Origin of the sequence: Limosilactobacillus sp. DJ3M12, from assembly GCF_947381695.1 — a bacterium.
In the GTDB taxonomy this organism is placed as follows: domain Bacteria; phylum Bacillota; class Bacilli; order Lactobacillales; family Lactobacillaceae; genus Limosilactobacillus; species Limosilactobacillus kinnaridis.
In genome coordinates this window covers 1-57,671 of the sequence record NZ_CANCWY010000006.1, presented here as the reverse complement: position 1 = coordinate 57,671, position 57,671 = coordinate 1, and the positions used below count along the sequence as shown (strand labels likewise).

The following is a 57,671-nucleotide window of genomic DNA, read 5'->3' as shown; positions in this document are numbered from 1 at the left end:
TTGGTGACCGAATGGAATTTGTTGCTGGATGGATGTACTGGGCATGTTGGCTAACATTAGCAATGGCAGATCTTACTGCTACTGGTATTTACTTGAAATATTGGTTTCCTAATTTACCACAATGGGTTGGTCCATTAATTATTGTTATTTTATTGATGTTAGTAAACATGGTAAACGTTGGGCTGTTTGGTGAACTAGAAAGTTGGTTCTCTATGATTAAGGTGATTGCAATTTTAGCCTTAATAGCAGTTGGCGCGGTCTTACTTGTGATGCATGGTCATGTTGAAGGACGGCCGGTAACTCTTTCAAACCTAGTTAACCAGGGGGGCTTTTTCGCTACTGGTCCGATGGGCTTCTTAATGTCTTTCCAAATGGTAGTTTTTGCCTTTGTGGGAATTGAAATGGTCGGTTTGACAGCTGGAGAAACTAAGAATCCAGATAAAGATATTCCGAAGGCGATTAATACCTTACCAGTCCGGATTGGTTTATTCTATATCGGATCAATGATTTCGATGATGTCAATTTACCCATGGTTCCATATTAAGACTACTTCTAGCCCGTTTGTTCAAGTGTTTGCAGCAATCGGTGTTCCAGGAGCAGCTGCGATTTTAAACTTTGTGGTTTTGACAGCTGCAATGTCTGCAACTAACAGTGCGATCTTTAGTACTAGTCGTTCCCTCTACTCATTAGCTCGAAGCGGGAACGCACCAAAACGTTTTGGTGAATTAAGCGCGAAGGCAGTTCCTAATCATGCATTAACTTTCTCTTCATTGATTCTTTTTATCACAGTTATCTTGAATTATATTATGCCAGCGGGAATATTCGATGTGATTGCTGGAATTTCAACAATTACATTTATTTTTACGTGGATCATTATTTTGATTGCACATATTAAGTTCCGACAACAAAATCCTAAGGGAGTTGCAAACTTCAGAATGCCAGGATATCCGATTACTAGTTGGTTAACAATTATTTTCTTCTTGGCAGTTCTAGTGATTTTACTCTTTATTGATTCAACACGAATTCCATTAATCCTTTCAATCGTAATTTTTGCATTGCTTGCTTATGGTTATGGATTTTTGAAGAAGAAAAATTAAAAACTTGGCAGAGACTCGAAAATTTTGAGTCTCTTTTCTTTTGCATTTGATAATGAATAGTTTAAGAGAGAGCTAAAAAGTAATAGAAAAGAAGGTTTTGTTTAATAGTTGGAGGAGATCTAAATTCCGGTGTGACGCGGTTTAATTGTCTTTTTGTTGGGGAGGGATTATACTGAAAGTGTGGAAAGATAGAAGGCCGAATTTAACAAACATCTTCTCATAATAAAACTACTTTGAAGTACGTTAATTAGACTTTTTGCATGAAAATACCAACACCCCACTCCACATGAAACGCTTTAGTTTCCGTAAAAAGTAATTAGTGGCCATATCTACAACGAACCTATAATGATAAGCTTAAGTTCCTCGTATTAAGCAGATAGATAAGTTACCAAAAATTAAAAATAATAATACTCGGCCTTTCTTCCCACTTCTTCATGGTTGAGAAGCCCGGAATGTTATTTTGATAAACGTCCCGGGCTTCTGCCAGTTTAACCCCTAAATATTTTATGTTATTTCCTGGGAAATACTAAAGTTAGTGAAACTGTAAATTACTTCTCTAAATATTTGAACATTTGCTCAATTGATTTTAATTGAGTATAATAGAAAACCTTGGCAGAGGCGACGGAAAGACACATAGCAAAGACGATTTGCCACGTGTAACTTTCCGTTTCTTTTTACTAACATATGATAACGCTTTCATAAGTTCTGGAAAACTTTGTGAAATTTTAAAAAGCTGAAAAGTTAATAAAATAAATGAATTGTAAAATTATAATTTAAAAAATGATAAAAATTCACAAATTGTCTACAAAACAGCGCTTTACAGGAAGCAAATTTAAAGATATTCTTAAGTAGTTAACTCGCCACAACTGCAATTATATTATCTTAATTTGGAACGGCTGTTAACGAATATTCTATTTAAGGAGGGTACACAGCCATGTCTATGTATCTTATTATCAACATTATTGGGTTGATTGTCTTTCTTGGAATTGGATGGCTTTTCTCCAAGAATCGAAAGGAAATCAACTGGAAGACTGTAGGAATCATGGTAGTATTGAACTTACTTTTAGCATGGTTCCTAGTAAGTTCAGCAGCTGGTCGTGCTGGGGTTAAAGCGGCCGCTGATGGTTTTGCTTGGATTGTTAACGTCTCTGCAAAAGGAACTGTGTTTGCATTAGGTGATTGGTACACACCAAAGAACCTTAACTTCATTTGTTCTGCATTGATGCCAATCCTTATGATTGTTCCATTGTTCGATATCTTAAACTATATTGGTGTATTACCATGGATTATTAAGTGGATCGGACGTGGACTTTCATTCATTACTGGTGAACCTAAGTTTGAATCATTCTTTGCTGTAGAAATGATGTTCTTAGGTAACACCGAAGTTTTGGCTATTTCTGGTATGCAATTACGTGCCATGAACAAGGAACGTAATTTGACGATTGCCATGATGTCAATGTCTTGTGTTACTGCTTCAATTCTTGGTGCATATATTGAAATGATGCCAGGACAATATATTCTGACTGCTGTTCCAATTAACATTATTAACTCATTGATTGCTGTAAGTATGTTAAACCCTGTTAAGGTTCCAGCTGAAGATGACACCATCGAAGAGGTTGGTGCTGAAGTTGACTCTGATAAGCGTGAACCATTCTTCAGTTTCTTGGGAGACTCAATTTTAGGTGCTGGTAAGTTAATCCTTATCATCATTGCTAACGTTGTTGCCTTTGTTGCTTTGGCAGCCTTGATCGATGCTATCTTAGCATTGTTCTGGAAGGACCTTTCACTTGAAAGTATCTTAGGTGTTATCATGTTCCCATTCTCATGGTTACTTGGTTTACCTGTTCACCAAGCATGGATGCTTTCCCAAGATATGGGTATGAAATTGATTACTAACGAATTCGTTGTTATGGGTAAAGTTACTGGTGAAATCAACAGTTACGCACCTCACTTGCGGGCTGTCTTGACTGTCTTCGTAACTTCATTTGCCAACTTCGGTACTTTAGGTATGATTATTGGTGCCTTCAAGGGATTAGTTGACAAAGAAAACAACGATTACATCGCTTCAAACATTGGTTACTTAATGCTTTCTGGTATTTTGGTTTCATTATTATCAGCTGCATTTGTTGGTCTCTTTGTTTGGTAGAAATGAAAAAGCAGCTGGGAAGGCTGCTTTTTTCAACATCAAATTCGAAAACGCTTGCACGATAAAAAGGAGATAAAATTATGACTACAAAGATTATTATGGATACTGATCCAGGTATTGATGACGCAGCTGCTTTAACAATGGCTATTAATGACCCATCATTAGACTTGAAATTAGTTACTACAGTTGCCGGTAACGTTACTGCTGATAAGACGACTGCCAACGCCTTGAAGATTATTCACTTCTTTGGTAAGGATATTCCAGTTGCCGCGGGTGCCAAGCAACCATTGATTAAGCCTTTTGAAGATGCTGCTCGAATTCATGGTGAATCGGGAATGCCTGGTTATGATTTCGGTGACGACTATGGTAAGCCACTTGATAAGACTGCTGTTGAAGCGCTTCATGACGCAATCATGGCTGAAGATGAAGTCATCCTGGTGCCAACTGGTTCATACACTAACATTGCATTACTCTTTAGCGAATACCCAGAAGTAAAGAGTCATATTAAGCAAATCGTTGCGATGGGTGGTTCGTTCTCCGGTGGTAACATGACCAGTGTTGCCGAATTTAACGTCTTCACCGACCCAGACGCTGCTAAAATTATGTACAATGCAGGTGTTCCAATTGTAACTGTTGGATTAGATGTTACCTTAAAGGCGCTCTTGACTGCTGATACAATTGAAAAACTCGGTAGCCTTAATAAGACTGGTGAAATGTTGCATGGATTAATTACGCACTATAATGATGGTAATGATCAAGGTCGTCCAATGCACGATGTTAATACTATCTTCTACCTTCTTCATCCAGAAGCATTTACTACAAAGGATATGTGGGTTGATATTCAAACGGATGGTCCGGCCATCGGTGCTACTGTTGGTGACATTCGTGCTGCTTATCATGATGGTAAGACCAACGCAAAAGTTTGCTTAGACATTGATGCTGAATACTTCAATAAGTGGTTCTTAGAAGAAGTAAGCAAAATGAAATAAGATACTGGGAGCTGAGAGCTTGCTTTCGGCTCTTTTTATTACTTTCTTGTGTAAGCGCTTTACAGTATAATAATAGTAGTTAAAGTAAGGAGGAAATGCAAAATGAAGAATATTATGATTGCTGGCGCTGGTGTATTAGGTAGTCAGATTGCATATCAAACGGCTTTATCTGGCTTTAATGTTAGTGTATATAACCACCATATTGATACCGCTGAACGACGGATTAAGGCGTTGAAAAGTGATTATGAACGTGACTTGCATTTGACTGATAAGGAATTTCAACAGGGCCTTGATAATATTAAAGTTATTACCGATGATATTGCGATTGCAGTTAAAGATGCTGATTTAATGATTGAAGCTTTACCAGAATCGTTAGAGTTAAAGGAACAGTTTTACGAAGAGGTTTCAGGATTAGCCCCTGAAAAAACAATCTTTGCTAGCAACTCCTCTACATTTATCCCTAGCCAACTAGCTCCTTATACTGATCGGCCAGAAAAATTTCTTAATATGCACTTTGCTAACCAAATTTGGAAATTTAATGTGGTCGAAATTATGGGCACCTCCCAAACAAGTCCAGAGGTGATTGAAGAAGCTACAAAGTTTGCTCGGGAAATAAAGATGGTTCCTGTTATTCTTAATAAAGAACAACACGGGTATATTCTGAATTCCCTTTTGATTCCGTTACTTGCATCTGGTCTTAGCTTATGGGCTAAAGGAGTTGCTGATCCAACGATGATTGATAAGGATTGGATGATTTCGACAGGTGCACCAATGGGACCATTTGGTATTTTAGACATGGTTGGTTTACGGACGGCAGCGCAAATTGAACGGAATGCCTATGCCCAGACTAAGGATGAAAGTCATAAGGAAATTGCCGATAAGATGGAACAGATGATTCAAGAAGGGCACGAAGGAAAAGAATCGGGACAAGGATTTTACAATTATCCCAATCCAGCTTTCATGGATCCAGATTTTCTGAAGCATTAAGATTAAGTATTGAAAACGTTAGGAAGGGGAGCAAGATAAAAGTCACTCGTGACTGCTATCTTACTCCCTTATTTTGCGCTCCAATTTTCACGTAATCCGGTTGCAACAATGGCAAAATTACGGTACAGTAGTAGAAGACGTGAAACAAAAAATGTTTCACGAAAGGAGACCTAATAAATGAATCCTGAACAATTTCAACAAGCATTAGCTGATCATGGTATCAGCTTATCAGCAGAACAAATGCAACAATTTGCTGACTATTATCAATTATTAGTTGAAACTAATGAACATGTAAATTTGACACGAATTACTGAAAAGGATGAAGTGTATTTAAAGCATTTTTATGACTCAATTACAGGAGCGTTTGCTGAACCACGCTTAGAGAGCGAAGAACTGACATTATGTGATATCGGTGCGGGGGCTGGCTTTCCTTCCTTACCGTTGAAGATCGCTTTTCCACAATTAAAGGTAACGATTGTCGATTCGTTAAATAAGCGGATTGCTTTTCTTGAATCCTTAGTTGCCAAGCTCGGTTTAACCGACGTTACATTGATCCATGATCGAGCAGAGACTTTTAGTGCCAAGAACAGTCCATATCGGGAGAAATTCGATATTGTTACCGCCCGTGCAGTTGCCCGCCTATCAGTTTTAAGCGAATTATGCTTGCCTGCCGCTAAAATTAGCGGGGAATTCATTGCTTATAAGGCAAGTGCAGCTCCGGAAGAACTTCAACAAGGTGGGGCAGCAATTAAACAGCTTGGTGGAAAAGTTCAAAAAACGGTGACATTGACTTTACTGGAAACTGATGAAGAACGTAATATTATTGTGATTGATAAGATAAAGGCGACCCCTAATAAATACCCACGTCGTCCAGGATTACCAAGCAAAAAACCAATTCAATAAGATAAGGAGTTGAAAGTATGGCTTTTTCATTATTTGGCATTGGAAAAAATAATTCCGATAATACAAAAAATAAGGTCGTAGAAGTAAAAATTGATCAAATTATTCCTAATCGTTACCAGCCACGGAAGGTATTTGATCAAGACGGTATCCGTGAATTAGCACAAACAATTGACGAACATGGGTTGTTACAACCAATTGTTTTACGTGAATACGAACCAGCAAAATATGAGATTATTGCTGGGGAACGTCGATACCGGGCGATGAAGCTCTTGAAGTGGGAAAAAGCGCCAGCAATAATTGAAAAGATGAGTGATCAAGAGACGGCTTCACTTGCCCTCATTGAAAATCTGCAACGGTCGCAATTGAGTTCAGTCGAAGAAGCGCAGGCCTACCGACAATTAATGGATCTGAACCATCTTACCCAATCGCAATTAGCAAAGGGAATGGGTAAGAGTCAGTCCTTTGTTGCTAACAAATTACGGTTGCTGCGTCTGATCACCCCAGTCCAAACAGCTATTTTAGATCACCGGATTACGGAACGTCATGGTCGAGCATTATTAGATTTAGATGAAAAACAACAACGTGATATGTTAATGCGGATTGTTAATGAACGGCTAACAGTTCGGCAGACAGAAGATGAAGTTGCTCGCTTATTAGGGCGTCCGTTACCTTCAGAAATTGCAGAATTAAAAGCAGCCGCTAAGCGCAAAGAATTAGCTTCTATTGAGGATCATGCTGAAGAAACAGCAGACGTTGAAGAGGCACCAGTAGAAAAGCCTGCAGAAAAGAGGCGCTCTCCTAAACGAAAGACAGCTAAGAAGGCCCGAAGCAAAAAAACTCAGCAGGCTAATGATGCGCGTTTAGCTTTAAATACGATTAAAAAGTCAATTAAGCTGGCGACAAATGAAGGCTTTGAAATTAAAATGCATGAGAAGGAAAACGGTGATACTTATCAATTAACAATTGAGATTCCGAAGAAACAGTAGGGAGGCCAAAAAATGGGTTCTGTAATTGCCCTTGCAAATCAAAAAGGCGGTGTTGGTAAAACAACAACGAGTGTTAATTTGGGTGCATGCTTAGCTGAGACTGGACAGCGCGTCTTATTAATTGATCTTGATCCTCAAGGAAATGCAACGAGTGGTTTGGGCGTTGAAAAACAGAATATTAAGCAAAGTATTTATGATGTTTTAATTAATGAAGTGCCATTAGAGGATGTTATTCAAAAGACAAGTCACGAGGGAGTTGACATTGCTCCAACGACGATTGCCTTGTCTGGGGCTGAAGTAGAATTAACTAATTTAATGGCCCGAGAAACACGGCTTAAGGATTCTTTTGGGGAAATTCGTCAAGAATATGATTTTATTTTAATCGATTGTCCACCATCCCTGGGGCTCCTGACGATTAATGCATTTACTGCTTGTGACTCAATTCTGATTCCTGTCCAAAGTGAATACTATGCATTGGAAGGTTTAAGTCAGCTTTTAAATACCATCAAGCTTGTTCGTAAACACTTCAATCCGCAACTTAAGATTGAAGGGGTTCTTTTGACAATGTTTGACCGGCGCACAAATCTTGGACAACAGGTAAATTCTGAGGTCAAAAAGTTTTTTGGTGACCAGGTTTATGATACGATTATCCCTCGTAATGTCCGTTTATCAGAGGCACCAAGTCACGGCTTAGCAATTATTGATTATGATAAAAATTCAACGGGGGCACACGTCTACCAACAATTAGCAAAGGAAGTGTTGGCTAACCATGGCAAAGAATAAAAAAGGTGGGCTTGGTCGAGGTATTGAGGCCCTCTTTGCGGAAAATGAAGTAACTGAGCTTGCGGATGAAACGGTTCAAGATATCAAGTTATCGTTAATTCATCCTAATCCCTATCAACCACGGCGAACGTTTGATAAAGAGGCGTTGGCAGAGTTAGCTTCATCGATTGAAAAATCAGGGGTGTTTCAACCAATTATTCTGCGGCAAACGGATCCAAAAATTAACCGTTATGAGCTAATCGCTGGGGAGCGACGGTTTAGAGCTTCTAAGATCGCCAAACAGAAAACTATCCCAGCAATTGTGCGTAAGATGAGCGATGACCAGATGATGGAAATCGCGGTTCTCGAAAATCTTCAACGTGAAGACCTTACACCACTTGAAGAAGCGCAAGCCTATCAGATGTTAATGGATAAATTATCATTAACGCAGGCACAGGTGGCAAGCAGATTAGGAAAGAGTCGGCCTTATATTGCTAATTACTTGCGATTACTAGGGTTACCAGAAATGATCAAAGAGTTTCTTAATACTGGCAAACTATCGATGGGTCAAGCACGGACAATTCTCGGTTTAAAAGATAAGACAAAACTTGTTCCGCTTGCCCAACGAGCTGTCGAGCAAAATCTTACAGTGCGACAATTGGAAGAGATTGTAACGCAGACTAATGGAACGGCCAAAAAGAAAGAAGAACGGCGGACACAACGAAAACCAATCTATATTCGAGAAGCTGAATCACAGTTGCAGAGTAAATTTGGTACAAAAGTTGCTGTCGCGCAAAGTCGGAAAAAAGGCGCAGGAAAGATCGAAATACCTTATACGTCAAATGAAGACTTTACTCGAATTCTTGAATTATTAAATATAACCTTAGATTAAGGAGGAATAACTCATGACAGCATATGATAAAGGTGACATTGTAATGATGAAAAAGGCTCACCCGTGTGGAACTAACCGCTGGAAGATTACACGAGTGGGTGCAGATATTAAAATTGAATGCCAAGGATGTGGTCATATTGTCATGATGACCCGTCAAAAATTTGATAAGGGATTAAAAAAGGTTATCGAAAAAGCGGATCAAGATGATTAATATTTTTAATGATTGATGATCACAAATAACTAATTGTAGATTAAAATAATAAATGATTAATTGAAAAGGAAAGTGAACAATTTATGTCATTAACTGCAGGAATCGTTGGCTTGCCAAACGTTGGTAAGTCAACACTTTTTAACGCAATTACTAAAGCTGGTGCCGAAATGGCTAACTACCCATTCGCAACAATCGATCCCAACGTGGGGATGGTTGAAGTTCCAGATAGTCGCCTTGACCGGATCCAGGAATTAATTCCAGCGAAGAAGATCGTCCCAACTACCTTTGAATTTACCGATATTGCCGGAATTGTTAAGGGTGCTAGTAAAGGTGAAGGACTAGGAAACAAGTTCTTGGAAAATATTCGGCAAACTGATGCAATTGTTCATGTTGTGCGGGCATTTGATGATAATGATATTACTAGTGTTTCTGGTAAAGTGGATCCAATTGAAGATATCGATACTATCAACTTGGAATTAGTAATGGCTGACTTAGATGCTGTTAATAAGCGCTTGGCAAAAGTACAGCGGGCTGCTAAGGGTCGTGATAAGGACGCTTTAGCGGAATTAGAAGTACTCAATAAGATTAAGCCAGTTCTTGAAGATGGCAAGGGTGTTCGCTCAATTGACTTTAGCGATGATGAACAAAAGATTGTCAAAGGGCTTTTCTTGTTAACAAGTAAGCCAGTCTTATACGTTGCTAACATTGCTGAAGAAGATATGGCAGATCCAGATAGCAACAAATACATGGATGCAATTAAAGAACACGTAAAAGATGACGGAGAAGTTATTGGCGTTGCAGCAGCTGCTGAAGAACAAATTGCCGAAATGGATGAAGCAGATAAAGCGGATTTCCTTGAAATGGAAGGCGTTACTGAACCAGGGTTGAACCGGTTGATTCGTGCAGCCTACAAGCTCTTGGGTCTTGAAACATTCTTTACTGCTGGTGGTCCTGAAACGCGGGCCTGGACTTATAAGAAGGGCACAAAGGCTCCACAAGCAGCAGGAATTATTCACTCTGATTTCGAACGAGGATTTATCCGAGCAGAAGTAATGAGCTTTGAAGATCTTGATGAATTAGGTTCTGAATCAGCAGTAAAGGAAGCGGGGAAGCTCCGTCTTGAAGGAAAAGATTATGTAATGCAAGATGGTGATATTGTTGAATTCCGGTTCAACGTTTAAACTTCTGAAGCTAAGAGAGGAGTAGTTTTATAGTGAGTGAAGAACAACCACGGAATGCACAAGCTGGTCAACGTCAAAAACAATTAGAAAAAGAACGGCGGCAAGCGAATGGGAATGCCTTTAGCAACTATGATCTAACACGAAAAAATGAAGATTTTATGTATCAATTAAATAAACAGTTGGATCGTCTCGGTGTTCCTTCAGATAAGAAAGACTCGATGCTAAAGGAAACCATTGATAAATTGCTAGCAGGACAAAAGAAGGGGCAAACTGCGCGGGCATTATTTGGTACGCCAACTGAATATGCTAAAGAATTGAAGAACCCAAAGCCAACTCCTGCTGAAGCAAGTAAGCAATCAATTAAGTTGTTAGCAATTGATAATATGCTGATTTTCTTGAGTATCTTTACTTTTATGTTTGGCTTAATGTTCTGGTTATCACCAGCTGCAATGCAAACAAAGAATGCTGGAAGCAGTGGTATTACTGCAATCTTAATCGTGGCGATCACTGGAGGATTGATTTTTGGTTATGTGGCTACCCAAGTTCAACCGCAAATTGATAAGAACGGTAAGCGGGTAAGTAAGAAGCCATTATGGCAACGAATCCTTTTGATAGTTGCTGGATTAGCAGCTTGGTTGATTATTTACATGCTTGTAAGTATGTTGCCAAATGTAATCAACCCACGGCTTAATCCATGGGTCTACATTGGCATTGGGGTTATTACTTTCATTGGGGATATGTACTTCAGGTCCAAATTTCATGTTACAGGTTCCCTTTACGGTAATCGTGCGCCACGACGTTAACCAGCAAATAATTTTAGCAACGGAACTATTTGCCAGGTTATCTTATTAAAATAAATAAGGGTGAGAAAAAGGTGAAAATTTTTTCTCGCCCTTTTATTTTGCTCTTTTTTGAAATAAATTTCTGAAAATCTATGGACAAATGTTCAATGGATTGTTAAGATATATACGTAAACTTATGAAAACGCATTCAAAGTTGAGAGGAGATCATATTATTATGAAGTTAACGCAAGCGCAATTAGCAAAATACATGGATCACACAATGCTTAAACCAGAAGCTACCCCCGAAATGATTGATAAGACAGTTGAAGAAGCTCGTAAATACAATACAGCTTCAGTTTGTATCAATCCTTACTGGGTTAAGCGAGTTCATGAAGGATTAGAAGGTACTGATATTAACACTTGTACAGTTATCGGCTTCCCTCTCGGTGCAACTTCAACAGAAAGCAAAGTTTTTGAAACTAAGCAGGCAATTGAAGATGGCGCCGATGAAATTGATATGGTTATCAATATCGGTGAATTAAAAGCAGGAAATGATGATGCGGTTGTTGCTGATATCAAAGCGGTTGCTGATGCTACTCACGAAAAGGGTAAACTTCTTAAAGTTATTATTGAGAATGCTCTTCTTACTGACGAAGAAAAAGCACGTGCAAGTAAACTTACTGTAAAAGGTGATGCTGACTTTGTTAAGACTTCAACTGGTTTTTCAACTTCAGGAGCGAAGGTAGACGACGTTAAGATTATGCGTGAAGCAGTTGGACCAGACTTTAAGATTAAGGCAGCTGGTGGAATTCACAGCCTTCAAGAAGCTTACGATATGATTGAAGCTGGTGCTAACCGTTTAGGTGTTTCCGCTTCTGTTCAAATCTTAGAAGAAGCCGCAAAACAATAAGAATAAAGTTTAATTACTAATCTTAATTTACAGAAATAGGAGGAGTCAGAAAATGTCATATAAACGTGTTTTTGTTATTGTAATGGACTCAGTTGGTACAGGTGCCGCTCATGACGCCGCAAAGTTTGATGATGTTGGATCAGATACGCTTGGCCACGTTGGTGAGTATTACAAAGGTGCCTTGAAGTTACCAAACCTTGGTAAATTAGGGATTAGTAATTTACGTGATACTCCGATTGAAGGTGTTCTAGTTGCTGATCCAGCTATTGGTGATTACGGTAAGATGGAAGAAATTTCTGCCGGAAAAGATAGTATGGATGGTCACTGGGAAATGATGGGTTTACCAGTAATGAAGCCATTGTCAACGTTCCCTAATGGTTTTCCACAAGAAATTGTTGATAAGCTTGAAAAATTCTCAGGACGAAAGGTTATTGTTAACAAGCCATACTCAGGGACAGAAGTAATTCATGACTATGGTGAACGTCAAATGGAGACCGGAGAATTAATTCTCTACACGTCTGGTGATTCAGTAATGCAGATTGCTGCTCATGAAGATGTTATTCCTGTTGAGGAACTCTACAAGATTTGTGAATATGCCCGGACACTTGTTAATGGTCCAGAATATACTGTTGGTCGGATTATTGCCCGTCCATATGTTGGTCCCGATAAAGATCACTTTACCCGGACTGCTAATCGACATGACTTTAGTTTGAAGCCAATTGGTGAGACTGATATGGATCGTCTTCGTGCAGCAGGGTACGATGTAATTGGTGTTGGTAAGATTAATGATATCTTCTCTGGTGAAGGGATCGATAAAGGATACCATAACGAAAGTAACATGGACGGAATGGATCATGTTGATGAAGTAATGAAGCAAGACTTTACCGGTTTCTGCTTTACAAACTTGGTTGATTTTGATGCAATGTACGGTCACCGTCGTAATCCAAAGGGCTTTGGTCAAGCATTAATGGACTTTGATAAGCGTCTAGGCAAAGTTCTTGATGAAATGAAGCCAGATGATCTTTTAATGGTAACTGCTGATCACGGTAATGACCCTGGCTTTAAGGGAACTGATCATACTCGTGAAAATGTTCCATTGCTGGTTTACTCTCCTTCAATGAACAAGCCAAATCAATCCCTTGGGTTGCGGAAGACATTCTCAGACCTTGGTGCAACTATCTTAGAGAACTTTAACGTTGAACCAGTAAAAGGTACCAGCTTCTACAAGGAAATTAGTAACGATTAAGATTAATTAAGGAAAGGGGCGAAACACGATGCGAATGGTTGATATCATTGACACCAAAAGAAATGGCGGAGTCCTAAGCGATGAGCAATTACAATTCTTTGTTGATGGCGTCGTTAATGGAACGATTCCTGACTATCAAATCAGTGCTCTCCTTATGGCAATCTATTTCCAGGATATGACCAAAGAAGAACAGACGAGCCTAACAATGAAGATGATGGAGTCTGGTGAACGATTAGACTTGAGCCGAATCCCTGGAATTAAGGTTGATAAACATTCAACAGGTGGTGTTGGTGATAAAGTGAGTTTGCCACTTGCAGCAATGGTCGCCGCTACAGGAATTCCGGTTCCGATGATTTCAGGTCGTGGCCTTGGTCATACAGGAGGCACGCTTGACAAGTTAGAAGCAATTCCGGGATTTCGAGTAGAACTTTCTGAAGATGAATTCATTAATCAAGTTGCTAAAGAAAAATTAGCAATTGTAGGTGCGACTGGTGAGGTTGCGCCAGCAGATAAGAAAATTTATGGATTGCGGGACGTTACTGATACTGTTGACTCGATTCCTTTAATTGCTAGTTCAATTATGAGTAAGAAGATTGCTTCTGGAACAGATGCGCTTGTAATTGATGTTAAAACTGGTACTGGTGCCTTTATGAAGACACTTGATCAATCAAGACTACTAGCTAAAGCGTTAGTTGAGATTGGTAAACAAGCAGGATTAAAGTGTATGGCAGTAATCTCAGATATGAATCAGCCGCTTGGGAATAAAATTGGTAATGCCCTTGAAATTGAAGAATCAATTGATGTCTTAAAAGGAAAGGGACCAAAAGATCTTACTGAATTAGTCTTGGCGCTTGGTAGTTATATGGTTGTAATGGGTGAAAAAGCACAAAATACTACTGAGGCACGAAAGATGTTAGAGCAAACTATTCAGGAGGGATCAGCCCTGGAAAGGTTTGCGGCAATGATAGAAGCACAAGGTGGAGATCCTGCTGTTGTTGATAACTACCAATTAATGCCGCAAGCTAAATACAAGATTCCTTTCAAGGTTGATCGGGATGGCGTATTGACAAAGCTTTCAGCAGATGAAGTTGGAACTGCTAGCATGTTATTAGGTGGAGGTCGTCAAAAGGCAGATGACACCCTTGACTATAGTGTAGGAATCGAATTGCACCATAAACTGGGTGACCATGTTAAAGATGGCGAACCAATTTTAACTATCTATAGTAACCGCCAAGAAATTCCAGACGTAGAACAGTTATTAAGAGAAAGTATTAAAATTAGTAATGATGGCAAAGTACCGACGCTAATTCATGAAATTATTGAATAAAAAGACAGGAGGATATTTCAATGAGTACACATATTAATGCAAAAATGGGTGATTACGCAGACACTGTATTACTTCCAGGGGATCCGCTACGTGCAAAATATATTGCAGAAAACTTCCTGGAAAATGTTAAACAAGTAAATTCAGTCCGGAATGCCTTTGGTTATACTGGTGAATATAAGGGTCACCGTATTTCAGTACAAGGATCTGGGATGGGAATTCCTTCGATGTCAATTTATATTAATGAGTTAGTACGCGAATTTGGTGTTAAAACCATTATCCGGGTTGGTTCTTGTGGCGGAATTGCTCCAGATGTTCATGTTCGCGATGTTCTTCTTGCCCAAGGGTCTTCAACTGATTCAGCGGTAACGGTAAATACATTTGGACCAGGATTCCATTACGCACCATTAGCTGATTTCAAGTTGTTAGATACTGCCTATCATGTAGCTGGTAAATTAGGTATTGAAACAAAAGTTGGGGATATCTTTGCTGCCGATCGTTTCTACAATGATGAGCTTGATATGGAAAAGCTTCGTGACTATGGAATTTTAGGAACAGAAATGGAATCTGCCGGACTTTACTTGTTAGCGGCTAAGCTTCATTTCCGGGCACTTTCAGTTTTGACTGTTAGTGACTTAATCTTTGGTGACGAAAAAGCAACCGCTGAAGAACGTGAACGAACATTCAATGATATGATTAATATTTCGCTTGAAACGGCAATTGCTGGAAAGTAACTTCTTGCATAAGCTAGAGAGTGAATTTTATAATAAAATGTGGTTTAGATAATGAAAGTGAGTGGGAATTAACCTTCTCGACAAGGCGGTGGGCTAAGGATAGAATGGTGATTAGCACGGCACGGGTTGATTATCGTTCGAACTTAGCCTCTAGCCTTGTGGTTAATTTCCACGATATCGTAACAATATTAGTATAAAAAACGAGGCTGTTGAAAAAACAAAAGTTTTTTCTCAGCCTCTTTAATATGGGGAAAGGAGGGAAATTAGATGAATGATAAAGATAAGATTGAATTAGCGCTAAAAGTAGCAACCTTATATTATCGTGATGGATGGAACCAAAGCGATATTGCAACTGAACTAAATATTTCCCGGGCAACAGTGTCACGATTATTACAATTTGGTCGGGATCGAGGATTAGTAACCATTAAAATTCATAATCCGGTTGCTCCGCTTCACCAGTTGGAAGTAGACTTACTCGCTAAATATCCATCATTGCATAAAATTATTATTGTTCCAGGCACGGATGATCCACTTGAAGAAGTTGGCGCAGCGGGTGCTAAATATATCGAACAAGTCGTAGAAGATAAAGACATTATTGGCTTAGGCTGGGGAAAAACCGTCTATCAAGTAGGATTGCATTTAAAACCTAAAGACGTTACTGATATTACTGTTGTTCAAATGAAAGGCAGTATGGCAAATACTAATACGCGAAATTATGCGTTTGAAACGGTTAATATCTTTGCCAATGCTTTTAATACCGTTCCACAGTATTTGCCGTTACCAGTTATCTTTGATCATGCAAAGACACGTGAATTAGTTGCTAATGATACCCACATCAAACATATTTTGAAATTAGGGGAGCAGTCTAATATCGCTGTTTTCACAGTGGGGACAGTACGTGACTCAGCATTGTTATTTAAATTAGGTTATTTCACCAAGCAGGAGCAATTAACGTTGCAACATGAGGCGGTAGGGGATGTTTTCTCTCGTTTCATTGATAGCAAGGGCCAGATAGTAAATGAAGATATTAATCAACGAACAATTGGGATTGCGCTCCCAGAGTTGCGAAAGAAAAAACACAGTATTTTAGTAGCAGCAAATGTTGCTAAGGTACCAGCAGTGCATGGTGTTTTAACTGCTGGTTATGCAAATACATTGGTTATTGATCAGGAGAGTGCGAATAGCCTAGTTAATTTTTTAAATTAATTTAAATTAATTTAAATATTTAGATTGACCTCAGTGCGAAATCCTAGTAGAGTATACCTAATTAAAAATCAAAGGAGTTGCACTACAGATGTCAAATTGGGACACGAAATTTGCCAAGAAGGGCTTAACCTTCGATGATGTATTACTTATTCCAGCTGAAAGTCATGTATTACCAAATGAAGTTGACTTGAGTACACAGTTAGCTGATAATTTGAAGCTTCATATTCCGTTGATTAGTGCCGGAATGGATACTGTTACTGAAGGACCAATGGCGATTGCAATGGCCTTACAAGGTGGCTTAGGGGTTGTTCACAAAAACATGTCAATCCAAGCCCAAGCAGGAGAAGTAGCTAATGTAAAGAGCGTAGTCGTACCTGCAGGAGCAACTAAGGCTGCAGTTGATGATAATAATCGTTTATTAGTTGCTGCAGCAGTTGGGGTTACTAGTGATACTTTTGAACGTGCTGAAGCCCTTTTGAAGGCGGGTGCAGATGCTATCGTTATTGATACAGCTCATGGACATTCAGCAGGTGTTCTTCGTAAGATCGCAGAAATTCGCGAACACTTCCCAGACGCAACTTTAATTGCCGGTAATGTTGCTACTGGTGAAGCTACTCGCGCTTTGTTTGATGCTGGTGTTGATGTTGTAAAAGTTGGTATCGGTCCTGGTTCAATTTGTACTACTCGGGTGGTCGCTGGAGTTGGTGTTCCGCAAATTACTGCTATTTATGACGCTGCTAGTGTTGCTCGTGAATATAACAAGCCAATTATTGCTGATGGAGGTATTAAGTACTCTGGTGACGTTGTAAAAGCTCTTGCTGCTGGTGGTAATGCAGTAATGCTTGGTAGTATGCTTTCTGGTACTACGGAAGCACCTGGCGAAGTTTTTGAAGACAATGGCAAGAAGTACAAGGCTTATCGTGGAATGGGTTCTGTTGGTGCAATGGCTCAAGCACATGGTTCCTCCGACCGTTACTTCCAAGGTGGGGTAAATGAAGCTAATAAGCTTGTTCCGGAAGGTATTGAAGCTCGGGTAGAATACAAGGGCGATGTTTCTGATATTGTTTTCCAAATTGATGGTGGCCTTCGTTCAGGAATGGGTTATGTTGGTGCTGGTGATATTCCAACATTGATCGAAAAAGCCCAATTTGTCCAAATTACTAATGCAGGACTTATTGAGTCACATCCTCATGATGTCCAAATTACTCGTAGTGCACCTAACTATAAATAATTAATTTAATAAGGAACTGCTATGGCTTTATTCATGAAGATATAGTCACAGCAGTTTTTGTTTCCCGAGAAATAATGGAGGGTAAACTTTTTGTTAAGGCTATCCTAGAATGATCGCTTTTTTCGCATAGTTAGTTATAATATTCAATAGGATATTATGCTGCAAAAAGGAGTACCTCTTATGAAAATTCTAGTTGTTGATGATGATAAAGAAATTGTTCAATTACTTGAAATTTACATCCGAAATGAAGGATATGAGCCAATTTCTGCTTACGACGGAAAAGAAGCGTTGACAAAGCTAAATACTAATCCTGATATCGGTCTGATTATTCTTGACTTAATGATGCCAGAAATCGATGGAATGGATGTAATTAAGCGGGTGCGGAAAGATTCTGATATTCCAATTTTAGTGCTTTCAGCTAAGACGGCAGATATGGATAAGATACAAGGTTTAATCACTGGTGCAGACGATTATGTTACTAAGCCATTTAATCCGCTTGAAGTAATGGCACGAGTTAAATCATTACTTCGTCGGAGCCAAGGAGAAGTGACAAATGATCAACCAGATATTCTTAATGTTGGTCCATTATTAATCAATAAAGATTCTCACGAGGTTAAGACGATTAAAGGGGATGTAATTCAATTAACAGCCCTTGAATTTGGCATCTTATACTTACTTGCCAGTCACCCTAATCGTGTTTTCTCAGCAGATGACATTTTTGAGCGGGTATGGCAACAAGAAAGTGTCGTATCAGCCAAAACAGTCATGGTTCACGTGAGTCATTTGCGGGATAAAATTGAAGAAGCAACTAACGGTGAAAAGGTTATTCAAACTGTTTGGGGTGTTGGTTATAAGGTGGAAGACCACTAAAGCCTAGCCTTAAGGATGTGGAGGAAAAATTGTGAAGTTAACGGGGCGTGAAAAGAGTTCGCTTATTTTAGAAGGGGTAGTAACGGTTATCTTATTGTTATTGCTGAATATGGCGATTATCGTAATTATTCAAGATGCCATTCAGTCAAATCCGGGAGTAACCAATGGAATCTTTATGATTAAGCAGTCATTGAAGATTGGCCCTCTTCAAGCACAAATATGGAGCTATCAACGGATCTTAATTGCCTTTTTAGTAATTATTGATGTGTGGGTGGTATGGTGGCGATTGCGTCGCCGGTACCACCTTTATCAAATGGATCATATTATCGCGGAATTACACTATATTGCGCAGGGACATTTGGATCATCGGATTCCGTTTCGGCTAAAAGGGAATCAACAGCATGTTATTACTAGTGTAAATGCATTAGTTGATAGTGCGGTGCGTTCAATGGATGATGAACGGAAGATTGAAAAGTCAAAAGATGAACTGATTACTAATGTGAGCCATGATTTACGGACGCCATTGACTAGTATTATTGGCTACTTGGGATTGATTGAAGATAAGCAGTATCGTAGTGAGGAAGATATTCTAAAATACACCCATACTGCTTATGAGAAAGCTAAGCAAATGAAGACCTTGGTGGATGATTTGTTTGAATATACAAAAGTTCAGCAACATGGGGCACCGGTAAATATTATGAAAATCGATCTTAACCAGTTAATTGAACAGTTAACGGCAAGTTTTGAATTAGAAGCCCAGCACCGCGGAATCGAAATTACTTCCTCAGTTATCCCTAATCCTTTAATGATTGAGGCGGATCCGGAGAAGCTTGGTCGAGTTTTTAATAATTTAGTTTCAAATGCCTTTAAATATGGCAATGGTGCAAGTTACATTCGGATCGATGCCCGGCAAGAAAATGATATGGTGGTCGTCAAAGTTGCTAATGATGGTACACCAATTCCTGAAAAAGCACTTGACCACCTATTTGAGCGTTTCTACCGCGCAGAAGCTTCCCGTTCACGAGCTACTGGTGGAACGGGATTAGGTTTAGCGATTGTCAAAAGCATTGTTGATCTTCATCATGGGAGCGTCAAGGTTACTTCAAATGAAGACGAAACAGCATTTATTGTTACATTACCTTTAAAACAAGAAGTTAAAGAAACCAACCAAAAATGAGAAAAAAGTCTAAAATCAAATGATTTTAGACTTTTTTCTTTTTCAATTATATTCAACTAATTTTATATGTGGTAGACTAAAAGAGCATTGTGTCACTTGATATTATAAAAGATACAAATTATTGGAGGAAATTCTGTGGCTAAAGCACAAATAAATCCAGAAAGGACACGCTGGCTTGAGGTGCTTGGTGTCTCAATGCCATTATGTCTTAGTTATATTCCGATTGGATTGGCCTGTGGAATCTTACTACACGCAGCAGGTTTAAACTTTATAATGATTTTATTGGTGTCGGTATTAGTGTTCTCTGGTGGGGCACAATTTATTCTGGCATCGTTATTAGCAAGTAACGCTCCATTAGGGACTATCTTTATCTCACTTTTCTTCTTAGAGTTACGATATGCATTGTTAGGATCGAGTTTATCTAAATATATTAAGGATAAATCAGCACGTTTCATCCTCATCTTTTCTGCATCAATGAACGATGAAAATTATGCTGTTAACTATATGAAGTTTGCAACTGATAAGAAATGGGATCCCGATGACGCGTTGTTAGTGGAGTATTATTCACTTGCAGCATGGTCGACTTCAAACATGGTTGGTGGTTTGATCGGTGGTGCAATTTCGATTGACCTTGAAGTGGTTGATTTTGCATTAACGGCCTTATTTTTATATATGATCGTAATGCAGGTTCAAAACCACTTGACCCTAGTTATTGGCATCTTGGCAGCTGTTCTTGGTGCATACTTCCAGGCATTGACTAAAAGTACACTTGGGATTATTATTGCAACCTTAATTGCTTCCTTTGTTGGATTCTTGATTGAAAATACAGTTCGTCACCATAGTAAGCATCCAAACTCGAACTGGTTCTTGACAAAAATGTTTAGGCCGAAGATCACAAAGACTACGATCGAGGATAAACAAGCTCAACAAAAAGAAGTTAAGGAAGTTGAAAAACTGGAAACTAAGATTGAAGATGTTGTTGAACACCATGATGAGAAACATGAAGAGAAAAAACATGATGATCAACATCCTGATGAGGGCTAGACATGGAACAACTATTAAGTAATAAAATCGTTTACCATATTATAGTGATTATCTTGGCAGCTTTAGCGGCATTTATTCCCCGTTATCTACCAGTATTATTCTTCTCAACGCGAAAAATCCCAGAATGGTTTAATGAATGGATGAAATATGTCCCAGTTAGTTTATTTGCGACCCTGGTTGTAAAAGGGATCTTCTTAACTGGTTCTTATCATTTTACTCTATTCGGTTATCCAGAACGGATTATTGCAGCATTGATCGTGATTGTGATTGCGTACTTTACTCGATCAATGTCGATTTCAGTAATTGCTGGATTGGTTGCTGTTTGGCTTCTGAGTTTAGCGTTATAAGAGTAGTTTTGTTATAATTATAAACAGTGGATTGGTTTCTAGCTTGCGAAGAAGCCAATCCCTTTTATTTTAGGAAGTGAGTACGTTGGATTTTAAGCAAACAATTGCATTTGTTAATCTTGCTAATACTTTGGATTATCAATATGCAGCAAAAAAATCAGGGATAACGGTTGATGAATTGGTTCACACAATTAAGGCGCTTGAAGAAGAGCTTAACATCAAGCTTATTAGACCCGAAGGCGGCGTAGTTGAATTAACTGAAATCGGGGCGTTTTACCGTTGATCACTGAGATTGCTCAAAAACATGCTAAATTATTATCGGTAGTTACGGATTATCGAAAAAAGGAAGCGGAAGAAGCGATCAAAGTTACTGTCGTCCCAGGCTTTGCCAATTATCAAGCAGCCCCGGTTGTTAAAAAATTAGCCCAGCAACATAAAATGAATCTTGTTGAAGATGTTGATCCAATGGCACAGCTACAACAAGGGGAAAGCGAGCTGGCATTTATTAGTTATGCCGGCAAACTTCCCGATGATTTTGAGGTGCTTTCAGTGGGAACTGATGACTTAGTAGCTTATATCCCAGCGCGGAACCCACTTTCTAAACAAAAGGAATTAACGCTTACTGATCTAAAAGCAGAAAAATTTTTAACACTAAACCATCAAAATCCATTTGCAGTCTTTGTTCAACAGGTTTGTGCTGCGGCTGGGTTTGAACTATATTCTGTTTTTGAAGGAGAAAAAGGAAGAACATTAGTAAATATGGTTGCTTTAGGGATGGGGATAACCTTGTTGATGGAACAATCAATAAGTGAAAACTTAGATAGTAAAGTGGTTAAAGTGCCGATTGTTCCCAAAGTTACTCAAAACCTTGCATTTGTTCGTCGTAAAAATGTAGAATACACGGCAGAGCAAGAAGAGTTATGGCAAGCTCTAAAAGAATCCTTTGAAAAATAGAAAAAAGGTTTGACAATTTCGCAGACTACGCTTATTATCATAAGTAACAAAAATACCTTTAACTTAGTCCCGTGAGGCTAGGAAGGATTTAATTGAGCGTTTAAGTAAACCTTCTTAGCTATTGCTGAGAAGGTTTTTCTTTTAAGCAGTAGCACCAAGAATACGCCAGTAAAATCAATAGGTATTTTGAAACAACCGACCATTTAATTGTTTCCAGAGAGAGCAGAACGGTATGTTGTTTTTAGCCTACTTATATCCTAAAAGCAAACAGTGATGCCTCTCGAAATTTAAATGGGAAGTTATCACTGTTTTGTTGTAATTAGACTGGAAAAGGAGCGCTATTGATGATTAGTACAGAAAGAATTCAACCAAATTTAGTAACAGTTGCCGACATGGATGCAGCAGATGCAATTGATTTAATTCATGAAGCCCAAGCATATAAAGCTGGAAAGCAAGCGGTTCTCACTGCACCGGCATACGCGGTTAACCTCTTCTTTGAAAACTCAACCCGAACAAAGACTAGTTTCCAAATGGCACAAATGAAGTTGGGGATGAATGTACTAGAATTCGAAGCGGGCACGAGTTCAGTGAAAAAAGGGGAAAGCCTCTATGACACTGTTAAGACAATGGAATCAATCGGTGTAAATGTTGCGGTAATCCGTCATCCTGAAAATGAATATTACAACCAATTGATTAATCATTCAGACCTTAAGATCGGAATTGTAAATGGTGGTGATGGTAGCGGCCAACATCCATCGCAATGTTTACTTGATATGATGACAATTAATGAAGAATTTGGCGATTTCAAGGGGTTAAAAGTACTAATTATTGGTGACCTTAGTCACTCTCGAGTAGCGCACTCAAATGCAATGATGCTTAATCGTCTAGGAGCAGAGGTTTATTTTGCTGGCCCAGAAAAATGGTATGATCCTACGCTGGAACAATATGGAACTTTTGGTGACTTTGACGAATTGCTTCCTCAAATGGATGTAGTTAATTTACTACGAGTTCAAAATGAACGGCTAACGACTGCTGACGGTCAAGCTTTTGACGCTAATCAATATCACCAAGCTTATGGTTTAACTTTAGAGCGAGCCGCAAAGATGAAACAGGGGGCAATCATTATGCATCCGGCACCTGTTAACCGGGGTGTTGAAATCGATAGCTCTCTTGTAGAAGCGCCTAATTCCCGCATTTTCCAACAAATGACAAACGGCGTATATACCCGGATGGCAATTCTTAGTCGAGTTCTTCGTTACCAAGGATTGATGTAAAAAGGTGATTACGATGAGTAAGGCAGTTTTACTAACGAATGGCCGACGAGTTTATAATGATGAATTGGTTAAGACTGAAGTTTTGATTGTAGATAGCAAGATTAAGGCAATTGGCGAGCATATCCAGGCACCAAGTGATGCAGAAAAAGTCGACCTGGATAATGGCTTGATTACACCAGGACTAATTGATGTTCATGTCCATCTTCGCGAACCAGGCTATACCAATAAAGAAACGATTGCTACAGGAAGTAAAGCCGCTGCACATGGTGGCTTTACGACAATTGCTGCAATGGCCAACCTTAATCCGACATGTGACACACCAGAAAAATTTAAAGAACAGGTTGATCGGAACGAGAAAGCTGGACTGGTAAAAATCCTCCAATATTCACCAGTTACAGTTGGTCGGGCTGGAAAACAAGCAGTTAATGTTGCTGAGCAGTATGCTGCAGGTGCCCGTCTTTTTAGCGATGATGGTGCGGGAATTCAAGATGCTGGAGTTGTATACCAAGCAATGCAACAACTAGCGAAAGTTAACGCTCCGTTATGTGATCATGCGCAAGATAATCAACTTGCACAAAATGGGGTAATTAATGATGGGGCAACTATTGCTAAAAAACTAGCACTACCAGGAATGCCAGCGATTAGTGAAACAGCGCAAATTGCTCGGAATTTGGTGATTGCTCAGGCAACTGGGGTCCATTATCATGTTTGCCATGTTTCAACTAAAGAAAGTATTGACCTGATTCGTCATGCCAAACAACAAGGAATTAACGTTACATGTGAAGTGACTCCCCATCATTTACTTTTAGCCGATGCTGATATTAAAGAGGATGATGCTGAATTTAAGATGAATCCACCTCTTCGGCAGCGTCTTGACCAACAGGCTTGCTTAATTGGGCTATTGGATGGCACGATTGATTGTATTGCTACTGATCATGCGCCACATACCGATGCGGAGAAGCAGCAAGGATTTCTTAAATCACCAAATGGTATTGTTGGCTCAGAAACAGCTTTTGCCTTACTCTATACACACTTTGTTAAAACGGGTATCTTTACGCTTGCCCAATTGATTGACTGGATGGCCGTTAAGCCGCAAGCGATTTTTAACCTTGATAACGCTGGATTATTAAAGGTAGGGGACCCAGCAGATATTGCTGTATTTGATATCGATCATCAAGATGTAATTCAACCAGACCAGTTTTTCTCTAAGGGTCACAATACTCCATTTGTTGGTAAACAAGTATACGGAATGACTAAGCGAACTTATGTCGATGGAAAACTCGTATATCTGGAGGGAGAAGGATAATGCAAGAAACACAACGATTAGCAGTTGAATTGCCGGGATTATCACTAAAAAATCCGATTATTGCGGCAAGTGGGACTTGTGGATATGGGCAAGAAGCAGCTAAAAAGTATAATCTTAATCATTTAGGCTCCCTTGTGTTAAAGTCCACTACCCTCCATCCCCGCCAAGGTAATCCACGTCCGCGAGTTTGTGAAACCAGTGCCGGTTGGCTTAATGCTAATGGTCTTCAGAATGTGGGCATTACCGCAGCAACTAATGAAAAAATTCCGTGGTTACGAAAAAATTATCCGCAACTACCGATTATTGCAAGTGCTGCTGGTTTTTCTGAAGACGAATACGTTAAAGTTGTTAGTGAATTTGCTAATACGGCTGGGGTGAAAGCAATTGAATTAAACGTATCATGTCCGAATGTAAAACACGGCGGGATGGCAATGGGAACTGATCCAGAAGTGCTTCAACGATTAGTAAAACAAGTAGTTAAAGTTGCCCTAGGAATTCCCATCTATGTAAAGCTAACACCAAATGTAACTAATATTGTTCCCCTCGCGCAAGCAGCTGAGCAAGGGGGCGCTAATGGCCTGACGATGATTAATACGTTAACGGGATTAAGCATCGACTTAAAAACCCGGCGCCCGGCTTTAGCTAATGTAACGGGCGGTTTATCAGGTCCTGCCATTAAACCTTTAGCATTAAGAATGATTCACCAGGTCCGCCAGGTTTCTTCTTTACCGATCATCGGCGTGGGTGGAATTGAATCAGCTGAAGATGTTCTTGAATTTATGATGGCGGGTGCTAATGCTGTTCAAATCGGGGCAGCTAGTTTTCATGATCCATTGGTTTGCCCGAAAATTGCAGCTGATTTACCAATCGTAATGGATAGATACGGGATTAAGAAACTTACGGATTTATGGGAGGTAAGATTTTGAAACGCTTCGTACCGATGGTGGCTATCGATGTTGCAACTAAGCAGGAAGCAATTGACCTATTTGATAAATTAATGGTAAAACCGCAGCCGATCGTAAAAATTGGAATGGAATTATATTATGGCCTGGGACAAGTAATTGTTAAAGAGGCGAAAAAGCGGGGATTTAAGGTATTCCTTGATTTGAAATTATACGATATTCCGAATACTGTTCATCGCGCAATGGCAGCTATTGGCCGATTGGGAATTGATTTTACGACAATTCACGCAGCTGGAGGTAGTGAAATGCTGATTGCCGGATTAGCCGGTCTAGAAGAAGGAGCTAAGGAAGCAGGCGTTGAACCAGCAAAGTTATTAGCAATTACCCAACTTACTTCGATTGATGAAAAAATTCTCCATGAACAACAGCATGTTGATTTGTCGTTGATTGAGTCAGTCCAAAGTTACGCGCGCTTAGCAGAAAAAGTAGGATTGGCCGGCGTAGTATGCTCAGCCCATGAAATCAAGGCAATTCGTGAAGTGACGGGGGATGATTTCCTATGTGTAACGCCAGGAATCCGCCCAACTCATGCAATAAAAGATGATCAAAAGCGAGTGGTTACACCAGCACAAGCAAGAATAGATGGGAGCAATGCGATCGTAGTGGGACGACCAATCACCCAGAGCTTTGACCCAGTTGCTGCTTATCAAGAAGTCCAAAAAGCATTCTTAAATGAGGAGGAAGAAAAATGACATATTCACAACGCGTTGCAAAAGCATTATTAGATATTCATGCTGTTACCCTTAGCCCAGACCAACCATTTACCTGGGCAAGCGGTCTAAAATCTCCAATCTATACCGATAATCGATTGACGATTTCTTATCCAGAAGTTCGGCAAGCAATTTTTAATGGGATGGTTGAACAAATTAAACTTCATTTTAGTGAGGCCGATGTTATTGCCGGAACAGCAACTGCTGGAATTCCTCATGCGGCATGGGTTGCCCAGAATATGGAATTACCGATGATTTATGTTCGGACTAAGCCGAAAGATCATGGTCAAGGCAAGCAAATTGAAGGGGTGCTTAAAGAAGGACAAAAAGTCGTCGTGATTGATGACCTTATTTCAACTGGTGGTAGTGTATTAAACGCTGTGCGGGCGGTTAACAATGCAGGCGGAAAAGTAATTGGCGTTGTTTCTGTCTTTACTTATGATTTGCCAGCTGCTGAACAAAACTTTATGGCAAATGGACTAAAATACTATTCAGTAACGGATTATATGACTTTGATTAAGGTCGCAAAGGAAAATGACCAAATTAGTGCGGACCACCTCAAGTCTCTTCAAGAATGGCGGAAAGACCCGTTAAGCTGGAGTAAAGAGCAAGCATCATAATAATTAATTATCAAAAAAGCCTAAGATTGATTCAGAAAAAAGTTAATCTGAATTAATCTTAGGCTTTATCTTATTGTTTATCTTCCCAAATCTTTTGGAGCATTGGGTAGCGTAAGTCACCAACTTGTACTACTTGATAATCTGCATTTGCTAATGTTGTAGCATCACCAACGCCAATTGCAATTGCATTTATATGGTGAATATTTTCAATATCATGAGCTGTCGTTCCAACTCCAATGCAATTAGCTCCGATAAGATTTAATTGATTAACAGCAGTTAGATATGGGCTTTCTTTATCATTAGTCCTAACGATACTATCGACATAATTATCAAGGCCAATTTGTTTAAGGACATTTTGTACATCTCCATTAGCATCTAACACGGCAATTTTAACGTAATGATCATAGAGATTTAGTAAAAGACGCTTAATCCCTGGAAGTTGATCCTTTTCACTTAGGCTATCCGCTTCTTCGTTAAGGAATTTTTGCCATTCTGCAATCATTGAAGCCTTTTCGCTTGGGGCAGGATTAGCATTAAAATGTGCTAAGACTAGGGAGAGCCCTTGCGAAGGAGTAAGGTTATCGAATTGGGAAGCTAATTTTCCAGGTAATCCCATCCCAAATTCATACATTACAAAACGTTGCCATGCAGTAAAGGATAACTTATTTGTATTAACAAAGATATTATTAAACGAAAAAATCGCACCATCCATGATTAAACATCCCTTCATAGATAATTATGTCTATATTTTAACGTAATCGAAAATGAAAGGGAATACATTAATTAAGCATTTACTTTAGCGAGGTTAGCGGCATAATCGATTCCCTTTACATCTAAATACTCAATAATTTGATTGATTGTAATAAATGGTACATGAACTCGGTTAGCAAGGACTGACAGACTATCACGACGAGCCATCGTGCCGTCACGCTTTAACACTTCGATAATAACAGCAACTGGTGCCTTTCCTGCTAAATAGGCAAGATCAATAGCTGCTTCGGTGTGACCGATTCGATCTCTTAATCCATGAGGTTGGGCGTAAAGAGGTTGAATGTGGCCGGGATGATTAAAGTCAGATGCTTGGGCAGTTGGCTTGGCAATTTGCCGAATCGTTGCTGCGCGGTCAAAAGCGGAAACACCAGTAGTAACACCGGTTGCTTCTAAGGTACCATCAGTAGTAACCATAAATGGTGTTTGGTGTGGGTCAGTGCTATGCTCTACCATGGGCTTAAACGCTAAATGCTTAGCAATATCTTCGCTTACTGGCACACACATCAAACCATTTGCCTCGTTCAACATTTCATAGATAGTATCAGCGTTGACATTTTCACCTAAAGCTACTAAATCACCTTCGTTTTCACGATCTTCATTATCGGCTAAGATAATATAACCACCATTTACTAATTGGTTTAATGCTTCTTCAACAGTTGAAAATTGACTTTGCATAATTTATATACTCCTTTGAAATTCTGAAAGTGATAGAACAGTTACATTCGAATGTGTTATTATAATAACGAACGTTTTAATTTAAATCAACCTATTTTTAAACTAAAACACGAATAATATTAAAAGATTTCAAAGGGTAAGTTTGCTAAAGAGCTGGAGAAAATAAAGATTTCTCACCAGCTCTACGCTCTATCTTTAGAGTAACAAAAAAGTCCAGAACGAGATATTTTTCGTCCTGAACTAATCTTAGGTTGTTCTATTTTGTCATGTAATCACGAGTCATTGGTAAGTTTTTACCTGAAGGACCCTTAGTTATCAAGTATTGAATAACATCAATATTTCCAGATTCAAATGATGCAGCACATGCTTGAAGATATAAATCCCACATCCGTGTAAAACGTTCACCCATCATATCAAGGATTTGAGCACGATGTTCATTAAAGTTCATGTCCCAAATTTCGAGGGTGCGTTGATAGTGACGGCGAAGCATTTCGATATCAGCGATTTGCATATGATTTTCTTCAATGTGACCGATCATTTCTTCGAGACCAGGTACATAACCGCCAGGGAAGATATACTTGTTAATCCACCCATTATATGCACCGCCTTGTTGACGAGTGATACCATGAATCAAGGCAACACCATCATCAGCAAGGCAACCTTGGATATCTTTAAAGTAAAAACCTAGATTTTCTTTTCCAACGTGTTCAAACATACCAACGGATGTAATATAATCCCACTTTTGGTCACCAAGTTCACGGTAATCAACAAGTTTAACTTCGGCAACGTCTTGCAAACCTTCTTTTTCAATCCGTTCCTTAACAAAGCGATATTGTTCTTCGCTTAAAGTAACCCCAGTAACTTTTAAGCCATATTCTTTTGCAGCAGTTAACATTAATGTTCCCCAACCACATCCAATATCAAGCAATGTTTTGCCAGGCTTTGGATCAAGCTTCTTTAAGATGTGATGAACCTTATCAACTTGTGCTTTTGTAAGATCATCATGGTTGCCATCAGTAAAATAAGCACATGAGTAAGTTAGCGTATCATCAAGCCATAACTTGTAGAAGTCGTTCCCAACATCATAATGACTTTGGACATCATTTTCGCTCTCTTTTTCTGAGTGGCCTTGTTTAGGCAAAAATTTGCGGAACTTAGAACTCCGCATAAAACTATCGGCACTTTCATATGCTGATTCGATCAATTTTTGAATGCTACCCTGGATCTCGATTTTCTTATCCATGTAGGCTTCCCCAAGTGCAATTGAGGCGTTCTTGGTAATATCACGCATTGGAATTTTCTCATTAAAGGTGATAGTTACCTCAGGAGTTCCGTCACCATAGATAACACTTGATCCATCCCAAAATACGATCTTTACGGGAATGTTAAATGAGTGCTTTAGTAGTGACTTGTAGAACGTCTTTTCTAACATGAAACGCATCCTTCTTTCTGCAATAATAATATTCATTATAACACCCTGAAAATAAAAGTGTTTCAAGACAATTAATGAAAACATTTCATAAGAAAGCGATAAACTAATTGCTGAAAAAATGAAAGCTTGCTACTATGCTAATTAGTAGGAAAAATAGGGAGATGATTGAATGACGAATGCCTGGAAGCATTTTATTGAGAATGTAAAACTACGGCGTTTCACTGTCTTATTATTAATCATTGTCGTACTCTGGCTAATGAAATCAATGATGAATTTAATTTTATTTACATTTATTCTTACTTATCTTGTTGTTAGTTGGGTAAGACTCGTCCAGCGATGGTTACCACGAATGTCGACAAGTTTAATTGTAATCGTTACCTATGTATTGTTAATTGTTCTCTTATACTTAGGGGTGACCCGCTATTTACCGGTTTTATCTCGGCAAGTTGTTAAAATGGTCAATTCAGTAGTTCATTTCTATAGTACTCATCAAGCGACGATGATATATCGTTATGTCAGCCATTACATAAGTACCGCCACTATTATGAGTCAGGTTCGGCATGGGATAACAATCGCGGTTAGTACTTTGACAAGTATTGGTGCAATTACCGTTTCATTTGTAATGTCTTTAATCTTGAGCTTTTTCTATACGCTTGAATTAAAACAAATGAATGAATTTTCTCATAGCTTTTTAGATAGTGATTTTGGCTGGTTTTTCCAGGATATTGATTATTTTGGTAAAAAATTTGTCAATACTTTTGGGGTAGTATTAGAGGCCCAATTTTTTATTGCTATTTGCAATACAGTGATTACCACGATTGGCCTATTATTTATGCGGATGCCGCAGATTTTTGCCCTATCGTTAATTGTGTTTATCTTTAGTTTGGTTCCGGTTGCTGGAGTAATTATTTCAACAATCCCATTGGCGATGGTTGGTTACTCAGTCGGTGGAATTCGCGATGTGGTTTACATTATCATCATGATTATCATCATCCATACTTTGGAGGCCTACGTCTTAAATCCTAAGTTTATGTCTAGCCGGACAGATCTACCAATCTTTTATACTTTTATCGTATTACTGATTGGTGAACATCTTTTTGGTACATGGGGATTGATTGTGGGGGTACCAATCTTTACCTTCTTACTTGATGTATTAGGCGTAAAGCCCATTCGCGGTGCAAAAAGAATAAAAAAAGAAGTGTGAGTGAGAATTAGCCTTGTGACGACGCGAAGTTATTTCCATAATGTCTTGCTACTATTCATGGAAACAGTTAAGGCTGGGAGAAAAAGTTTTCTCCTAGTTTTTTGTTATCCGAACAATTTATGTTAATTCATTGGATAAAGTTAATTAAAATCGAACTTATTTTGCAAAATTGCTGAAAAAGTCTTGAGTTAGTGTATAATAAAATTAAGATAGGTCTAAAGAAAGGAAGCTGATATTCATGACAGACATCGAGATTGCAGACCAAGCGACACTGGAACCAATTACAGAAATTGCCGAGAAACTCGGACTTTCAGAAGACAAAATCGAACAATATGGTAAGTATAAAGCCAAAATTGATTTAAATGTAAAGCCTTTACCTGATAAAAAACATAAACTAATTTTAGTTACGTCCATCAACCCTACTCCTGCTGGTGAAGGGAAGTCGACTGTCCTCATTGGCTTAGGGGATGCATTAAATCAATTAAATTATCAGACAACGATTGCAATGCGTGAACCATCGATGGGGCCTGTTTTTGGAATCAAAGGTGGTGCAACTGGTGGTGGATATAGTCAGGTTGTTCCAATGGAAGATATTAACCTGAACTTTACCGGTGACTTGCATGCTCTTACAAGTGCTAATAATACTTTGGCCGCTTTAATTGATAACTATATTATGCGTGATAATGCACTGAACCTTGATCCGCGGCGAATTATCTGGAAACGGGTAGAAGACGTTAACGATCGTGCTCTCCGAAATGTAGTTACCGGTCTTGGCGGTCCAATGGCTGGTGTTCCACGTGAAACAGGCTTTGACATCACAGCTGCTTCCGAGTTGATGGCAATTTTATGTCTATCAACTAGTCTTCATGACTTGAAAGAACGGATTAGTCGAATTGTAGTAGGATATACATACGATAAAGAACCGGTCACAGTTGGCCAGCTTAATTTTCAGGATGCAATTACAATTATCTTGAAAGATGCATTAAAGCCTAACCTTGTCCAAACTTTAGACCATACGCCAACAATCGTACATGGGGGACCATTTGCCAACATTGCCCATGGGTGTAATAGCGTTTTGGCGACGCAAACTGCCCTTAACCTTTCTGACTATACTGTGACGGAAGCTGGCTTTGGGGCTGACCTTGGTGGGGAAAAATTCCTTGATATTAAACAACGTGTTCTTGGTAAGCATCCAGATGCAATTGTCATCGTAGCGACTGTCCGAGCGCTAGAATACAATGGCGGTGCCAAACTTGCAGACTTAAATGATGAAAATCTTGATGCGCTGAAAAAAGGAATGGCAAACCTTAATCGTCACATTAAGAATATGCAATTATATGGGTTACCAATCGTAGTTGCAATCAACCATTTTGTCAGTGATACCGATAAAGAAATTCAAATGATTAAGGATGACTGTGCTAAGCAAAATGTTGAAGCAATTTTGACTGATGCTTGGGCTAAGGGCGGTAAAGGTACCCATGATTTGGCTAATAAAGTAGTCGAACTTGCTGATAGTCCAAGTGAATTTACTCATATCTATGACGTTCAAGTTGATGACCTTCAAACTAAGTTAGAGAAGATTGCTAAGCAGATTTATGGTGCTAAAGAAGTATCATTTAGCCGTAAAGCACAAAATCAATTGAAGCGATTTGCTAAGTATGGATGGAATGACTTGCCAGTATGTATTGCTAAGACCCAGTACTCATTTACAGATGACCAAAAACAACTCGGTGCCCCAACTGACTTTACTTTCCATATTCGGGAATTGGTACCAAAGATCGGTGCCGGCTTTATCGTGGCATTAGCTGGTAATATGATGACAATGCCAGGTCTCCCTAAAGAACCAGCGGCTGTAAACATGACGATTGACGATAATGGTAAAATTACCGGATTATTCTAAATAACCAACACAAAACATCGATTGTGCAATAACGTACATCGATGTTTTTTTCACAAACTTTTCAAGGCTAGCGGGTTGAAGTTGTTGATATACTGCTATGTGAACTTAATCGTTTTCTTGTGAAATTATAAAATAAGGACTACAGTAGAGGTATATCGTTTTATAAGTTTAATTAGGTAGAGGTGAATGACTAATGGAAAAGAAACTACATGGCGCAGATATTGTTATTGATAGTTTAAGAAAACACGGGGTTAATCTCGTCTTTGGTATTCCCGGAGCGAAGATTGATCGTTTGTTTGAAGGACTAGATGGTCAAGACAGTGAAGATGCACCTAAATTAATTGTTACCCGGCATGAGCAAAATGCGGCGTTTATGGCCCAAGCTTATGGTCGCTTAACCGGAAAAACAGGGGTCGCGATCACTACATCTGGCCCAGGAGTTGGTAATTTAGCAACTGGGATCATGACAGCCAACGCAGAAGGAGATCCAATGTTAGCGATTGGGGGACAAGTACAACGAAAAGACCTTCATCGCGCAACCCACCAAAGCACGCCTTCAACTGAAATTATGGCACCGATTACGCAATATAGCGCTGAAATTCAAGACTCTAATAATATTTCAGAAATTATGGCCAATGCATTTGAAGCGAGTCAGGATGCACGTAAGGGAGCAGCTTTCGTTAGTCTTCCACAAGACGTTGATGATGCTGAGGTAACTGAAAAGCCATTGCCAATTTATGAAACACCTAAGATGGGTCCTGCTGATCCAAATGACTTACAAAAACTAGTCGAACTAATTAAAAATAGTAAAATGCCGGTTATCTTAGTCGGTCAACGGGGCGCGGATGAAGAAATTACGACTGCTATCCGCAAATTATTAAGTGATTATTCATTGCCTGTTGTTGAAACATATCAAGCGGCTGGAGTAGTATCACGTGACTTAGAACAACAGTCATACTTTGGACGGATTGGCCTTTTCCGTAATCAAGTAGGAGATCAGCTTCTTCAACAAAGCGACCTTGTTATTGCTGTTGGTTATGATCCGATTGAATATGAACCACGGAACTGGAACAAGGAGGGGAATCTGCGAATTGTAAACCTTGATACCTTGCCAGCGCAAATTGATAACCACTATACGCCAATCATGCAACTAGTTGGTAATATTGCTATAAGCTTAACGGAGCTTGATAAGTTACTAAAAGGGTATGAATATCCTGTTGCAGCCACTGAGCAACTCGCTAAGTATAAGCAAGAACTTGACCAAGATAAAAAGATTCAAGTACCAACAAGCAATGATGCCAGCCATCCGTTAGCGGTTGTGCATGCAATTCAAGAAAATGTTACTGATGATATGCACGTTGCGCTCGATGTGGGTTCCCACTATATCTGGATGGCACGACATTTCCGTTGCTACCAACCACGACACCTGTTAATTAGTAACGGGATGCAAACACTGGGCGTTGGCTTGCCATGGGCGATGGTTGCAGCGATGCTTTATCCCGAACATAAATCAGTGGCAGTTTGCGGGGATGGAGGCTTCCTCTTCTCTGGGGCGGAATTAGCGACAGCCGTTCAACACCATCTTAATGTTGTAACGATTGTATGGAATGATGGTGGTCATTACGACATGGTTAAGTTCCAGGAAGAGATGAAGTATTCACAAGCAGCTGGTGTTAAATTTGGAAATGTTGATATCGTTAAGTATGCTGAGAGTTTTGGTGCAACTGGACTGCGAGTAAATAAGCCGGCTGACCTTACTAAGGTACTCAGTCAAGCGTTTAATATTGACGGCCCAGTTGTGGTAGATGTGCCAGTTGATTACAGTAATAATAAAGAATTAGCTGCCAACTTGATTGATTCACAACTCGGCTAAGAGGAGAACAAAGATTATGACAACATTATATGAACACGGAACGTTAGCTGCGTTGATGGCAGGAAATTTTGATGGCACAATTACTGTCGGTAATTTGCTAAAACATGGTTCGATGGGAATCGGTACTTTTACTGGCTTAGACGGTGAGGTTGTTATCCTGAATAATGAAGTGTACCAGGCCGTTTCAAGTGGTCAAGTTAACCACATTACAGATATGGATGCTACAATGCCATTTGCTTCAGTCCATTTTCCTGCTGAACAACAGGATATAACATTAAGGAATATAAACTTTGCTAAACTGAATAATGATTTTGTTAAAGAACATCAGCTTACTAATGTTTTTGCATTCTTACAATTGAGTGGTGAGTTTAAGCACGTCAAAATTCGGATTGCTCCGAAGCAAGAAAAGCCATACCCGACTTTACTCGATGTTGCGCAACACCAGCCTGAATTTGCGGCTGATAATATCGCAGGGACAATCATCGGCTACTATGCGCCAGAAATCTTTGGAACAATAACGGCAGCGGGATGGCACCTTCACTTTATCAGTGATGATCGACAATTTGCTGGTCACCTTCTGGCGTTTGATGCCCCAGAATTAACAGGTAGCTTTGAAATTTTTGATAACCTGGAACAACATCTGCCGATTCATAATCAAGAATTTCGGGAGAGTACAGTTGATATGGCAACTTTACGTGATGGAATTGCTAAATCAGAAGGAAATGCAGACTAAAGAACAAATGAAGCAGCGGTATAAATAACGCCGAAAAAGGGCTCCAGTGCTCGGTAACGAACTCTGGAACCCTTTTTGTGATTTCTAAAATATCATTTTAAGTTGTCGTTTTTAATGAGTTGATTAATTAGTAGTCGCTTGGAAAAATAATATTTGCAGATTTACGGAGACGGTATAGAGTCATATTAACAATTTTAGCTAGTTCAATCCATCGTTGATAATTATCCTGCTGCTGTGGCGATTCGGGGTTAGTAAAGAGTTGTGCAAAATCGTTTAACTCGTCAAACATGGTGTTATCTAAGTAGTGGTTATTGATAACTTGAATACTCCCCTGATTATTAAGATAAGTCACTTTCTTAGTATCGAAAATACTGTCAATTATTAGCGTGTCGCGAAGCCTATATTTATTGCCAAATGCTTCTGCGGTGCTAAGCTTACGGGAATACACAACAGTAAGTTAATATTTCCAAGTATCTTGTGCTGCATGAATCATCTAGTCAAAAATAGTATGGGTTCCAATAATTCCTAATCGTAACATAAGCTAGATTTCCTGGTTAGCCATTTTGTAGATTTATACCATGTCATCATAATAAAGAACTTTCTGATCCCTTGTGCCCACCGGTAGCATTAGGACATGATTGTGACATTTCCATTTCTGCTTGGCAGGTATTTCAATAGTGCTTTTTACACTAAATACCTAAACCCTGTTTTAAAAAATCGTTCAGTTGAAGTTTTGGTGATTCAAGAATCTAACCCGACCGGCAAAAATTCATTACCTTACTCCACCAGCTAACAGATGTGGCGGACCAGCCTGATAAGTAATTTTAAATCCGCAATCTCCTTTCACAAGCTTGGTTGACACTAATTGCTGAAATTAAGTTTCAAGAACAACACCAGCAATTGACGGTTATCCCACGTGAACGCAGCAAAAATATTTTAGCGTATTTGCACAAACACTATGCGGAAAAGGTAACAATTAATGATAGTGCAACTGCGGTCAATATTAGTCCCAAAGAATGTATTCGGTCATTTAAGAAAAACATTCACCAAACGCCAATTGAATACTTATTAAATTACCGGGTTGAGCAGGTAAAGAAAATATTGCGGCATTCGGAGCTTTCGATCACGGATATTGCTTTGCGGGCGGGATTTAGTACGAGTGCCTATTTTAGTAAAATATTTAAGGAACGGGTAGGAATGACACTACGGGAATACCGGCAGCGTCAAGGGTAGCTTACTTTAAGTTTAAAATTTTACTTATCAATGTTTCCATGTCTGCTGGGTTAATGACTTTTTCTTGGCGCGGCGTTTGGTCTACTAACGCTTGGACACCATCGCTAAGCTGATCTCCCAGAAGATCATGTAACTGTTGAAGAGCAGGAAGCCCGATTTGACTAACTTTTTGGTTGGTTAGTGCGTGGTAGACGGTTTCAGGGAATTTATATGGACTGGCAGTTGACACGATAACTGTGGGAGTTGTGTCATGGCTTTGTTGCTGATATTGATGTGTTACATGTGATGCCACTGCAGTATGCGGGTCAATAACATATCCATCATTTAAATATACTCGTTTAATTTCGGCTTCAACTTCATCTGGGGTCGCAAAACCAGCCACAAATTGCTCCTGAAGCTTATTTAATACGGTGGAATCTACCTGGTAGTGACCGTCAGTAGCTAATTGCTTCATTAATTTAGCAACTGTTACGCAGCTTTCATCATAAAGATCAAAGAGGAGCCGCTCAAGATTACTTGATACTAAAATATCCATTGCTGGTGAGTTAGTTAGGTAAAAGTTGCGTCGCCGCTCATATTTTCCGCTCTTGAAAAAGTCGGTCAATACATTGTTTTTATTAGAAGCACACAAGAGCTTGTTAATTGGTAAGCCTAATTTTTTAGCGTAGTAACCAGCGAGGATATCGCCAAAATTACCAGTCGGCACGGTGAAATTAACTTTCTCCCCTAGTTGGATCCCGCCTGTATGAACAAGCTGTCCGTATGCAGCAAAATAGTACACAATTTGGGGGATAAGCCGCCCGATATTCATTGAATTAGCTGAGGAAAAGCAGTTATTATTTTGCGCAAGGCGGTCATTAAATGCTTGATCGTTGAAAATATGTTTAACGCTTGTTTGGGCATCATCAAAATTACCCTTAATTGCGATTGCGTGGAGGTTTGATCCAGGCTGCCCCAGCATTTGGCGTAATTGAACCGGACTAACCCCGCCAGCAGGGTAGAAGACGATTACCTGTGTGTCTTTTTGATTGCTAAACCCTCGCATTGCGGCTGTTCCAGTATCACCAGAAGTTGCGGTGAGGATAACGATTTGTTTTTCTAGTTGGGTGTTTTGTGCAGCACGTGACACTAATTGGGGTAACATTTGTAAGGCGATATCCTTAAATGCCAGTGTCGGCCCGTGAAAAAGCTCAAGATAATAATTGCTGGCGTGTTTGGGCGTTAATGGGGCAATTAAACGGTTATCCCACTGACTACCATAAGCGGTATTTGCATTTTTCAGTAGTTGGTCGCTCGTAAATTCATCAAAAAACCAGTTAAGAATAGTTGCAGCAAGTTGTTGGTACGGCAACGAAATTAAGGTTGCAAGGTTATAAGTTGGTTGAGGAAAATGAAGCGGTACATAAAGACCGCCGTCTGGAGAAAGTCCTTGTAAGATAGCAGTTGGTGATTTTAAAATCGTTGATAAGTCTCCCTGAGTGCTACGGTAGTCCATGATAATTCCTCCAATTTCAAAGGTGATTTTATTTTAATTGTATGTTTCTTATATGCTATGGTACAATGCTGAAAATGAAAAAACAATGAGAAACTGAGGCGAGAAAATGAAAAACATTAAACTGGGACTGCTCGGTCTGGGTACGGTCGGGTCAGGAGTCTTACAGATGGTTCAACAAAATGCGGATAAAATTCTCGATGTTACTGGGTGCAAGTTAACAGTTAAAACAGCTTTAGTTCGAAACCTTGGTAACTATAATAAGTATGCTGATGAAACTTCTTTAACAACTGATTTTGATGAAATCTTGAATGATGATGAAATAAAAATTGTCGTTGAACTTATGGGTGGTATTCATCCGGCTAAAGAATATATTACAACCTTATTAAAAAATCATAAGAACGTGGTCACAGCGAACAAGGATTTGATTGCGTCTTATGGCCCAGAATTGATGACTGTCGCGCATGAAAATCACTGTGACTTAATGTTTGAAGCGAGTGTGGCTGGTGGGATTCCTATTTTGCGGACGATTGCTAATAGCTTTACGGCAGATAAGGTTACTGAAGTAAAGGGAATTGTAAATGGAACAACGAATTACATCTTAACGCAAATGAGCCAGCGGGGATGGTCATACCACCAAGCACTTGCCCAAGCACAACAGCTGGGATTTGCAGAGAGTGATCCAACCAATGACGTGACGGGTAAGGATGCGGCTTACAAGATGATTATATTAAGTCAATTTGCATTTGGAACTCAACTAGATATTAAGGACATTGCGGTAGAAGGGATTGACCGATTGAATGACGCTGATGTTCAACAAGCAGCGTCATTTGGATACGTAATTAAATTACTAGGGATTACCAAGCTGGTTAATAATGGAGTATTTGTCGAAGTTGGCCCAGTGTTAATCCCCCGTGATCATCCTTTAGCAACAATCAATAATGAATTTAATGCAGTAATGGTTACAGCCCAAGCAGTCGGTGATACGCTCTTCTATGGCCGCGGTGCAGGGGGCTTGCCAACTGCTAACAGTGTGTTAAGTGATATTACAACGGTAACGAAAAACATTATCCTGGGAACTAATGGGAATCTCTTTAATAATTACCAACAACCTTATATTCCGGCAAAACTTGCTGATATAAAATATCCATATTATTTATCGTTAACCTTGCCGGATGTTCCTGGGCAAATGTTGAAGCTAACCCAGATGATGACGGATATTAATGCTAGTTTTCGTGAAATAACCCAAACAAAAGATGGCAAAATTGCGCACATTGCAATCATTACTCACCGGATGAGCAAAGAACAATTACAGACATTACTAACTAAAGTAGCTAATGATCAGTCAATTAACTTGTCGGCGGCTTATAAAGTGATGGGATAGGAGGAAGTATAATGATTATTCAAGCACCTGCTTCCAGTGCTAATCTTGGCCCGGGATTTGACTCGATTGGGATTGCAGTCTCTTTGTATTTAAAATTAGAAGTCCTTGGTCCAAGCGATAACTGGCAAGTTGATCACCAGCTTGGGAAGCTCCCTTATGATGAGACGAATATGATTGTAACAACGGCATTAAGTGTCGCACCGGATTTGCCGCCACAGCACCTGCGGGTAGTCAGTGAAATTCCGATAGCACATGGATTAGGAAGTAGTTCAAGCGCAATTGTTGCTGGAATCGAATTAGCAAATCAGCTTAAGAACCTGAACCTTAGCAAGGAAGAAAAAGTTGAGATTGCCAGCCAGATTGAAGGCCATCCTGATAATGTCGCACCGACTATTCTAGGGGGATTAGTAGTGGGGACACATATTAATGGGCATTTTTCTGCGATTGAAGCGCCCTTATTCCCCTATGCTTTTGCTGCATATATCCCGCCTTATAATCTAAAAACAGCTGATGCGCGAGCTGCCTTGCCATATCAACTAGAATATTCCCAAGCTGTTCATGCGAGCGCGGTTGCTAATACCTTTGTTGCTAGTTTGTTTGCTAAAAACTATGATGTAGCGTTTAAATTAATGGAGGCAGATCGCTTTCATGAACCATATCGCAAAGAGCTAGTTCCAGAATTAGATCAAATTCGTGAATTAGGAAAAAAACATGGAGCACTAGCAACATATTTAAGCGGCGCCGGACCAACAGTAATGACAGTTATCGATAATGACAATTACGGATTATTTGAACAGGCAGTGCATGCTGCGGGGCTAAAGGGAAAAGTAGTCCGTTTACACCCAGATGTTGAAGGAGTTAAACTAATATAATTTAGGAAAGAGGCTGGAAATGGATTCGGCCTTTTTTCTTTTTTATGAATTTTAACGAACTATTTTATGTTTTAACTTTATTAAGTTCGATTTTTACATTGAATTATAAAAAAATCTTTGCTATCCTTAAAGCAGATTTGAGGAGGCATTGTTATGAGTGATATTAGTGTAGTAATGGGCAGTAAATCAGACTGGCCAACTGTTAAAGAAACTTGTGATATTTTAGATGAATTTGGTGTTTCATATGAAAAGAACGTGATTTCTGCTCATCGGATGCCAAATGAAATGTTCGCGTTTGCGCAAAATGCGGTTGATAATGGGGTCAAAGTAATAATTGCATGTGCCGGGGGAGCAGCCCATCTTCCCGGAATGATTGCGGCAAATACCCCCCTGCCAGTAATTGGGATCCCAGGACAGACAAAAGCTCTTGGTGGCATGGACTCGCTTTTATCAATTGTTCAAATGCCAGCGGGAATTCCGGTGGCAACCACTGCGATTGGAAAAGCAGGCGCTAAAAATGCAGCGTTATTAGCATTGCAAATTCTTGGGATCACAGATAAGCATATTCAACAACAAATCATCGAATATCGACAGGCGATGCATGATCAAGCAAAAGAAAGTGGGCAGTATCTTGAATAAATTTATTCCACAAGGCTCAACTATTGGCATTATTGGTGGTGGCCAATTGGGACAGATGATGGCATTGGATGCCAAACAGACGGGGATGAAGGTTATTATTTTAGATCCGACACCAAATTGTCCAGCGGGGCAGGTTGCTGATGAACAAATTGTTGCTCCTTATGCCGATACTAAAGCGATTGAAAAGTTAGCTGATAAAGCGGATGTATTAACCTACGAATTTGAAAATGTTGATTTAAATGCTTTGGAAGATATACAGGATCGCGTTTATCTTCCCCAGGGAACTAATTTGCTTTACACGACCAAAAATCGTTTACGGGAAAAGAATTTCTTACGTCAGGCAGGGGTAAAAACAGCACCTTTCATGGCAGTACATACTTCTGCTGAATTAAAAGATGCAGTAAAGAAAATCGGTTACCCAGCAGTTTTGAAAACTAGTGAAGGGGGATATGACGGACACGGTCAAGAAGTATTACGTAATAAGGATGACCTCGATAAGTGTGCGTCTATTTTAGCCACTGGCGACTGTATCTTAGAAGGCTGGGTTCCTTTTAACCGCGAATGTTCAGTAATGGTCGGACGTAATGAAGATGGAGAAATAACGGCTTTTCCTGTTTCAGAAAATATTCACCATGATGAAATTCTACATTTAAGCATTGTCCCAGCAAGAATCTCTTCTGAATTACAACAAAAGGCGCAAAAAATAGCGGTGCAGATTGCCCAAGCGATTAATTTGCGAGGGATTTTAGGGGTTGAAATGTTTGTAACAGATGATGGAGAGATCTATATTAATGAGCTTGCTCCTCGTCCTCACAATTCTGGTCATTATTCAATTGAAGCTTGTAACTTCTCACAGTTCGCCATCCATAATCGAGCAATTTGTAACTGGCCACTCCCGCAAGTAGAGTTATTAAAGCCGGTGGTAATGGTAAATGTTTTAGGTCAGCATGTTAATGGAGTCCGACAACAGATTCAGAAAAAGGCAAATTGGCATTTTCATGATTATGGGAAAGCAGAAGTTCGTCATAACCGGAAAATGGGCCACGTTACAATCTTGACTGATGATATTGAAGCTACTTTAGCAGAAATTGACAATGCAGGTATCTGGGGTGCATAAAGTTCGGCTTTACGTAACCGCTTTTCCTGTGCGATAATACATTTAGAAAAAATAGAGAGGATTTTTGACTGATGATTGATCGTTATACCAGTCCAGAGATGAAAAAGATTTGGAGCTTAGAAACACAATACCAATGTTGGTTAGATGTTGAGATTGCTGCTGATGAAGCGTGGAGTAAGCTTGGGCATATTCCAGCAGAAGATGTGGAAAAGATTAAAAAGAATGCCAAGTTTTCTGTGGAGGGAATTGCAGAGATTGAAGCAGTGACTCATCATGATGTGATTGCTTTTACCCGTGATGTTTCTAAATCATTGGGGCCTGAACGAAAGTGGGTTCACTACGGAATGACGAGTACAGATGTAGTTGATACTGCACAAGGCTTGCGATTAAAAAAGACGAACGATATCCTTCGTCAAGATATTGATAACTTTATGGATGTCCTTAAAGAATTAGCTGAAAAATATAAGTACACAGTTTGTATGGGACGAACACATGGTATCCATGCTGAACCAACAACTTTTGGCTTGAAAGCTGCTCGGTGGTATTCAGAAATGAAGCGTAATAAAGAACGTTTTGAACATGCTGCTAAGGGTGTCGAAGCGGGTAAAATTTCTGGTGCAGTAGGAACTTTTGCTGAAATTGACCCATTTGTTGAGGAATATGTCTGCAAAAAACTTGGCTTACGTCCTCAAGAAATCTCCACACAAGTTCTTCCGCGAGATTTACATGCTGAATATATTGCTACCATTGCGCTTATTGGAACAAGTATGGAAGAAATGGCAACCGAGATTCGCTCTCTTCAACGAACAGAAATCCATGAAGTCGAAGAACACTTTGCCAAGGGACAAAAAGGATCTTCTGCTATGCCACATAAGCGTAATCCAATTGGCTCAGAAAACATTACTGGTTGTGCGCGGATGCTCCGGGGCTTTATGGTACCTGCTTATGAAGATGTTTCGCTTTGGCATGAACGGGATATTTCTCATTCCAGTGCAGAGCGAATGATTTTACCAGATGCAACTTCATTACTTGATTACATGTTGCGGCGTTTTGGTCGAATTTTAAGGAATCTTGATGTATTCCCTGAAACAATGAAGAAGAATATGGATAAGACATTGGGCTTAATTTACAGTGGTCGGGTTCTTTTGAAGTTGGTTAACAGTGGGATGACTCGGGAAGCAGCTTATGATTTGATTCAACCATATACCGCTAAGTGCTGGGCAGAACAGATTCCATTCCGCCCACTATTGGAAGATGACCCAACAATTCAAAAGCAATTAACTAAAGAAGATCTTGATGATGCCTTTGATTACCACTGGCACCTCCGCCATGTTGATGACATTTATAAACGATTGGGATTAGACTAATTTAAGTTAGTTTAAGGGGCTAGACGAACAAAAAAGTTTGTCTAGCCTTTTTGTTATGCTCTATTTAGAAAAACACGAACAATTTAAACTGAAAATCATATAAATATCGTAATTTGTATTGACAATCGGGAGGGGGAAAGAGTATATTGTTGTCATGAAATATCGAATTAATTTTCGGATATTAAAATAAATGTTCGTGTTTTACTGAAAGGAAGTTCCGCAAATGGAGAAGTTATTGTATACCGGCAAGGCAAAGCAGATGTGGCAAACTGAGGATCCAGCGGTTTTACGAGTAGTTTATCTGGACCAAGCTACCGCCCTCAACGGAAAAAAGAAGGATCACTTTACTGGTAAGGGTAAGGCTGCCAATGCTATTTCTTCCCTCGTTTTTGGTTACTTAATGAAGCAAGGAATTGAGACCCACTTTATTAAGAAACTATCAACTAACGAAGACCTTGTAAAAAAATGTGAGATGTTCCCGCTTGAATTTGTAACGCGGAATGTAATTGCTGGCCATTTTGCAAGTCGGTATGGACTTTCAGAAGGGGAAGAGCTTCCTTCACCAGTTGAGGAAACGTTCTATAAAAGCGATGAGCTTAATGATCCCTTTATCAATGAATCCGCAACGATTGCTCTTAAGATTGCCAGCAAAGAGGAGCTTGCGCAAATGTGGGGGATCTGTCGGAAGGTCAATAACTTACTTAAACCATTATTTGCTAAAGCTAATTTACGGTTGGTTGACTTCAAACTCGAATTTGGCCGTTTAAGTGATGGCAAGATTATTCTTGCAGATGAATTTTCTCCAGATAACTGTCGGTTATGGGATCTGACAACTAAGCAACATATGGATAAAGACGTATATCGACGCAAACTTGCTGATTTAACCCAAACATATGATGAGGTATTGGAACGGTTAGAAGCAGTGATGAAGGAGGAAGCATAAATGGTCAATGTTCGGATTTTCGTAACGTATAAGCAATCAGTCTTTGATCCGCAGGGAGAAACAATTAAGGATGCGATCCATTCTCTAGGTCATGATGAAGTAACTGCCGTTAAAGTTGGGAAATTCTTTGACGTTACCTTAGACACAAATGAGGATGAGGTAGCATCAGCGGTAAAAGAAATTGCTGATCAGCTCCTTGTTAATTTCAATATGGAAACTTATACATACCAAGTTATGGAGGAAGCCTAGATGAAAATTGCGGTGGTTGTTTTTCCAGGATCCAATTGCGATGTGGATTTATATGAAGCCCTTCATTCCGTTTGCCATGCAGATGTGGAGTATGTTTCTCACCGGCAAAAAAGTTTAGCTGGTTTTGATGCTGTGATGTTACCAGGAGGATTTTCCTATGGTGATTATCTACGAGCTGGCGCAATTGCTCGGTTTACCAATATCATGCCTGCAATAATCAAGATGGCAAATGAGGGGAAACCAGTCTTTGGAACGTGTAACGGATTTCAAATTTTGACAGAAGCAGGTCTTTTGCCAGGCGGACTCAAACGCAATGATAGCCAACGCTTTGTTTGCAAAACTGTTCCTTTAGAAGTAGTGAACTCGCACACTCTTTTTACTAGTCATTATCAGGATCACGAACGAATCGCATTACCAATTGCGCATGCCGATGGTAGTTACTATGCAGATGAAAAAACATTAGATGAACTGGAAGCAAATAATCAAATTGTTTTTCGTTACGCGACTGAAAATCCAAATGGTAGTTTACGCAACATTGCTGGAATTACTAATAAGCACGGAAATGTCTTAGGCATGATGCCCCATCCTGAACGGGCAGTAGAAACTATTCTTGGCAGTACGGATGGCTTACGGTTATTTGAATCCTTGTTAGAAAACGGCAGAATTAAAGTGGAGGCATAGTTAATGAAGCAAGCAATGACCCCAGAAGAGATTAAAGAAAAGAAACCATACTTAGATTGGAGCTTGACAGAAGCAGAATATGATTACATTCGTACCCAGCTCTTGGGGCGATTACCAAATTATACTGAAACTGGCTTGTTTTCTGCGATGTGGAGTGAGCACTGTTCATATAAAAAGTCAAAGCCGGTTCTGCGTCTCTTCCCTAATAAAAATGAGCGAGTATTGCAAGGTCCCGGAGAAGGAGCAGGGGTTGTTGATATTGATGATGGACAAGCGGTGGTATTCAAAGCTGAAAGTCACAATCATCCGACAACTGTTGAACCTTATCAAGGAGCAGCAACCGGTGTCGGTGGGATTCTACGGGACATTTTCAGCATGGGGGCACGACCAATCGCTTCCCTTGATTCCCTCCATTTCGGTGAATTAGATAATTCGACAACGCGGATGAAAGTAACTAATACTGTTCGGGGAATTGGTGATTACGGTAATTGTATGGGAATTCCTACAATTGCGGGTGAAACAACATTTGATCCATGCTACCAGGGCAATATTCTGTGTAATGCAATGAGTGTTGGCTTAATGGACCAAAAAGATATCCAGCAGGGTCGCGCTGCCGGAATTGGAAATGCAGTGATGTATGTCGGCGCTAAAACCGGCCGTGATGGAATTCATGGCGCCACCTTTGCTTCCGCAGACTTTAATGATGAAAATACGACGCAACGTTCGGCGGTTCAAGTTGGTAATCCTTTTATGGAAAAACTCTTATTAGAAGCCTGTCTTGACCTTATTAGAAATCATCCAGACTGGTTAGTAGGAATCCAAGATATGGGGGCAGCAGGGATTGTTTCTTCAAGTGCGGAAATGGCTTCCGAAGGTAAAAGTGGAATGGAGCTAAATTTGGATCTTGTTCCGCAACGTGAACCCGGGATGTCGGCTTATGAAATTATGCTTAGTGAATCCCAAGAACGGATGCTACTTTGCGTAAAAAAAGGTCATGAAGAAGATATCAAAAAGATTTTTGATTTTTACGATCTTGAAGCGGTCACAATTGGCCGGATTACTGCGGGTCATGATTATGTTCTCTTTCATGATGGTGAAGAAGTATGTCATATCCCAGTGTCGAGTTTAACGGATGACGTACTAGAAGAAGAAAGCCTCGAAAAAAAGCCTGCGCGGATTGAATTAGCCGAACAGCAGCCAGCGTGGATTCCAGATGTTGATAACGTTGCTGAAGTTTTAACTGCCTTGCTTGCTCAGTCAACGATTGCGGATAAAAGTAGTCTTTATCAGCAATATGATTCTCAAGTACGGACAAACACAGTAGCTGGGCCCGGGAGTGATGCTGGGGTTCTGCGGATTCGTGGAACACATAAAGGGTTAGCGATGACAACTGATGGGAACGGTCGGTTTGTTTACCTTAGTCCAGAAGTTGGTGGACAAATTGCCTTAGTTGAAGCAGCTGCCAACATAATTGCCAGTGGAGCTGAGCCGTTAGCAATTACTGACTGCTTAAATTATGGTGACCCAACTGATCCAGAAATTTTCTGGGAACTTCATCAATCTGTTCAAGGGATGGCTGATGCTTGCCGTGAATTTAATACTCCGGTTATTTCTGGGAATGTTTCTTTATATAACGAAAACAATGAGCAAGCAATTCATCCGACGCCGATGGTTGGAATGGTTGGTCTAATTAAAAATATTGATCGCGTAATTCCTTCGTTTGTCCAACACCCGGGAGATAAGGTTTATCTAGTGGGCCAAACTCGTGATGATTATGCGGGGTCTGAGTTGCAAAAAATGATGACCGGCGATATTAGCGGAATTGTTAAGTCATTTGACCTTCACCATGTTCATCAATATATGCAACGTTTACTGACGACGATGGAGAACGGCCTTGTTTCCAGTGCACATGATTTGAGTGAAGGTGGTCTCGGAGTAGCCTTAGCAGAAACGGTCTTCAAAACTGATTTAGGGTTGAAAGTTGACTTTGCTGATCAGCCAGCAGCTCGCCTATTTAGTGAGACTCCTGGAAGATTTATCGTGACGGTTGCTCCTGAAAAAGCAACCGAATTCGAACAGGCATTAGGAAAAGATGCACACCTAATTGGAGAAGTTACAAATAGCCACTGGTTAATGGTTAAACTGGCAAATGGTGAACTCAATGAAAGTGTTGCAAAATTACAAAAAACATGGGAGGAGGCAATTCCGTGCCAACTGAAATCAAAGGATTAAATGAAGAATGTGGGGTCTTTGGGGTTTTTGATGCGGCTAACGCTAGTCAATTAACCTATTACGGCCTGCATACTCTTCAACATCGCGGCCAAGAAGGAGCCGGTATTGTCTCAACTGATGGAACGGAACTTTATCAGCACCGTGACCGAGGATTGTTGGCGAAAGTGTTTGCTGATCCGGCTGAGCTTAAACGATTAAAAGGAAACGCTGCGATTGGCCATGTGCGTTATGGGACAAGTGGACATAACTCGATTTCCAATGTTCAACCCTTCCTTTTTCACTTTCATGATGGCGCCGTTGCCCTTGCCCATAATGGTAATTTAACTAATGCTGTTACCCTTCGTCGTGAATTGGAAAATGAAGGGGCAGTTTTCCAGTCAGATTCTGATACGGAAATTTTAATTCACCTTATTCGGAAATATATTAATGAAGGTTTTATTCCTGCTTTGAAGAAAAGCCTCAACCTTGTCCATGGTGGATTTGCCTACCTATTACTGCAAAAAGATCGGTTGATTGCGGCTTTGGATCCTAATGGGATTCGTCCTTTATGTATTGGAAGGTTAGAAAATGGTGCTTATGTTGTTGCTAGTGAGACTTGTGCTTTAGATATTATTAGTGCTCAATTTGTGCGTGATGTTTTGCCAGGAGAATTAATAGTTATTGATAAAAATGGGTTACATATTGACCATTACACTACCCAAACTCAGCTGGCAATTTGCTCAATGGAGTATATCTATTTTGCCCGTCCTGATTCTATTATTCATGGGGTAACGGTACATAATGCGCGGAAACGAATGGGAAAGTTATTAGCAAAGGAACATCCGGTTGATGCTGATATGGTGATTGGAGTACCTAACTCATCGTTGTCTGCTGCTAGTGGATATGCTGAAGAAAGTGGCCTTCCATATGAAATGGGGTTAATAAAGAGCCAATATGTTGCGCGAACGTTTATTCAACCAACTCAAGAGTTACGGGAGTTAGGCGTTCATATGAAACTGTCAGCTGTCCGCGGAGTTGTAAAAGGAAAAAGAGTGGTAGTAGTCGACGATTCGATTGTGCGCGGAACAACTTCTAAGCAGATTGTCCAAATGCTAAAAAGAGCTGGGGCTAAAGAAATTCATATGCTTATTTCCTCACCACCATTTAAGTTTCCGTGTTTCTATGGGATTGACGTATCAACGCGTTCAGAACTGATGGCTGCTCATTACTCCATTGAAGAAATGCGGCAGTTAATTGGTGCAGATTCTCTTAACTTTTTGAGTATTGATAGTTTAATCAAAGCAATTAACGTACCAGATGCAGGAGATGCTCCTAATGGTGGACTTACCGTGGCTTATTTTGATGGGAAGTACCCAACGCCACTTTATGATTATGAAGAAGGGTACTTAAAGTCGTTAAGCGAACAAGAGCGATTAGCAAGAAAGGGGTAAGAGGATGAGTCGTTATCAAGATGCAGGGGTGGATGTAAATGCCGGGTACGAACTTGTTCATCGTATTAAAGATGCAGTCAAATCAACTGATCGCCCAGGTGTGATTGGGGGAATTGGCAGCTTTGGGGGGATGTTTGACTTAGGAAAATTACAGGTACGGCATCCGGTCCTTGTCTCTGGCACTGATGGTGTGGGAACGAAACTCTTAATTGCCCAACAAATGAATAAGCACGATACAATCGGGATCGATGTTGTCGCAATGTGCGTTAATGATGTCTTGGCGCAGGGAGCGGAACCAATAACATTTCTCGACTACATTGCGACCGGCCATAATGATCCGGCTAAGATGGCAGCGATTGTTAGCGGAGTAGCGACTGGTTGCCGAGAAGCTGGAGCCGCTTTAATTGGTGGAGAAACAGCAGAAATGCCAGATATGTATGCAGCCAATGAGTATGACCTGGCAGGAACAGTAACAGGGATAGCAGAAAAAGAAGAACTTCTTACCGCTGCTGGACCGCAAAAAGGTGATATTTTACTTGGCCTCCCATCAAGTGGCTTGCATTCCAATGGCTTTTCCCTTGTCCGGCAGATCTTATTTAAGGATAATCACGTCAAATTAACTGATCGCCCAGAAGCCTTGAGAGGAAAGACGGTAGGAGAAACGATCCTGACTCCTACTAGGATTTATGTTCAAGCGGTCTTGCCATTAGTCCATCGCAAATTGGTTCATGGGATTAGCCATATTACTGGTGGAGGATTGATTGAAAATGTTCCCCGGATGTTAGGAGATAACTTGCAAGCGGTGATTGATCCTGGTCGGTGGCCACAGCTTCCGGTCTTTGACTATTTGCGGGTGCTAGGAGACCTTACTAAGGAAGATTGTTTCGAAGCATTTAACATGGGAATAGGAATGGTCTTAGCAGTAGCACCAGATCAAGTAGCACAAGTTCAAGAGATACTATCAAATAAAAACATGACAAGTTATCAAATTGGTTATCTTCGTCATTGTTTACCAGATACAAAAAAGATTGTTATCAAGTGAGGGTTGTAAATGAGAGTCGCAATTTTAGCATCAGGAAACGGAACGAATTTTGAAGTCTTAGCACAGCACTTCAAAAATAATGATCTTCCTGGTGAATTAGCATTATTATTCTGTAATCATCCAGATGCTCCGGTAATGAAAAGAGCTGCCCGTCTGGGGATTCCGGCAGAAAGCTTTACGGTCAAATCTTGTGGGGGAAAACAGGAATACGAGGAAAAGTTATTGGGAGTGTTGAAAAAGTATCAAATTGACTTTATTGCCCTTGCTGGTTATTTACGAGTAATTGGGCCCACTATTTTGGATCATTATGCTCACCAAATTATTAACCTTCATCCAGCATGGTTGCCAGAATATCCGGGACTACATTCGATTGAACGGGCATTTGCTGATCAACAAGCCCAGACAGGCGTCACCGTACACTATATTGATGCGGGACTCGATTCCGGCCCAATTATCGCCCAGGAACACGTCCCAATTTTACCAACTGATACTATTGAAACCTTAGAAGCACGGGTTCATGAAACTGAGCACCGGTTATATCCTGAAGCATTAAAGCAGGCATTAGAAAAGGAGCAACATTAAATTATGAAAAGAGCATTAGTAAGCGTTTCTGATAAGCAAAACCTGGTCCCATTCGTTAAAGGATTAGTTGAAAATGGTTTTGAAATTATCTCGACTGGTGGGACGAAGCGGGTTTTAGATGAAGCGGGAATTGAAACAATTGGGATTGAGGATGTTACTCATTTTCCGGAAATTCTTGATGGCCGCGTAAAGACTCTTAATCCATACGTCCATGGGGGACTATTGGCTCGCCGGGACTTACCAGAACACATGGCGACCCTCGAAAAACTTAATATTACGCCAATCGATTTAGTCTGTGTTAATCTTTATCCATTTAAAGAGACGATCGAAAAGCCGGGAGTGGAATTAGCCGATGCAATTGAAAATATTGATATTGGTGGTCCTAGCATGGTCCGCTCAGCTGCTAAAAACTATCATGATGTAACAATCGTGGTGGACCAAGCCGATTACGATGAAGTCTTAGCCCAGATCAAAGAAGATGGTGAAACATCATTAGCAACTCGAGCACTCTTAGCAGCGAAAGCCTTTCGTCATACGGCAGCCTATGATTCCCTCATCTCTCAATACCTTACAAAACAGACAGGGCTTGAAGATCCAGAAAAATTAACTTTAAGCTGGGATTTAAAAGAAACAATGCGTTATGGTGAAAATAGTCACCAAAAGGCTTGGTTATATGAAGACGCGCTTCCTAAGGCTTTTTCAGTTTTACAGGCTAAACAATTACATGGTAAGAAGCTTTCCTACAATAATATTAAAGATGCTGATGAAGCATTACGGTGCATTCGCGAATTTGATGAACCAACAGTTGTAGCGATGAAACATATGAACCCATGTGGCATTGGCCGAGGGGATAGTTTGGTTCAAGCTTGGGATCGTGCCTATGAAGCTGACCCTGTTTCTATTTTTGGGGGAGTGATTGCTCTTAATCGGCAAGTTGATTTAGCTACCGCCGAGAAAATGCACAAAATCTTTTTAGAAATTGTCATTGCACCTGGCTTTGACGATGATGCATTTGAGTTATTGGCAAAGAAGAAAAATATTCGTTTGTTGAGTCTGGACTTTAGTAAGAAGGATGAACCAACTAAACATGAAGTTGTTTCAGTGATGGGTGGAATGTTGTTGCAGGAACAAGACACGCTTAAGGAAGATTACCACGACTGGCAATGTGTTACTGAAAAGCAACCAACAGAGGAACAGCTTAAGACATTAATGTTTGCCTGGAAAGCAGTTAAGCATGCCAAATCAAATGCGATTGTCTTAGCAAATGATGAGCGGACATTAGGGGTCGGAGAAGGTCAACCTAACCGAATTGATTCATTGAAAATTGCCGTAAAACATGCTGGCGAGGCGATTGATGACCGGACAGTGATGGCATCGGATGCTTTCTTCCCATTTGGTGATTGTGTTGAATATGCGGGTCAAAATGGCATTAAGGCGATTGTTCAGCCAGGAGGATCAATTCGCGATCAAGAATCAATTGAGATGGCAAATAAGTATGGAATTGCAATGGTCACAACAGGCATTCGTCATTTCCGCCATTAAAGCTAGGAGGGTATCATGGAAAAGCAGGTCAACGTATTAGTTGTAGGTGAAGGCGGTCGTGAATTTGCCGTGGCGAAAAAATTACAAGAAAGTCCCCGTGTTAAGCAAGTTTATTGTGCGCCAGGCAACGTGGGGATGTCGACTGTAGGAGTAGTTCCCATTGCAATTGCGGAAACTGACTTTGCTAAGCTGATTCAATTTGCTAAAGAACATAATGTCGCGTGGACATTCGTGGGTCCTGAGGATTGCTTGGTTGATGGGATTGCTGATGAATTTAAGGCCGCTGGACTAAAGATTTTTGGCCCTGATGCGCGGGCTGCCCAATTAGAAGGTTCGAAAGACTATGCCCTTAATTTTATGAATAATTATCACGTTCCCACTGCCCGCCATGCGACATATCGGGATCAAACAGCAGCGATTAATAACGTTGGGCAATTTGGCTTTCCAGTAGTAATTAAAGAAAATGGTTTAGCTGGAGGAAAAGGGGTTGTCATTGCAAAAGATCGTGCAGAAGCAATTAAGACAATCAAAGAAATGTTTGTCAATGGTCAGGCGCGCCTTGTGATTGAAGAATGTCTATCAGGTCCTGAATATTCAATGTTTGTTTTGATTAGTAATGGCCACTACCAAATTTTGCCCATGGCTCAAGACCACAAACGAGCATTTGATGACGATAAAGGTCCTAATACTGGGGGGATGGGGGCTTATAGTCCCTTGCCACAACTTTCCTCAGCCGTTCGTCAACAGATGATTGATGAAGTACTTAAGCCAACAATTGATGGTTTGGTGGCTGGCGAGTATCACTACCATGGGATTTTATATATTGGCCTTATTTTGACTGATAATGGTCCAAAAGTGATTGAATATAATGTTCGTCTAGGTGATCCAGAGACCCAGGTGATTTTGCCCCGCATGAAAACCGACTTGTTCGAACTTGTAGACGCAGCAATAAATGATCGACCATTACCAGAAGTTGAAGAAAATGAAGATGCTTGTTTTGGTGTTGTTTTGGCATCGAAAGGGTATCCAACTAAGCCAATCCACGGCCAAAAGCTGGGAACATTTCCAGTTGATCCTAATGTTACTATTGATTACGCAAATGTTGCTGGAACAATTAATGACTTAAAAGGTGCAGGTGGACGTTTACTAATGGTGATCGGGAAAGATGATTCTCTTCAAAAAGCCCGCGATCACGTTTATGGCTACTTGCACCAGCTTGATGAACCTGAATGTTTTTATCGTCATGATATTGGTGCAAAAGCTGGACTGCAATAATTTCTTCATCACTATTGGCATTTGCAGGGGAATGGATTAAAATAATATGGTAATGCTGTTTATAGCGATTTTAAGAAGAAAGAGGTCAATTGAACATGGCTAAATTAGTATTAATTCGTCACGGTCAAAGTGAATGGAACTTATCTAACCAATTTACTGGTTGGGTTGATGTTGATTTAAGTGAAAAGGGTGTTGAACAAGCAAAGAATGCTGGTAAAGCCCTTAAGGAACACGGCATTGAATTTGACTACGCATACACTTCTGTTTTGAAGCGTGCTATCAAGACTTTGCACTATGCTCTTGAAGAATGTGACCAATTATGGATCCCTGAATACAAGACTTGGCGTTTAAACGAACGTCACTATGGTGCACTTCAAGGCCACAACAAGCAAAAGGCCGCTGAAAAGTACGGTGACGAACAAGTTCACATTTGGCGTCGTTCATACGATGTATTACCTCCATTGCTAAGTGCTGACGATGAAGGTTCTGCTGCAAAGGATCGTCGTTACGCTAACTTAGACCCACGTGCTATTCCTGGTGGTGAAAACTTAAAGGTTACTTTGGAACGTGTTATTCCATTATGGCAAGATGAAATTGCGCCAAAGCTTTTGGACAACAAGAACGTTATCATCGCTGCCCACGGTAACTCTCTCCGTGCATTGAGCAAGTACATCGAAAACATTTCTGATGAAGACATCATGAACCTTGAAATGGCTACTGGTCAACCGGTTGTTTACGACTTCGATGACAAGCTTAACGTATTAAGCAAGGAAAAGTACTAAAATAAACTTACGATATTAAATTTGAAGAGGCGGGAAAGTTAGATTCCTAACGCCTCTTTTTTGTAGCTTTTTTTGAAGAAATGTTGAAGATATTGATGAATAAATTGAGCTTATAGTGAGTTGTGGTATGATTAACATCAGAATCTAATAAGGTGGAGAGAATTTAAATGAAAATGGAAAAACAACGAACACTCCCAATGAAGGAATTTTACCTTTCATTGAAAGAACTGGTAAAGCCTAACTATTTAAAGGCAATGTGGCCAGTTGCAGGGGTATCAATTATTTTTATTGCTTTAGCAGCGATCTTAGCACTCCTTAATTCAAACATTGCTGCCTCATTGAGTATGACGATGATGATGGTAATGTACGGGATGGCTTCCCCGGTTGCAATCTTGTTCTCATTACTAGAAATTGTAGGGATTGTCGCAATTATTGCTGCGTTAGCCTTCTTCTATACTTTCTTTGCAGTTGCTACCCAATATACATATCAGGATAAGATGGCTCATCCAGAACAACCAGTTAGTGCTGGATCAATATGGATGCACTATAAGCACTTGCGAAAAAACCAAGTATGGCGGATTATTCTTTACATTGGATTGTTTACTTTCTTATGGAGTTTGCCCCTCAACATTGTTAACGCATTACTCTTGCCACATTTATCCGGAGTAGCCGCTGTTTATACGGGGTGGGCAATTCGCATCCTTAATGATATTGTCGTATTATGGAAGAGTATTGAATATTCTCAATCATACTTCCTTTATCGTGAAAAGCAGCCACAATTTCTTAGCCAATCAATGCGTTATGCTTTAACTGCTAGTCGGCGGTTCATGACTGGTCGAAAGTGGAACTACTTTGCAATTCTGTTTGTTTTAGAATTCCTTCCAATGTTTATCTGGACTTTAATTTTTGGTGGATTGGCATTTTACGGCGTTTATACGGCAACTTATGTCCTTACTTATATCGGAATCGTTTTAGTGGTTGTTGGTATTTCCTGCTACCTTCCAGTGGTATATGCAATTCTTGCTTTGTACTACAACAAGGCTCGGGCAGGAATGGAAATGGATGTGCTTTTTAAGGATACTTTTAAGCCAGTAGCCGAATTAACCGGTGAAGCTTATGTTCATGAAGTATATGTAGAAAAACAACCAAAAGAACAACCATCACCAACTGTTAAGCGTGATGATGAAAAGAAACACGAAGCAAAAAAAGATGAATAGTGAAGCGAAAAGCTGAAGGGTAACGAAAACTCTTCAGCTTTTTTGTATTTTAAATACTTCTTGACAGTAATCATTAATTCCATGTACAATGACGGCAATAACCAAAGATGAAGAAGTAATCTTAGTAGTAAGCGGTTGGACATTTAGGAAGCAAGTGGTAACTGTAAACTTTGCCAATGCCGTTATACGAATTACACTTACGGAGTCTTTCAGTATTTGAACGGATCGTCTCGTTATCGACTAGAGTGGTAGCTATTTAGCTGCAAATCAAGGTGGTAACGCGGTAAATCGTCCCTGACTTCATTATTTGAAGTTGGGGATTTTTTGTATCCGAGAAATTTATGGAGGTAAACATGGATATTCTTAATGAACTAGAATGGCGTGGGGCTATTAACCAAGTTACAGACGAAGAAGGCCTACGCAAATTAACATCAGAAGATAAAATTGCTCTTTACTGTGGAACTGATCCAACCGGGGATAGTCTTCATATTGGACACTTAATTCCATTTATGATTTTGAAACGATTCCAATTAGCTGGCCACCATCCAGTAATTATTATTGGGGGAGGAACTGGTGCAATTGGTGATCCATCCGGTCGAAAGTCAGAACGGCAACTTCAAACCATGGATCAAGTTCACCACAACGAAGAAGCATTAACTGCTCAAATGAAGAAGTTGTTCGGCACTGAAAACTTCACGATTGTAAATAACTATGAATGGTTATCAAAGATCAGCTTGTTAGACTTTCTTCGTGACTACGGTAAACTATTTAATATCAACACCATGTTAAATAAGGAAGTAGTAGCAAGCCGGTTAGATGCTGGTATTTCATTTACTGAGTTCACTTATCAAATTCTTCAATCAGTCGATTTCCTTCATCTTTACCGTCACAACAATGTGCAATTACAGATTGGTGGCTCCGATCAATGGGGAAATATCACTGCCGGAATTGATTTGATTCATAAGGTTGAAGGACCAGATACTAAGGTTTACGGACTTACTATTCCATTAATGCTCAAAGCTGATGGAACTAAATTTGGAAAGACCGCGGGTGGTGCAATTTGGCTTGATCCAGAAAAGACCTCTCCATACGAATTTTATCAATTCTGGATTAACCAAGATGACCGTGACGTTATTAAATACTTGAAGTACTTCACTTTCTTATCAAAGGAAGAAATTGATGACTTGGCAGAAAAAGTTGAGAAAGAACCATGGAAGCGAGAAGCTCAACGTCGCTTAGCCCAAGAAGTAACTAAATTTGTTCATGGCCAAGAAGCAGTTGAAGAAGCAGAACGGATTAGTAAAGCATTGTTCTCTGGGGATGTTGCTGGCCTTTCTGTTGCAGAAATTGAACAAGGCTTTAAGAATATGCCTTCAGTAGATGTAGAAAATAAGAAAGAAAATATTGTTATTTGGCTAACTGATAATGGTATTGAACCTTCACGCCGCCAAGCTCGGCAAGATGTATCGAGTGGAGCTATCAGAATTAATGGGGAAAAAGTTGATGATGTTGACGCCGAGATTGATCCCCAAGCGCATTTTGATGGTAAGTTTGTGATTGTCCGGAAGGGTAAGAAGCACTATTACTTAGCTCGCGTAAAATAAACTAGACCAATTGTTAGGGAATACGTTCTTAAAAGATGATTTAAGGGCGTATTTTTTTGCTTTTAGATATAAAAAACAAATTTTGCCTATTTTAAATAATAAAAAAAGTTCAGGTTTAAAAAATAAATTAAAAAAGTTGAAAAAAGGTGTTGACGAAAGAATGAAATCCATGTATAGTAGTTATCGTTGTCGAAACAGCTAAGTGCTGTTGAGATGGTTTAACAAAAAAGTTAAAAATAATTGTTGACATCGACTTGGCAACATGATATATTAATAGAGTTGCTGATTGAGTTATCGATCAAAAGAAATTGAAAAATAATTTAAAATTTCTTCTTGACAAGTTAATCTGATACATGATATAATGAAATTGTTGATTGGCTGCTTAATTAGCCGACAGGTAGACCTTTGAAAACTGAACAAAGTTTCGACGAATCAAATGTGTAGGGTCTTCAATCACGATGTGATTTGAAGCAAAACATTTGCGAAGTCAATTCGCTTAATAACAAAGATAATTGAGAGCTATTCAAGTTCTTATATATTTTATATGAG

At 39.8% G+C, this 57,671-nt stretch carries 55 protein-coding genes (1 of these 55 running past the window's edge); 50 read left to right on the top strand and 5 right to left on the bottom strand.

The window, feature by feature from the left end; all coding sequences use genetic code 11:
• The 28 genes from QOS06_RS05225 to pyrE all read left to right on the top strand — a co-directional run.
• Positions 1-1,097 carry the 3' portion of an amino acid permease gene (locus tag QOS06_RS05225; protein ID WP_085679909.1) on the top strand. The gene continues 253 nt to the left of window position 1, outside the view, so only the last 1,097 of its 1,350 coding nucleotides appear in the window; the start codon falls outside the window, past its left edge; it ends in the stop codon at positions 1,095-1,097.
• 940 nt (positions 1,098-2,037) lie between these two features.
• Complete coding sequence (locus QOS06_RS05220; RefSeq protein ID WP_283595601.1) at positions 2,038-3,243, top strand: NupC/NupG family nucleoside CNT transporter; 1,206 nt, start codon at positions 2,038-2,040, stop codon at positions 3,241-3,243.
• Between the two features lie 80 nt (positions 3,244-3,323).
• Positions 3,324-4,232 carry a ribonucleoside hydrolase RihC gene (gene rihC / locus QOS06_RS05215; RefSeq protein ID WP_035157597.1) on the top strand — a complete coding sequence of 303 codons (909 nt, stop codon included), beginning with the start codon at positions 3,324-3,326 and terminating at the stop codon, positions 4,230-4,232.
• Between the two features lie 102 nt (positions 4,233-4,334).
• Positions 4,335-5,219, top strand: a complete 885-nt coding sequence (locus tag QOS06_RS05210) for a 3-hydroxyacyl-CoA dehydrogenase (protein WP_078009414.1) — start codon at positions 4,335-4,337, stop codon at positions 5,217-5,219.
• Positions 5,220-5,396: 177 nt separating this feature from the next.
• Positions 5,397-6,122, top strand: a complete 726-nt coding sequence (gene rsmG, locus QOS06_RS05205) for a 16S rRNA (guanine(527)-N(7))-methyltransferase RsmG (protein WP_085679912.1) — start codon at positions 5,397-5,399, stop codon at positions 6,120-6,122.
• Positions 6,123-6,139: 17 nt separating this feature from the next.
• On the top strand, positions 6,140-7,108 hold the full coding sequence (locus tag QOS06_RS05200; protein WP_085679914.1) for a ParB/RepB/Spo0J family partition protein: 969 nt from the start codon (positions 6,140-6,142) through the stop codon (positions 7,106-7,108).
• 12 nt (positions 7,109-7,120) lie between these two features.
• Positions 7,121-7,891 (top strand): ParA family protein, encoded by a 771-nt coding sequence (locus QOS06_RS05195; protein WP_085679917.1) that lies wholly within the window; start codon positions 7,121-7,123, stop codon positions 7,889-7,891.
• Positions 7,878-8,762, top strand: coding sequence for a ParB/RepB/Spo0J family partition protein (locus tag QOS06_RS05190; RefSeq protein WP_085679920.1), 885 nt, complete (start codon positions 7,878-7,880; stop codon positions 8,760-8,762). The genes QOS06_RS05195 and QOS06_RS05190 overlap by 14 nt, the downstream gene beginning before the upstream one ends.
• Positions 8,763-8,775: 13 nt before the next feature.
• Positions 8,776-8,973, top strand: a complete 198-nt coding sequence (locus QOS06_RS05185; RefSeq protein ID WP_003670334.1) for a DUF951 domain-containing protein — start codon at positions 8,776-8,778, stop codon at positions 8,971-8,973.
• 83 nt (positions 8,974-9,056) lie between these two features.
• Positions 9,057-10,154 carry a redox-regulated ATPase YchF gene (ychF, locus tag QOS06_RS05180; RefSeq protein ID WP_003670336.1) on the top strand — a complete coding sequence of 366 codons (1,098 nt, stop codon included), beginning with the start codon at positions 9,057-9,059 and terminating at the stop codon, positions 10,152-10,154.
• Positions 10,155-10,186: 32 nt separating this feature from the next.
• Positions 10,187-10,957: a DUF1129 domain-containing protein gene (locus tag QOS06_RS05175; protein ID WP_003669675.1), complete on the top strand. Its 771-nt coding sequence runs from the start codon at positions 10,187-10,189 to the stop codon at positions 10,955-10,957.
• 214 nt (positions 10,958-11,171) lie between these two features.
• The gene (gene deoC, locus QOS06_RS05170; protein WP_003665386.1) at positions 11,172-11,846 is read left to right on the top strand and encodes a deoxyribose-phosphate aldolase; all 675 of its coding nucleotides are present in this window, start codon (positions 11,172-11,174) and stop codon (positions 11,844-11,846) included.
• 52 nt (positions 11,847-11,898) lie between these two features.
• The gene (locus QOS06_RS05165; protein WP_003670340.1) at positions 11,899-13,092 is read left to right on the top strand and encodes a phosphopentomutase; all 1,194 of its coding nucleotides are present in this window, start codon (positions 11,899-11,901) and stop codon (positions 13,090-13,092) included.
• Positions 13,093-13,120: 28 nt separating this feature from the next.
• Positions 13,121-14,419 carry a pyrimidine-nucleoside phosphorylase gene (locus tag QOS06_RS05160; protein WP_152717481.1) on the top strand — a complete coding sequence of 433 codons (1,299 nt, stop codon included), beginning with the start codon at positions 13,121-13,123 and terminating at the stop codon, positions 14,417-14,419.
• 20 nt (positions 14,420-14,439) lie between these two features.
• On the top strand, positions 14,440-15,150 hold the full coding sequence (gene deoD, locus QOS06_RS05155) for a purine-nucleoside phosphorylase (RefSeq protein WP_003665392.1): 711 nt from the start codon (positions 14,440-14,442) through the stop codon (positions 15,148-15,150).
• Positions 15,151-15,417: 267 nt separating this feature from the next.
• A complete protein-coding gene (gene deoR, locus QOS06_RS05150; RefSeq protein WP_085679926.1) occupies positions 15,418-16,356 on the top strand; it encodes a DNA-binding transcriptional repressor DeoR in 939 nt (312 codons plus the stop codon).
• Between the two features lie 88 nt (positions 16,357-16,444).
• Positions 16,445-17,587: an IMP dehydrogenase gene (guaB, locus tag QOS06_RS05145; RefSeq protein ID WP_003669685.1), complete on the top strand. Its 1,143-nt coding sequence runs from the start codon at positions 16,445-16,447 to the stop codon at positions 17,585-17,587.
• Between the two features lie 180 nt (positions 17,588-17,767).
• The gene (gene croR, locus QOS06_RS05140) at positions 17,768-18,457 is read left to right on the top strand and encodes a response regulator transcription factor CroR (protein ID WP_003665397.1); all 690 of its coding nucleotides are present in this window, start codon (positions 17,768-17,770) and stop codon (positions 18,455-18,457) included.
• A 31-nt stretch (positions 18,458-18,488) separates the two neighbouring features.
• Positions 18,489-19,634, top strand: a complete 1,146-nt coding sequence (locus QOS06_RS05135) for a sensor histidine kinase (protein WP_003670350.1) — start codon at positions 18,489-18,491, stop codon at positions 19,632-19,634.
• A 135-nt stretch (positions 19,635-19,769) separates the two neighbouring features.
• Positions 19,770-20,678: an AzlC family ABC transporter permease gene (locus QOS06_RS05130; RefSeq protein ID WP_078009410.1), complete on the top strand. Its 909-nt coding sequence runs from the start codon at positions 19,770-19,772 to the stop codon at positions 20,676-20,678.
• 2 nt (positions 20,679-20,680) lie between these two features.
• The gene (locus tag QOS06_RS05125; RefSeq protein ID WP_003669691.1) at positions 20,681-21,025 is read left to right on the top strand and encodes an AzlD domain-containing protein; all 345 of its coding nucleotides are present in this window, start codon (positions 20,681-20,683) and stop codon (positions 21,023-21,025) included.
• Between the two features lie 85 nt (positions 21,026-21,110).
• The gene (locus QOS06_RS05120) at positions 21,111-21,308 is read left to right on the top strand and encodes a LysR family transcriptional regulator (RefSeq protein WP_225362753.1); all 198 of its coding nucleotides are present in this window, start codon (positions 21,111-21,113) and stop codon (positions 21,306-21,308) included.
• Positions 21,305-21,979: a LysR family transcriptional regulator substrate-binding protein gene (locus QOS06_RS05115; RefSeq protein ID WP_225362754.1), complete on the top strand. Its 675-nt coding sequence runs from the start codon at positions 21,305-21,307 to the stop codon at positions 21,977-21,979. Before QOS06_RS05120 ends, QOS06_RS05115 begins: the two co-directional genes overlap by 4 nt.
• A gap of 344 nt (positions 21,980-22,323) precedes the next feature.
• Positions 22,324-23,253 carry an aspartate carbamoyltransferase catalytic subunit gene (locus QOS06_RS05110; RefSeq protein ID WP_003669696.1) on the top strand — a complete coding sequence of 310 codons (930 nt, stop codon included), beginning with the start codon at positions 22,324-22,326 and terminating at the stop codon, positions 23,251-23,253.
• Positions 23,254-23,266: 13 nt separating this feature from the next.
• A complete protein-coding gene (gene pyrC, locus QOS06_RS05105; protein ID WP_085679932.1) occupies positions 23,267-24,559 on the top strand; it encodes a dihydroorotase in 1,293 nt (430 codons plus the stop codon).
• Positions 24,559-25,485, top strand: coding sequence for a dihydroorotate dehydrogenase (locus QOS06_RS05100; RefSeq protein WP_085679935.1), 927 nt, complete (start codon positions 24,559-24,561; stop codon positions 25,483-25,485). Before pyrC ends, QOS06_RS05100 begins: the two co-directional genes overlap by 1 nt.
• A complete protein-coding gene (gene pyrF, locus QOS06_RS05095) occupies positions 25,467-26,213 on the top strand; it encodes an orotidine-5'-phosphate decarboxylase (RefSeq protein WP_019253190.1) in 747 nt (248 codons plus the stop codon). The genes QOS06_RS05100 and pyrF overlap by 19 nt, the downstream gene beginning before the upstream one ends.
• Positions 26,210-26,851, top strand: coding sequence for an orotate phosphoribosyltransferase (pyrE, locus tag QOS06_RS05090; RefSeq protein ID WP_003670364.1), 642 nt, complete (start codon positions 26,210-26,212; stop codon positions 26,849-26,851). Before pyrF ends, pyrE begins: the two co-directional genes overlap by 4 nt.
• Before the next feature lie 70 nt (positions 26,852-26,921).
• Here pyrE and QOS06_RS05085 read toward each other — a convergent pair whose 3' ends face one another.
• The 3 genes from QOS06_RS05085 to QOS06_RS05075 all read right to left on the bottom strand — a co-directional run bounded on the left by QOS06_RS05085 (position 26,922) and on the right by QOS06_RS05075 (position 29,729).
• Entirely contained in the window at positions 26,922-27,581 is a 660-nt protein-coding gene (locus QOS06_RS05085; RefSeq protein WP_078009407.1) for an HAD hydrolase-like protein, read from the bottom strand.
• Between the two features lie 53 nt (positions 27,582-27,634).
• Positions 27,635-28,297, bottom strand: coding sequence for a 3,4-dihydroxy-2-butanone-4-phosphate synthase (gene ribB, locus QOS06_RS05080; RefSeq protein ID WP_078009406.1), 663 nt, complete (start codon positions 28,295-28,297; stop codon positions 27,635-27,637).
• 256 nt (positions 28,298-28,553) lie between these two features.
• Positions 28,554-29,729 carry an SAM-dependent methyltransferase gene (locus tag QOS06_RS05075; protein ID WP_283595600.1) on the bottom strand — a complete coding sequence of 392 codons (1,176 nt, stop codon included), beginning with the start codon at positions 29,727-29,729 and terminating at the stop codon, positions 28,554-28,556.
• A gap of 169 nt (positions 29,730-29,898) precedes the next feature.
• On the opposite strand from QOS06_RS05075, the gene QOS06_RS05070 reads away from it, so the two are divergent.
• The 4 genes from QOS06_RS05070 to budA all read left to right on the top strand — a co-directional run bounded on the left by QOS06_RS05070 (position 29,899) and on the right by budA (position 35,439).
• On the top strand, positions 29,899-30,933 hold the full coding sequence (locus tag QOS06_RS05070) for an AI-2E family transporter (RefSeq protein ID WP_085649653.1): 1,035 nt from the start codon (positions 29,899-29,901) through the stop codon (positions 30,931-30,933).
• Between the two features lie 238 nt (positions 30,934-31,171).
• Entirely contained in the window at positions 31,172-32,833 is a 1,662-nt protein-coding gene (locus QOS06_RS05065; protein WP_283595591.1) for a formate--tetrahydrofolate ligase, read from the top strand.
• A gap of 193 nt (positions 32,834-33,026) precedes the next feature.
• Complete coding sequence (gene alsS, locus QOS06_RS05060; protein ID WP_283595590.1) at positions 33,027-34,706, top strand: acetolactate synthase AlsS; 1,680 nt, start codon at positions 33,027-33,029, stop codon at positions 34,704-34,706.
• A 16-nt stretch (positions 34,707-34,722) separates the two neighbouring features.
• Positions 34,723-35,439, top strand: coding sequence for an acetolactate decarboxylase (gene budA / locus QOS06_RS05055; RefSeq protein ID WP_230212202.1), 717 nt, complete (start codon positions 34,723-34,725; stop codon positions 35,437-35,439).
• Positions 35,440-35,566: 127 nt separating this feature from the next.
• Here budA and QOS06_RS05050 read toward each other — a convergent pair whose 3' ends face one another.
• A complete protein-coding gene (locus tag QOS06_RS05050) occupies positions 35,567-35,887 on the bottom strand; it encodes a hypothetical protein (RefSeq protein WP_224758111.1) in 321 nt (106 codons plus the stop codon).
• A 407-nt stretch (positions 35,888-36,294) separates the two neighbouring features.
• Between QOS06_RS05050 and QOS06_RS05045 the strand changes: the two genes are divergently transcribed.
• Positions 36,295-36,672 (top strand): helix-turn-helix domain-containing protein, encoded by a 378-nt coding sequence (locus tag QOS06_RS05045; protein WP_283595589.1) that lies wholly within the window; start codon positions 36,295-36,297, stop codon positions 36,670-36,672.
• A 1-nt stretch (position 36,673) separates the two neighbouring features.
• Here the strand turns inward: QOS06_RS05045 and thrC are convergent, their stop codons facing one another.
• Entirely contained in the window at positions 36,674-38,167 is a 1,494-nt protein-coding gene (gene thrC / locus QOS06_RS05040) for a threonine synthase (protein WP_099979919.1), read from the bottom strand.
• Between the two features lie 106 nt (positions 38,168-38,273).
• Between thrC and QOS06_RS05035 the strand changes: the two genes are divergently transcribed.
• The 17 genes from QOS06_RS05035 (at position 38,274) to tyrS (ending at position 57,122) form a co-directional block, all read left to right on the top strand.
• Positions 38,274-39,548: a homoserine dehydrogenase gene (locus QOS06_RS05035; RefSeq protein WP_003672291.1), complete on the top strand. Its 1,275-nt coding sequence runs from the start codon at positions 38,274-38,276 to the stop codon at positions 39,546-39,548.
• An 11-nt stretch (positions 39,549-39,559) separates the two neighbouring features.
• Positions 39,560-40,420, top strand: a complete 861-nt coding sequence (gene thrB, locus QOS06_RS05030) for a homoserine kinase (RefSeq protein WP_098046787.1) — start codon at positions 39,560-39,562, stop codon at positions 40,418-40,420.
• Between the two features lie 153 nt (positions 40,421-40,573).
• Entirely contained in the window at positions 40,574-41,059 is a 486-nt protein-coding gene (purE, locus tag QOS06_RS05025; protein WP_003665424.1) for a 5-(carboxyamino)imidazole ribonucleotide mutase, read from the top strand.
• Positions 41,022-42,176 (top strand): 5-(carboxyamino)imidazole ribonucleotide synthase, encoded by a 1,155-nt coding sequence (gene purK, locus QOS06_RS05020; protein WP_152701216.1) that lies wholly within the window; start codon positions 41,022-41,024, stop codon positions 42,174-42,176. The genes purE and purK overlap by 38 nt, the downstream gene beginning before the upstream one ends.
• A 71-nt stretch (positions 42,177-42,247) precedes the next feature.
• Positions 42,248-43,543, top strand: a complete 1,296-nt coding sequence (gene purB, locus QOS06_RS05015; RefSeq protein WP_283595586.1) for an adenylosuccinate lyase — start codon at positions 42,248-42,250, stop codon at positions 43,541-43,543.
• 223 nt (positions 43,544-43,766) lie between these two features.
• Positions 43,767-44,486, top strand: a complete 720-nt coding sequence (gene purC, locus QOS06_RS05010) for a phosphoribosylaminoimidazolesuccinocarboxamide synthase (RefSeq protein WP_085679971.1) — start codon at positions 43,767-43,769, stop codon at positions 44,484-44,486.
• The gene (purS, locus tag QOS06_RS05005; protein ID WP_003672280.1) at positions 44,487-44,735 is read left to right on the top strand and encodes a phosphoribosylformylglycinamidine synthase subunit PurS; all 249 of its coding nucleotides are present in this window, start codon (positions 44,487-44,489) and stop codon (positions 44,733-44,735) included.
• Complete coding sequence (gene purQ / locus QOS06_RS05000) at positions 44,736-45,416, top strand: phosphoribosylformylglycinamidine synthase subunit PurQ (RefSeq protein ID WP_035154909.1); 681 nt, start codon at positions 44,736-44,738, stop codon at positions 45,414-45,416. It begins immediately after the preceding gene.
• 3 nt (positions 45,417-45,419) lie between these two features.
• Positions 45,420-47,648, top strand: coding sequence for a phosphoribosylformylglycinamidine synthase subunit PurL (purL, locus tag QOS06_RS04995; RefSeq protein ID WP_152709450.1), 2,229 nt, complete (start codon positions 45,420-45,422; stop codon positions 47,646-47,648).
• Positions 47,624-49,078, top strand: coding sequence for an amidophosphoribosyltransferase (purF, locus tag QOS06_RS04990; protein ID WP_085649647.1), 1,455 nt, complete (start codon positions 47,624-47,626; stop codon positions 49,076-49,078). The genes purL and purF overlap by 25 nt, the downstream gene beginning before the upstream one ends.
• A 4-nt stretch (positions 49,079-49,082) precedes the next feature.
• The gene (gene purM / locus QOS06_RS04985; RefSeq protein ID WP_283595584.1) at positions 49,083-50,120 is read left to right on the top strand and encodes a phosphoribosylformylglycinamidine cyclo-ligase; all 1,038 of its coding nucleotides are present in this window, start codon (positions 49,083-49,085) and stop codon (positions 50,118-50,120) included.
• Between the two features lie 9 nt (positions 50,121-50,129).
• Positions 50,130-50,702 carry a phosphoribosylglycinamide formyltransferase gene (gene purN, locus QOS06_RS04980; RefSeq protein WP_087214685.1) on the top strand — a complete coding sequence of 191 codons (573 nt, stop codon included), beginning with the start codon at positions 50,130-50,132 and terminating at the stop codon, positions 50,700-50,702.
• Between the two features lie 3 nt (positions 50,703-50,705).
• On the top strand, positions 50,706-52,244 hold the full coding sequence (gene purH, locus QOS06_RS04975) for a bifunctional phosphoribosylaminoimidazolecarboxamide formyltransferase/IMP cyclohydrolase (RefSeq protein WP_283595583.1): 1,539 nt from the start codon (positions 50,706-50,708) through the stop codon (positions 52,242-52,244).
• A gap of 15 nt (positions 52,245-52,259) precedes the next feature.
• Positions 52,260-53,519, top strand: coding sequence for a phosphoribosylamine--glycine ligase (gene purD, locus QOS06_RS04970; RefSeq protein ID WP_283595582.1), 1,260 nt, complete (start codon positions 52,260-52,262; stop codon positions 53,517-53,519).
• 95 nt (positions 53,520-53,614) lie between these two features.
• On the top strand, positions 53,615-54,301 hold the full coding sequence (locus QOS06_RS04965) for a 2,3-diphosphoglycerate-dependent phosphoglycerate mutase (RefSeq protein ID WP_003665449.1): 687 nt from the start codon (positions 53,615-53,617) through the stop codon (positions 54,299-54,301).
• Between the two features lie 167 nt (positions 54,302-54,468).
• Positions 54,469-55,518, top strand: a complete 1,050-nt coding sequence (locus QOS06_RS04960) for an MFS transporter (protein ID WP_003672269.1) — start codon at positions 54,469-54,471, stop codon at positions 55,516-55,518.
• Positions 55,519-55,871: 353 nt separating this feature from the next.
• A complete protein-coding gene (tyrS, locus tag QOS06_RS04955) occupies positions 55,872-57,122 on the top strand; it encodes a tyrosine--tRNA ligase (RefSeq protein ID WP_283595581.1) in 1,251 nt (416 codons plus the stop codon).
• Positions 57,123-57,671 lie beyond the last annotated feature (549 nt).

What these genes read in the sequence shown, in the direction of transcription:
- QOS06_RS05220 (WP_283595601.1), top strand. Translation starts at nt 2,038, where the DNA reads ATGTATCTTATTATCAACATTATTGGGTTGATTGTCTTTCTTGGAATT.
- rihC (WP_035157597.1), top strand. Translation starts at nt 3,324, where the DNA reads ATGACTACAAAGATTATTATGGATACTGATCCAGGTATTGATGACGCA.
- QOS06_RS05210 (WP_078009414.1), top strand. Translation starts at nt 4,335, where the DNA reads ATGAAGAATATTATGATTGCTGGCGCTGGTGTATTAGGTAGTCAGATT.
- rsmG (WP_085679912.1), top strand. Translation starts at nt 5,397, where the DNA reads ATGAATCCTGAACAATTTCAACAAGCATTAGCTGATCATGGTATCAGC.
- QOS06_RS05200 (WP_085679914.1), top strand. Translation starts at nt 6,140, where the DNA reads ATGGCTTTTTCATTATTTGGCATTGGAAAAAATAATTCCGATAATACA.
- QOS06_RS05195 (WP_085679917.1), top strand. Translation starts at nt 7,121, where the DNA reads ATGGGTTCTGTAATTGCCCTTGCAAATCAAAAAGGCGGTGTTGGTAAA.
- QOS06_RS05190 (WP_085679920.1), top strand. Translation starts at nt 7,878, where the DNA reads ATGGCAAAGAATAAAAAAGGTGGGCTTGGTCGAGGTATTGAGGCCCTC.
- QOS06_RS05185 (WP_003670334.1), top strand. Translation starts at nt 8,776, where the DNA reads ATGACAGCATATGATAAAGGTGACATTGTAATGATGAAAAAGGCTCAC.
- ychF (WP_003670336.1), top strand. Translation starts at nt 9,057, where the DNA reads ATGTCATTAACTGCAGGAATCGTTGGCTTGCCAAACGTTGGTAAGTCA.
- deoC (WP_003665386.1), top strand. Translation starts at nt 11,172, where the DNA reads ATGAAGTTAACGCAAGCGCAATTAGCAAAATACATGGATCACACAATG.
- QOS06_RS05165 (WP_003670340.1), top strand. Translation starts at nt 11,899, where the DNA reads ATGTCATATAAACGTGTTTTTGTTATTGTAATGGACTCAGTTGGTACA.
- QOS06_RS05160 (WP_152717481.1), top strand. Translation starts at nt 13,121, where the DNA reads ATGCGAATGGTTGATATCATTGACACCAAAAGAAATGGCGGAGTCCTA.
- deoD (WP_003665392.1), top strand. Translation starts at nt 14,440, where the DNA reads ATGAGTACACATATTAATGCAAAAATGGGTGATTACGCAGACACTGTA.
- deoR (WP_085679926.1), top strand. Translation starts at nt 15,418, where the DNA reads ATGAATGATAAAGATAAGATTGAATTAGCGCTAAAAGTAGCAACCTTA.
- guaB (WP_003669685.1), top strand. Translation starts at nt 16,445, where the DNA reads ATGTCAAATTGGGACACGAAATTTGCCAAGAAGGGCTTAACCTTCGAT.
- croR (WP_003665397.1), top strand. Translation starts at nt 17,768, where the DNA reads ATGAAAATTCTAGTTGTTGATGATGATAAAGAAATTGTTCAATTACTT.
- QOS06_RS05125 (WP_003669691.1), top strand. Translation starts at nt 20,681, where the DNA reads ATGGAACAACTATTAAGTAATAAAATCGTTTACCATATTATAGTGATT.
- QOS06_RS05110 (WP_003669696.1), top strand. Translation starts at nt 22,324, where the DNA reads ATGATTAGTACAGAAAGAATTCAACCAAATTTAGTAACAGTTGCCGAC.
- pyrC (WP_085679932.1), top strand. Translation starts at nt 23,267, where the DNA reads ATGAGTAAGGCAGTTTTACTAACGAATGGCCGACGAGTTTATAATGAT.
- QOS06_RS05100 (WP_085679935.1), top strand. Translation starts at nt 24,559, where the DNA reads ATGCAAGAAACACAACGATTAGCAGTTGAATTGCCGGGATTATCACTA.
- pyrF (WP_019253190.1), top strand. Translation starts at nt 25,467, where the DNA reads ATGGGAGGTAAGATTTTGAAACGCTTCGTACCGATGGTGGCTATCGAT.
- pyrE (WP_003670364.1), top strand. Translation starts at nt 26,210, where the DNA reads ATGACATATTCACAACGCGTTGCAAAAGCATTATTAGATATTCATGCT.
- QOS06_RS05085 (WP_078009407.1), bottom strand. Translation starts at nt 27,581, where the DNA reads ATGAAGGGATGTTTAATCATGGATGGTGCGATTTTTTCGTTTAATAAT.
- ribB (WP_078009406.1), bottom strand. Translation starts at nt 28,297, where the DNA reads ATGCAAAGTCAATTTTCAACTGTTGAAGAAGCATTAAACCAATTAGTA.
- QOS06_RS05075 (WP_283595600.1), bottom strand. Translation starts at nt 29,729, where the DNA reads ATGTTAGAAAAGACGTTCTACAAGTCACTACTAAAGCACTCATTTAAC.
- QOS06_RS05070 (WP_085649653.1), top strand. Translation starts at nt 29,899, where the DNA reads ATGACGAATGCCTGGAAGCATTTTATTGAGAATGTAAAACTACGGCGT.
- QOS06_RS05065 (WP_283595591.1), top strand. Translation starts at nt 31,172, where the DNA reads ATGACAGACATCGAGATTGCAGACCAAGCGACACTGGAACCAATTACA.
- alsS (WP_283595590.1), top strand. Translation starts at nt 33,027, where the DNA reads ATGGAAAAGAAACTACATGGCGCAGATATTGTTATTGATAGTTTAAGA.
- budA (WP_230212202.1), top strand. Translation starts at nt 34,723, where the DNA reads ATGACAACATTATATGAACACGGAACGTTAGCTGCGTTGATGGCAGGA.
- thrC (WP_099979919.1), bottom strand. Translation starts at nt 38,167, where the DNA reads ATGGACTACCGTAGCACTCAGGGAGACTTATCAACGATTTTAAAATCA.
- QOS06_RS05035 (WP_003672291.1), top strand. Translation starts at nt 38,274, where the DNA reads ATGAAAAACATTAAACTGGGACTGCTCGGTCTGGGTACGGTCGGGTCA.
- thrB (WP_098046787.1), top strand. Translation starts at nt 39,560, where the DNA reads ATGATTATTCAAGCACCTGCTTCCAGTGCTAATCTTGGCCCGGGATTT.
- purE (WP_003665424.1), top strand. Translation starts at nt 40,574, where the DNA reads ATGAGTGATATTAGTGTAGTAATGGGCAGTAAATCAGACTGGCCAACT.
- purK (WP_152701216.1), top strand. Translation starts at nt 41,022, where the DNA reads ATGATCAAGCAAAAGAAAGTGGGCAGTATCTTGAATAAATTTATTCCA.
- purB (WP_283595586.1), top strand. Translation starts at nt 42,248, where the DNA reads ATGATTGATCGTTATACCAGTCCAGAGATGAAAAAGATTTGGAGCTTA.
- purC (WP_085679971.1), top strand. Translation starts at nt 43,767, where the DNA reads ATGGAGAAGTTATTGTATACCGGCAAGGCAAAGCAGATGTGGCAAACT.
- purS (WP_003672280.1), top strand. Translation starts at nt 44,487, where the DNA reads ATGGTCAATGTTCGGATTTTCGTAACGTATAAGCAATCAGTCTTTGAT.
- purQ (WP_035154909.1), top strand. Translation starts at nt 44,736, where the DNA reads ATGAAAATTGCGGTGGTTGTTTTTCCAGGATCCAATTGCGATGTGGAT.
- purL (WP_152709450.1), top strand. Translation starts at nt 45,420, where the DNA reads ATGAAGCAAGCAATGACCCCAGAAGAGATTAAAGAAAAGAAACCATAC.
- purM (WP_283595584.1), top strand. Translation starts at nt 49,083, where the DNA reads ATGAGTCGTTATCAAGATGCAGGGGTGGATGTAAATGCCGGGTACGAA.
- purN (WP_087214685.1), top strand. Translation starts at nt 50,130, where the DNA reads ATGAGAGTCGCAATTTTAGCATCAGGAAACGGAACGAATTTTGAAGTC.
- purH (WP_283595583.1), top strand. Translation starts at nt 50,706, where the DNA reads ATGAAAAGAGCATTAGTAAGCGTTTCTGATAAGCAAAACCTGGTCCCA.
- purD (WP_283595582.1), top strand. Translation starts at nt 52,260, where the DNA reads ATGGAAAAGCAGGTCAACGTATTAGTTGTAGGTGAAGGCGGTCGTGAA.
- QOS06_RS04965 (WP_003665449.1), top strand. Translation starts at nt 53,615, where the DNA reads ATGGCTAAATTAGTATTAATTCGTCACGGTCAAAGTGAATGGAACTTA.
- QOS06_RS04960 (WP_003672269.1), top strand. Translation starts at nt 54,469, where the DNA reads ATGAAAATGGAAAAACAACGAACACTCCCAATGAAGGAATTTTACCTT.
- tyrS (WP_283595581.1), top strand. Translation starts at nt 55,872, where the DNA reads ATGGATATTCTTAATGAACTAGAATGGCGTGGGGCTATTAACCAAGTT.